The sequence below is a fragment of the Flavonifractor sp. An100 genome (assembly GCF_002161175.1).
Taxonomy (GTDB): domain Bacteria; phylum Bacillota; class Clostridia; order Oscillospirales; family Oscillospiraceae; genus Lawsonibacter.
The window spans coordinates 1-55,083 of record NZ_NFMA01000024.1 but is presented as its reverse complement, the minus strand read 5'-3'; the positions used below and the strand labels follow the sequence as shown (position 1 = coordinate 55,083).

Sequence of the window (55,083 nt, the reverse complement as noted above, 5' to 3'; positions counted from 1 at the left end):
TCAGTTGGTGTTGATTAGAGCGAGGGTCCACCCGTTCCCATTCCGAACACGGAAGTTAAGCTCGCTTCTGCCGAAGATACTTGTCTGGAGACGGACCGGGAAAATAGGTAACGCCAACATAAGGGTCCGGTCCATCCGGGCCGGACCCTTTCACATTCCTCAATAGCTCAGTCGGTAGAGCATGCGGCTGTTAACCGCAGGGTCGTTGGTTCGAGTCCAACTTGGGGAGCCAGAAAGCGGCTTGCCGCCAACCATGACGGCAAGCCGCTCTTTCCGAACCTTACGTGTGAACGGTCATGGGCCTTTAGCTCAGTTGGTTAGAGCAGCCGGCTCATAACCGGCCGGTCCACGGTTCGAGCCCGTGAAGGCCCACCATATAGGGGTATAGCTCAGCAGGTAGAGCAGCGGTCTCCAAAACCGCGTGCCGAGGGTTCGATTCCTTCTGCCCCTGCCAAGTAATCAACAGAGTAATCTGTTTGATATAGATTAAATGGCTCGGTAGTTCAGTTGGTTAGAACGCCGGCCTGTCACGCCGGAGGTCGAGGGTTCAAGTCCCTTCCGAGTCGCCATTTAATAACTCCAGCCGGATGGCTGTTTGAATAGCCCCCGGGAGTACCCGGGACGCCTTGGAAATTCCAGGTATGGCCTGTTCAAAATAGTTCCCCGAAAGGGGACAAACATGCTGCTATAGCTCAGTCGGTAGAGCGCATCCTTGGTAAGGATGAGGTCGGCAGTTCGAATCTGCCTAGCAGCTCCAAAAAGCCTTGAAAACTTCGGTTTTTGAGGCTTTTTTGTTGCAATTTTTGATTTTTTAGTGTGGGTCAAAATGTGGGTCAACCAACTGACCCACACCGTGACCCACATGCGGAAAGGGCTAAAGAGTGCCGGGCGGGAAGTTTGCGCTTCCCGCCCGGCTTTTTTCTCTCTGCCCTACATGACCTGTGCCATGAAGCTGCCCATGGTGGCTGCTGCCTCGTCCTGCTTCTGCCGTGTGGCGTGGGTGTAGGTGCGGAGGGTGAACCCGGCATCATAGTGGCCCAGCATGGAGGACACCGTCTTTACATCCACACCGTTCTGAAGGGCTGTGGTGGCGAAGGTGTGCCGAAGGTCGTGGAAACGGATGTGGGGCAGTCCTGCGTCCTTCAAGATCTTCTTATGGAGGTTGACCACCGAATCCGGGTGGTATAGTTCTCCGGTGATGGGGGAGGGGAACAGGTAAGGGTTGTCCGGATGCTTGTTATGTTCCTGGATCAGCAGGTCCACCGCGGTTTGCGGGATGGACACCAGGCGTACGGAGTTTTCCGTCTTGGGCCGGGTGAGTTCCAGGGAGCCGTCCGGGTTGCGGACGTACTGTTTGCTGACCGAGATGGTTCTGTTCTGGATGTCCACATCATCCCACCGCAGGGCGACCAGCTCCCCCTTCCGAAGGCCGCTGACTAATTCCAGATAGAACATGGGGAGCAGGTCTCGGGCCTTGGCTGCCTCCAGATAGGCATGCATATCTTCAGAAGGAAGAATCTGCATCTCGATCTTTCGGGGCTTGGGGGCGATACAGTCCTCGGAGGGATTCCTGGGGATGAGCCGCTCCTTCACCGCCCGTTCCAGGGCGGCGTGGAGCATGAGGTGGACGCTGCGGACAGTAGTGGTGCTCAGACCTTGGGCCTGTTCTTTTCCAACATGTATTCTGCCGTCCTCCAATAACTCCTTGTAGAGCTTCTGCAGGTGCCGGGTGGTCAGCTTCTTTAGCTTAATGTCACCAATGCGAGGGATGGTGTAGGTCTCGATTATAAGCTGATACCGGTTTGCCGTGGCAGTGCGGACATTGGGCTTGGCGTAGAGCTCATACCAGGTGCGAAGCCAGGTGGCCACAGTGTATTCTTCGGTGCGGCTCACATCCAGCCCCTGGCACTCCTCCAAAGCCTTTTTCAGCTTTTCCTTGACCTCCGCCTGGGTCTTGCCCAGCACATTCTTGATAATGCGCTTGCCAGTTTTGGAATCGTACCCGGCGGTGTATCGTCCTTCCCAACGTCCGTCCTTCCGCTTTCTGATGCTGCCCTCTCCGTTAGCCCGTTTCTTTGCCACGAGGCTTCACCTCCTGTTCTGCTGCTTTGCAGGCCCGCTGTTCTTCTTCGTGGTCGAAAGAGTACAGGCCGTCTGCTTCCAATTCTTTTGCAATGCCCCAGGCCAGCTTAAAGCCTGCCATAAAACCGGCCAGAGAGGTTTTCTCCCGCAGCAGGTTTTGGGCATCCACCAGCTGCATCAATTTACGCCTCTGCAGCTTGTCCAGACAGTCCCGTACCTCCTGGCGGGTCTGTTCAATTTCTTCCTCCAGCTCTGTGAAGTCCGGCTCCTGGAAGAACCGCTGGTGGAGAGCAGTCATGTAGTCATTCATCGTACGTCGCCTCCTTTGCAGCAACACACAATACCAGCTTTCCCGATGGATAGCCATAGGGAATGGGCAGAGTTATCAGAACAGTAACAATTGCCTGGCAGAAGGTTTTGCGGGTATCTTTGTTAACGGCGTACTATTTTCTCCGCCCTTATTCTTTGATTAGCGATGTAGTTTTTAATACGCTTAGGGCTCCGCACTTGAGCGTGCAGAGCCCCAGCGTCACATCATCTGCTGTCCCTGCTCGTGGTCATCTTCCTTATGCCCCAGGGCAATCTTTTTCCTTTGTTCTTTCGCCAGTGTTTTTCGGTCTCCACGGCTATGTCTGGTGGTAGCATCCAGAACATAGTCATCGTTATTTCCCTCCAACCTGGAGAGCGGTCGAAGTACCTCATCCGTTATGTCAGCGTCTGCCACATCAGGATGCACACCGGCACTGCCGCCGCCGCTGAACTCATGATAATGAAGGGGATCCATCTGCGGAGCGAGGCAATCGCCTCCCGAGTATCCTTCTGAAAGGTTGTCCGGATCTCGGAGAGCTCCCTGGTAAACTCGTCTCTCTGCCTCCCATCCCGTTTGTGTTTCTCCCTCATTTCGGAGAGAATCTCTCCCATCGCACGATGGGTTTTCTGATTGAGAGCCTGTGTCTGCTCCAGCCACTGATGGAGCTGTTCCGCCGTAGCCAGCGGCTCCAGGCTTTCTTTTGTGGCCAAAGCTGCCATGGATGCCTGAATCGTTTTCTGTAGTGCCAAGGTCTGCTGCAGGACCTCCTCCAGCCGCTCCACGGTCTGTACTGGCATGGTGTACAACACATTGGGCTTTTGGTCCGTGAGAGTAGGTGGCGCCGCCCGCTGTTTGAGTGTGGCTAAGGCGCTGTTTTGCTGCCTGGTTTCGTATTCCAAACTCATGCTCCATATTCTCCTTTCTGAACTTTAACTCGTGCAGCTTATCGTCTCTGCACTTCATTCCGGTAGGCGTGATGTAGGTGATGTGCTTTCGATTTTCCTCCCAGCGTATATGGTAACCCTGTCGCTTTATTTCCTGTATGAACTCCTCCCGGCTGCCAGCACGCTGCATAACCGCCTCTACCGTGGTGATGAGCCGGAACTTCCAGCTCTCTCCTCGCATAGCGGCCCGGTATTCCCCTGCGCTCAGGCCACGGGTCCGGTGCTCCTGTCGGTATGGCTTGAGAGTGGACAAGCCGTGTTCCATGCAGATCTGGTCGCTGACCTTCCGCATCTGTTCCAGTGTTCTGGGAGTGAAATGAAGCTTCTTCCCGGTATCCGGATGGACGGAGTTGACCACCAGATGGGAGTGAAGGTGCTCCCGGTCCACATGAGTTGCCACCAGGACCTCACAGCCGGGGAAGAATCGCTCCGCCAATTCCAGACCGATCTCATGGGCCTGGGCGGGAGTGAGCGCTTCTTCCGGGGAGAAGGACTGGGTGTACTGGTAGAAGAAGGTGCCTGTGTCTTTTCCGTAGAGGTGTTTGGTGGCCATGAAGCTCTGCATGGCCACATCTGCCACGCAGTTGACCCCCGTCAGGTAGCGGTGGCCCTTTTCGTCCATGGTTTTCTTTGGCTGGGATACATACTGGATCACCCGCCCCATGCTCCCGGCCGTCTGCTTACGTTCCTTGATAAAGCTACAGGTCGCCGTGATGAATCACCGGACCTTTCTCCGTCAGTGTGCTGACCGCCTCATAGGTCCTTCCCAGGGCCGCGGTAAGCTCCTGCAGATAGACAGTCTGAACTCGTCCCTGATGGGCCAGGGCAGTCAGCTGGTTCAGGTTTTTGCCCCAGGCACGCAGTTCCGAGAGGATCGGCTTGAGCTCCTCCATCACATAGATGGGATGATGCAGGGCTGCATCCAGCAGATACTCCTGTTGGCTCAGCCCGGAGCGCTTGATCTTTGCGCTGATCTGCCTTCTCTCGGCTGGGGTTACCCGGAAGGCGATCACCTGATTCCTGGTTCGCGTTGACATGCTTTCTCACCTCCGCATAAAAATTTGGTATGCTGCCGCTTCCTGTCCGGGAACGACAACATACCAAAGATTTTTGTGGATAGCCAGGGCAAACGGGCAGAGTTAAGAGAAAGTTATCAATTACGGTGCTTGGGTGTAGCCCTTATTTTGTTTCCTGCGGCGCAGGTCTTGCGGTGCGGAGGAAAGGCGCAGCTGCCGGTCAGCGGAAAGTGGGTGCGGGCTTCTGCCCGCAAAAAGGCGTTTGGCAGCCGCTCGCGGCAAGCCAAATGCTCTGCTTGCCCACCCAAGGGTGGGTAAAATCGTCTCCATCCCACGGTCGGCCTCCATCCGCGCTGCGGGGGGATGTGGCACAATTTCTACCGCTTTTTTTCGTCACCCGATAGCCTCTCAATGTCAATGGCAAACAAAGGGGTAAAGCGCCCTAAAATCTTGTGGGGAGCAGTTACGCTACCTTACCCGGAAAGAGGCCACAAAGCGGCCCACAGGGGCAAACGGCGGGGAAAGTGCTGGCGGTGTCTTTGCTTCGCTTAACAAGTTAAATTTTGCTATGTCTTTTTTACAATGTAATTAAACTGTTGTACGTCTGTGTGCAATTTTTTTCTATTTATTCCTACATATAAGAACAATTTCTTGTCCCCAATATTTTGTATGTCAGGAGGCCACAAATGACAAATAATTTGAATCCATATCTGCTGCCAGGGCCAGCTTTCCCTAATAAAAACGGTGTATCGAATTACTCACTTTATCAGAAAAAGCTTTCCAGCAGATTGAATACGACTACGGAAAAAACGATTTCCCCGCAACAGGAAGAATTGCAGACATTGCTTACTACAGCTACGGCTACATATCTCAAAAAATTCAAAGTTGATAGCAGAGCTCCATATTATCTCCGTCACACGTTTGAACGGGACATGGAGTTATTTCCACATAGTTTTGCTCACCAGGTCATCTCAAAATATACTCAAGAGCTAGAAGATCATTTGGTTACAGATACAGCTATCTCTAAAGCATATTTTGAAGTTGAAACAGGAATGCGTACATTATCCGCAAAGTTTAATCGGTACGATCAAGAGTTTTCGGTCTGGCTTACATTAGAAGATTTTACGAAGCAGGGGTACACCCGTTTCCTTTTCCTGAGCGAACAGAGTGCTGACACTTGTGAAACATGTAATGCCTATCACGGGCATGTATTTTCGATTGCGGATGTTCCAATTCCTCCACTGCATCCAAATTGTCGCTGCGAGCTACTGGTCATGGACTCCCAGACAGAACTGTTATATAAAATGGATGAACAGGCCTTTATTCAGCGTTTTTATTCAGAAAGAAGAGGAACAACTGGTGGTATCTACTTAATTGACCATAGTACATTTCCATTTGGAATTTCTGCAGAGCGCATTACAAAAATTCCCATTGTTTCAGAGCACATGGTTCTGAATTACGACCAAAACATTTTGGATCAAGATGGAACATATAACTTGGCCTCTGCGGTTGCGTCTTATTTATCGAGTCTCTGGAAGGACGGAGAAAATTTGATTGATGCTCTGCTGAATGCCCAAGCAGAGCGTAGTGGACGTAAATGGGATAACTTTAGTAGCTTTCTGGACTGGTTGACCTTTGGAATTGTCAGTGGTGCGTGGGGTGGCATTGTTTCTAACTTCGATGCGATGGTAGAAGATCCGAATCTGTATAGTATCGTAAACTTTTTTACATTTGGAACAGTAGACACACTCTCGGGTGCAATAGCACCAGAAGACCCCTGGTCATTGGAGCATTGGCTAGACATCATTGGTACAGTATTAATTGTCTATTCTGCGTATAAAGCTGCCATCAACGTAAAGGAAATCCTGTCTGGAAGCACCGACGATGCGCTGCGTGCAGCTGGTACATTGACAGATGATGTGGATGACCTTATTCGAAATGCGGGGCTGACACCTTCTCAAATCGATGATATAATTAAAGCACCAAAAGGCCAGCGGCCGAATCCCAGTACATATCTTTCTCAGGAATATATCGATCAACATTTAGATTTGTTTCGCGGTGGCGCAACAAAATTCTATGCAAAGGCCCCTACGGGGGAGGTAGGACCGCCGGATGGGACATTTGTATTTCCTTCCACCTATGTAGATGATATAATTGCAAAGGCTAACGGGGATGTTAGTATTCTGGAGGAGTTGTTAGGATTTGAACCAGGATACTTGGGCGATCACCCTGTCAGAGTAGATATTATTAATCCCAGCGGGCTTCGTATTCCTAGCGGGAATGAAATTGGAGCCAATCAATATTGGATTCCGGGAGGATACACTGCAGGAGGCATTCCTGAAGCAATTATAGACCGGCCGCGCGTGGGAGAATACACAGTGAGTTCCATATTTACAGAAAGATGATTATGCCATAGTATGTTTTATACTTGGCGGATGACAATTTTTAAGGGAAGGAGAACGAATGAAAACCACCTGGTTGGAGGTGGTTTTCATTATATGTATAATTATGATAATTTTTGAAGAGAGTGGCATCAAAATATTAGAAGCAGATGGAACATATTATCTTGGATATGAAGATGGTGCGCATATGTCTCGTTACTGGGAAATTGAGATTTCAAAAGAGGATGCCGATAAAGTCATGCAGGATGTCAAGTACGCGATAAAACTCGTTCTGGACTATCAAAATAAACAGTGGGGTCTGGTTTAAGAGGAGTCTTCCGCATTGCGAGCTTGACCCACACGCTGACCCACATGGGGAAAGGACTATACGGAACCAACGGAGTAAAGAGTGCTGCCGACCTCATCCTTTTGGAGCAAAAAGGACCGGAAAGCGTTGAAAATCAAGGGCTGGAAGGCTCCCAACCAGTTGGTAAGGATGAGGTCGGCAGTTCGAATCTGCCTAGCAGCTCCAAAAAGCCTTGAAAACTTCGGTTTTTGAGGCTTTTTTGTTGCAATTTTTGATTTTTCAGTGTGGGTCAAACTATGGGTCAGTTGGTTGACCCACACCGTGACCCACGTCGGCACAAGTTCCATATCCCTCGTTTCGCCCTTGCGGGCAAAGCTCGCTCATTTCACTGTGCCTCCTTTTCCCATGCGACCCGCTTGCGCTGGGCTCGCATGGGAGTATGTAAGCGCACCGGATAGGTTTTCCTGTCCGGTGCGCTTTTTCTCTGCCTTACATCACCTGCGCCATGAAGCTGCCCATGGTGGCTGCTGCCTCGTCCTGCTTCTGCCGTGTGGCGTGGGTATAAGTGCGGAGGGTGAACCCGGCATCGTAGTGGCCCAGCATGGAGGACACCGTTTTTACATCCACGCCGTTCTGAAGGGCTGTGGTAGCGAAGGTGTGCCGCAGATCGTGGAAGCGGATGTGGGGCAGTCCTGCGTCCTTTAGGATCTTCTTATGGAGGTTGACTACGGAATCCGGATGGTACATTTCCATGGTGATCGGGGAGGGGAACAGGTAAGGGCTGTCCGGATGCTTGTTGTGTTCCTGGATCAGCAAGTCCACCGCTGTCTGCGGGATGGACACCAGGCGGACGGAGTTCTCCGTCTTGGGCCGGGTGAGCTCCAGGGAGCCGTCCGGGTTGCGGACGTACTGTTTGCTGACCGAGATGGTTCTGTTCTGAATGTCCACATCGTCCCACCGCAGGGCTACCAGCTCCCCCTTCCGCAATCCGCTGACCAATTCCAGATAAAACATGGGAAGCAGGTCTCGGGCCTTGGCTGCCTCCAGATAGGCATGCATATCTTCAGAGGGAAGAATCTGCATCTCGATCTTTCGAGGTTTGGGGGCAATACAGTCCTCGGTGGGATTTCTGGGGATGAGCCGTTCCTTCACCGCCCGTTCCAGGGCCGCATGGAGCATCAGGTGGACGCTGCGGACAGTAGTGGTGCTCAGACCTTGGGTCTGTTCTTTTCCAACATGTATTCTGCCGTCCTCCAATAACTCCTTGTAGAGCTTTTGCAGGTGCCGGGTGGTCAGCTTCTTTAGTTTGATGGTTCCGATCTTGGGAATGGTGTAGCGCTCGATGATGAGTTCATACCGGTTTGCCGTGGCAGTGCGGATATTAGGCTTGGCGTAGAGCTCGTACCAAGTGCGCAGCCATGCAGCTACAGTGTATTCTTCGGTGCGGCTCACATCCAGCCCCTGGCACTCCTCCAGAGCCTTTTTTAGCTTTTCCCTGACCTCCGCCTGGGTCTTGCCCAGCACATTCTTGGTGATCCGCTTGCCAGTCTTGGCATCATACCCGGCGGTGTATCGCCCTTCCCAACGTCCGTCCTTCCGCTTTCTGATACTGCCCTCTCCGTTAGCCCGTTTCTTTGCCACGAGGCTTCACCTCCTGTTCTGATGCCTTGCAGGCCCGCTGTTCTTGTTCGTAGTCGAAAGAGTACAGACCGTCTGTCTCCAGTTCTTTCGCAATGCCCCAGGCCAGCTTAAAGCCTGCCATAAAACTGGCCAGAGAGGTTTTCTCCCGCAGTAAGTTCTGTGCATCCACCAGTTGCATCAATTTACGCCTCTGCAGCTTGTCCAGACAGTCCCGCACCTCCTGGCGGGTCTGTTCCATTTCTTCCTCCAGCTCTGTGAAGTCCGGCTCCTGGAAGAACCGCTGGTATAAAGCGGTCATGTAGTCATTCATCGTGTGTCGCCTCCTTTGCAGCAACACACAATACCAGCTTTCTCGATGGATAGCCATAGGGAATGAGCAGAGTTATCAGAACAGTAACAATTGCCTGGCAGAAGGTTTTGCGGGTATCTTTGTTAACGGCGTACTATTTTCTCCACCCTTATTCTTTGATTAGCGATGTAGTTTTTAATACGCTTAGGGCTCCGCACTTGAGCGTGCAGAGCCCCTGCGTCACATCATCTGTTGTCCCTGCTCGTGGTCATCTTCCTTATGCCCCAGAGCAATCTTTTTCCTTTGTTCTTTCGCCAGTGCTTTTCGGTCTCCGCGGCTATGTCTGGTGGTAGCATCCAGAACATAGTCATCGTTACTTCCTTCCAGCCTGGAGAGCAGCCGAAGCACTTCATCCGTTATGTCAGCGTCTGCCACATCAGGATGCACACCGGCACAGCCGCCGCCGCAGAACTCATGATAATGAAAGGGATCCATTTGCGGAGCGAGGCAATTGCCTCCTGGGTATCCTTCTGAAAGGTTGTCCGGATCTCGGAGAGCTCCCTGGTAAACTCGTCTCTCTGCCTCCCATCCCGTTTGTGCTCCTCCCTCATTTCGGAGAGAATCTCTCCCATCGCCCGATGGGTTTTCTGATTGAGAGCCTGTGTCTGCTCCAGCCACTGATGGAGCTGTTCCGCCGTAGCCAGCGGCTCCAGGCTCTCTTTTGTGGCCAGAGCTGCCATAGATGCCTGAATCGTTTTCTGTAATGCCAAGGTCTGCTGCAGGACCTCCTCCAGCCGCTCCACGGTCTGTACTGGCATGGTGTACAACACATTGGGCTTCTGGTCCGTGAGAGTAGGTGGCGCCGCCCGCTGTTTGAGTGCGGTTAAGGCGCTGTTTTGCTGCCTGGTTTCGTATTCTAAACTCATGCTCCATATTCTCCTTTCTGAACTTTAGCTCGTGCAGCTTATCGTCTCTGCACTTCATTCCGGTAGGTGTGGTGTAGGTGATGTGCTTTCGATGTTCCTCCCAGCGCACCTGGTAGCCCCGTCGCTTCATCTCCTGTATGAATTCCTTCCGGCTGCCAGCTCGCCGCATGGCCGCCTCCACTGTGGTGATGAGCTGAAACTTCCAGCTCTCTCCCCGCATAGCGGCCCGGTATTCCCCGGCTCTTAGGCCACGGGTCCGGTGATCCTGTTGGTATGGTTTGAGAGTGGTCAAGCCGTGTTCTATGCAGATCTGGTCGCTGACCTTCCGCATCTGTTCCAGCGTTCTGGGAGTGAAATGGAGCTTCTTCCCGGTATCCGGATGGACGGAGTTGACCACCAGATGGGAGTGAAGGTGCTCCCGGTCCACATGAGTTGCCACCAGGACCTCACAGCCGGGGAAGAATCGCTCCGCCAATTCCAGCCCGATCTCATGGGCCTGGGCGGGAGTAAGCTCTTCTTCCGGGGAGAAGGACTGGGTGTACTGGTAGAAGAAGGTGCCGGTGTCTTTTCCGTAGAGGTGTTTGGTGGCCATGAAGCTCTGCATGGCCACATCTGCCACGCAGTTGACCCCCGTCAGGTAGCGGTTGCCCTTTTCGTCCATGGTTTTCTTTGGCTGGGATACATACTGGATCACCCGCCCCATGCTCCCAGCCGTCTGCTTGCGTTCCTTGATGAAGCTACAGGTTGCCGTAATGAATCACCGGACCTTTCTCCGTCAGTGTGCTGACCGCCTCATAGGTCCTTCCCAGGGCCGCGGTAAGCTCCTGCAGATAGACAGTCTGAACTCGCCCCTGATGGGCCAGGGCAGTCAGCTGGTTCAGGTTTTTACCCCAGGCACGCAGTTCCGAGAGGATCGGCTTGAGCTCCTCCATCACATAGATGGGATGATGCAGGGCTGCATCCAGCAGATACTCCTGTTGGCTCAGCCCAGAGCGCTTGATCTTTGCGCTGATCTGCCTCCTCTCGGCTGGGGTTACCCGGAAGGCGATTACCTGGTTTCTGGTTCTGGTTGCCATACTCTTTCACCTCCGCATAAAAATTTGGTATGCTGCCGCTCCCTGTCCGGGAAAGACAACATACCAAAGATTTTTGTGGATAGCCAGGGCAAACGGGCAGAGTTAAGAGAAAGTTATCAATTACGGTGCTTGGGTGTAGCCCTCATTTTGTTTTCTGTGGCGCAGGTCTTGCGGTGCGGAGGAGAGGCACAGCTGCGGTCAGCGGAAAGTGGGTGCGGGCTTCTGCCCGCAAAAAGGCGTTTGGCAGCCGCTCGCGGCAAGCCAAACGCTCTGCTTGCCCCACCCGAGGGTGGGGAAAACCGTCTCCCCACCACTGTCGGCTTCTATCCGCACTGCGGGGAGGTGAGGTGTGGTTTCTCCCGCTTTTTTTCACATCGGCCCTGCGCCTTGTCTTCGCAAGCGGTATCCCCCTCGTTTCCGCCCAAAGAGGCAAAAAACGCTCATTCACCGCTCTGACTCTACCCACTAAATCCGCTTGCGCTGGGCTTCGATGAGGACCCATTTATCTCCCGTTACCGGCCCAAATCTGCCTTGACATGCTTTTGTTGGGCCGTTACCCTAGCCAACCCTCAAAACCGCCACACAGCGGCTCACAAGGGCGAACAGTGGGGGCTAAGGCACAGTGGATTAGTACAGCATGGTTACTGTTGTGGAATATAACATCAAGCAAATTAAAGCAAAACCATATTGGTTTAGCTTGCTGAATTTTTGAAAAGGGAATTATCCGGTTTTCCGCTGGTTGGGCATGGCCCAAGCGGTGTGGTCGGTGTGGAGCAGGTGCTCGGAGATCTCGCTGAGGGGCTTGCCCAAAAACTCCCGGTACAGGGCCTGGACCTGGGGGTTCTCGTGGGAGAAGCGCAGGGGGGCCTGGCGGTCCAGCTGGTGGAGCCGGTCGCTCCGGACGCCGCCCAGCTCCCGGTCCTCCTTGTCAATGGGCTGGCCGCCGCCGCCCACGCAGCCGCCGGGACAGGCCATGACCTCCACAAAGTCATAGTGGGCCTTGCCCGCCAGAATGCGCTCCAGCAGCTTTCGAGTGTTGCCCAGGCCGCTGACTACGGCGCAGCGCACCGGCGTGCCCGCCAGGTCGTAGGTGGCCTCCCGCAGGCCAGGCCCCTCCCCCAGCTGGGAGAAGGACTCCGGGTCGGGGTTCTTGCCGGTAAGCAGGAAGGAGGCCGAACGCAGGGCGGCCTCCATCACGCCTCCGGTAGTGCCGAAGATGACGCCGGCGCCGGTGGACACGCCCATGGGGTCGTCCAGGGGTTCCTCCGGGAGGAGAGCGGGGATAATCTTGTCGGCGCGCAGCATGCGCACAAACTCCCGGGTGGTGAGTACCAGGTCCACGTCCGGGCCGTGGTCAGTGGCCATGGTGGGCAGCTCGCTCTCCGCCTTCTTGGCCACGCAGGGCATGATGGACACGCAGAAGATCTGTTCCGGCTCCACCCCCAGCTTCCGGGCCAGCCAGCTCTTGGCCACACTGCCGAACATCTGCTGGGGACTCTTGGCGGTGGACAGCCGGCCGGTGAGCTGGGGGTACTGGCCCTTGAGGAAGCGCACCCAACCGGGGCAGCAGCTGGTGAACATGGGGTACTGGGCCATGTCTCCCTTCCGGAGGCGGCGGAGAAATTCGCTGCCCTCCTCCATGATGGTGAGGTCGGCGGAGAAGTTGGTGTCGAAGATGTAGCGGAAGCCCAGGCGGCGCAGGGCGGCGGCCATGCGGCCCATGGTGGCCTGCTCCCGGGTGAGACCCAGGGCCTCCCCCCAGGCGGTGCGCACCGCAGGGGCCACCTGGACCACGGTAATCCTGTCCGGGTCGGCTAGGGCGGCAAAGGCGCGCTGGGTGTCGTCCCGCTCCCGCAGGCCGCCGGTAGGACAGTGGGTAATGCACTGGCCGCACAGGGCGCAGTCCGAGTCCTTGATGACCCGGTTATTGGATACGTCGATGGTGGTGCGGCTGCCCGTTCCGGCCACGTCCCAGATGCTCAGGGACTGGATTTTGTCGCACACCTGGACGCAGCGCATGCACTTGATGCACTTGTTGTAGTCGTGGAAGAGGGGGAAGGTGGTGGTCCAGGCCTTCCGCAGGCCCTGGGGCAGCTGGGTCTCGTAGGGCAGGTCCAGAATGCCCAGGTCGTTGGCAATCTCCTGGAGCTGGCAGTTGCCGCTGCGCACGCAGGTGGCGCACTTGCAGTCGTGCTGGGACAGGATGAGCTCCACGTTGATGCGCCGGGTGCTGCGGGCCCGGGGGGAGTTGGTGTGGACGGCCATGCCCTCCTGAACGGGGTTGTTGCAGGCGGTGACCATGGCCCGCTCCCCCTCCACCTCCACGCAGCACACCCGGCAGGCGGCAATTTCATTGATGCCCATCAGGTAGCACAGGTGGGGGATGTGGATGTCGGCCTGCCGGGCGGTCTCCAGAATGGTGGTGCCCTCGGGCGCCTGGACGGGGCGGCCGTCGATGGTGAGGTTTACCATTCCTTGCTCCTCCCTCCCTTGAAGATTCCGTAGCCGAAGTGGTCGCAGCGCAGGCAGCGGCTGGCCTCCTGGGTCGCCTCCTCACAGCTCATGCCCTCCTTGAGCAGTTCGAAGCTGCCCCGGTAGTCGTTGAGGTGCCGGTTTTTCAGATTGACCCGGCCGCAAGGCGGGGTGTTGGTCAGGTGGGCAGGGGGAATGTCCACATCGCAGTGCATTTTATGGTCAAAGCCCAGGAAGCTGTCGATATTGGCGGCGGCCACCTTGCCCGCCGCCACGGCGCGGATGACGGTGGCGGGGCCGGAGACCGCGTCGCCGCCGGCAAAGACGTTGTCCACCCCGGGCACCGAGCTGGTGAGGTCGGCCTGGATGGCGCCCCGGCGGGTGGTGACGCCCACCGACTCAAAGGGCTTGGCCACAATGGCCTGACCGATGGCCACAATGACGTAGTCGCAGGGGATGCGGAACTCCTTCTCCGCCGCGTCCACGGGGCGGGGCCGCCCGTCTTTCCCGTAGGAGCTGATGAGCTGGGGACGGGTCCACAGGGCGGCCACCCTGCCGTCGGGACCGGCCTCAATGCGGGCGGGGGCCTGGAGGGGCAGAATCTGGCAGCCCTCGGCCATGGCCTCCTCAATCTCCTCGGCGAGGGCGGTCATGTCCTCCACCCGGCGGCGGTACACGCAGGTGACCTGCTGGGCCCCCAGGCGCAGGGCGGTGCGGGTGGCGTCCATGGACACATTGCCGCCGCCGATGACGCACACCCGCTTGCCGGTGAAGTCGGGCACCCGGCCCTCGCCGATGTTGCGCAGCAGCTCCACGGCGCTAACCACGTTCTCCGCCTCCTCGCCCTCCAGCCCCAGCTTCTTGTCGGTGTGGGCGCCGATGGCGATATACACCGCGTCATAGCGCTTCTGGAGCTCCTCCATGTCCATGTCCAGGCCGATGGAGACGCCAGTGCGGACGGTGATGCCGGTGGAGAGGATGTGGGTGATATCCCGGTCCAGCACATCCTGGGGCAGGCGGTAGTCGGGAATGCCGTAGCGCAGCATGCCGCCCAGCTTGGGGCGCTGCTCATACACGGTGACCTTGTGGCCCATGAGGGACAGGTAGTAGGCCGCGGTCAGACCGCCGGGACCGCCGCCGATGACGGCCACCCGCTTCCCAGTGTCAGCCGCCCTGGAGGGCGCGGACAGGTCGGGGGAGTGGTCCACGGCGTAGCGCTTGAGCCCGCAGATGTTCACGCTGTCATCCACCATCCGCCGCCGGCACTGGGCCTCGCAGGGGTGCTCGCACACATAGGCGCACACGGCGGGGAAGGGGTTATCTTTACGGATGAGGCGCACCGCGTCCTCGTACCGCCCCTCCCGGACCAGGGCCACGTAGCCGGGGATGTCCACGTGGGCGGGGCAGGTGGACACGCAGGGCACCGGGTGGCTCAGCCCGCAGATGCACCGGCCGTGGAGGATGTGCTCCTCATAGTCCTCCCGGAAGCCCCGAATGCCCAGCAGCACCATATTGGCTGCTTCGAAGCCGATGGCGCAGTCCGCCGAGTCGGCAATGACCCGGGCGGTGCGCTCAATGAGGTCGATGGTCTCCAGGGTGGCGGTGCGGTCCAGCACCTGCTCAATGAGTACGGCCAGCTGGCCCAGCCCGATGCGGCAGGGCACGCACTTGCCGCAGGTCTGGGCATGGCACAGCCGCAGAAAGTTCAGGGACATATCCACCGGGCACAGCCCCGGCTGGCTGGCGCTGATGCGCCGGCCCATGTCCCGGTACAGGCCATTCAGTACGGTCTGGGCCTGTCCGGGCGTCTCAATGGCTAATCGGCTCAATATAAATGCTCCTCCCTGCCGCTGATTTGCAACAACATGGTACACTCGATTAAATCAGCATCAGCATTTATAGCTGCAACTAATTAGACACTCTTGCCTTCTTTCGAAATACTTCTCCGGCGATCAGGAAGGCGATTAACAGGGCAACGCTGATGCCGAAGACCAGCTTGGGATTACTGATAACCAGCATAGGCATAATAAGGAGATAGGGGAGCGAATAGCTGTAGCCCAGGGTGCAGGACGCTGCAACCGTTTCGGCGGCCACTGTTTTATGGTCCGGATCCACTACCTTTGCCAGCAGCAGACCGGTGGAGAGCAGCCCCATGTAGGCGCCGTACTGCGCCACGGCGGAAGCAAACCAATCCTGGGGACACCAGCGCTTGGAAAAGAAAATGGAGATCCAGGTCGTTGCGGCAATAACCACCACGGAAATGACCACAATAGGCAGCAGATAAGAGACAAAGGCCTCGATGGAAGTGGTGGCCACAGCAGAAGTGATAAGATACTCCAGAGAAACGTTGGAAATACGTTCAATGGTGTCGCGGTCGATAAACTGATGAAGCGCGGGGATTCGGCCGATAATGATTCCGAATACGCCGCTGCAGAACAAGGAGGTGGACAAAAGAGGAAGATTTTCCCAGAACGGATCGATGCTGATTAGGAAGTTGCGGAGCCACAGGGCGCAGGCGACCACAACGCCCACAAAGGCAAGCTGAAGGGTAAACGGGTCCACCGACGAGGATTTGGACACCGCGCTTCCAATGGAGGTCCGCTTTCCAAGGGCAATGTATCCGGTACGGAACTCCTCGGGTAAATCGTCCAACGAAGCGGTGGTGTGCTTAATAAGCCCCTTCCGAATGCCAACATTGACCATTACAATGCCGAACACAATTCCGCAGACCACGCCTATGGTGGCGATGGTGATAGCGACCGGCACGGCATTGGTCCAATAGCCCTCCGCCTCAAAGATAGTTGCGACAGGAACAGACCAGCCAATGCCTCCGTAAAGGGCAAAGAGCGGAATTAGTCCAAAACCAATGGGAACAACAGAGTGAAATAAGAAAGCAACGATCATACCCAGAATTGCCTGGGCCTGATGGGCGACGCCACCCACCAGGGTTGCCGCCACCGCTTGTTTTGTAATTTTTTCCATGGACTCACCTAAAAACGAGCAGGCAAAGGTGACAGCCAGCAGCACACCGGACCATTCATTGATGCTGGCGGTATAGGTCATATGTACGGGCGAGTAAAGACCCAGAATCTGAGGCCCGATTATGAGACCTACCAGGCCTCCGATGATGGATGCGGGGAGGAAGAGACGCTGAAACAATTTTACTTTCATGCGAAGAAAATATCCGATGGCCAGTAGGATGCTGACGACTGCAAAGTCATGGGCGACATCCATTAAAGTCATATTCTTCCCTCCTACATAGAAAATAGTGGGAGCCGGCACCGGTGGGCTATAGGCTCAGCGGCAGTGCCGGTTCCCGGTAAGTTTGCAGTTTTTTGTGACGAAGCTCAGGAAATTGCCATTCTTATACCTTTGATATACGTGTATTCCTCCAGGGAATACCGACTTCCGTCCTTTCCAATTCCGCTGTTTTTACAGCCGCCGTGGGGAACCGCCGGTCCGGTTCCGGGGCCGTTTACATTGACGATGCCGAACTGGAGACCGCGGGTCAGCCGGCAGACCTGATTGAGGTCCGTGGACCAGATATAAGACGAGAGGCCGTATTCGGTGTCGTTGGCCAAGCGGATGGCCTCCTCCTCCGTATCATAGGGCAGAAGGGCGAGAATGGGGCCGAAGACCTCCTCGCGGAACACCCGCATATCCGTGGTGACGCCGGTAAGAATGGTGGGCAGGAAATAGAATCCGGACGCTTTGTCTGCGGGCCGGGTTCCGCCGCACGCCACACTGGCCCCCTTCTCTACCGCGTCCGCCACCAGCTGCTCCATCCGGGCAACCGCCGCCTCGTCAATCAGCGGACCGGTGTTGGCCTGCTCGTCCAGCGTGCCGCACTTCGCTCCCGAGGCAATCTCCGTGCACAGCGCCAGAAATTCCCGGTACACGCTCCGGTGAACGAAGGCCCGCTGGGGCGCCACGCAGGTCTGGCCCGCGCAGCGCATTTTGTTCCCGATCACATGGGCCGCGGCGGCGCTCAGGTCTGCCGAAGGCGTCACAATGACAGGGGCGTTTCCCCCCAGTTCCATGGAGAAGCGCTTCACGCTGGTGGCAGAATCCCGCACCATGCGCAGACCGCCGGCGGTGGAGCCGATCATGGTGATCATGGCGGGGATGGGGCTCTCACACAGGGTGGTGCCGATCTCCCGGGCATCTCCAGCCACAAAGTTGATGACCCCCTTGGGGAACCCGATGCGGTGGAGGATCTCACCGAAATAGAGGGTGGAAAGAGGGGTCTTGGTGGCCGGCTTGATGACTGCGGTACATCCCGACGCCAGAATGGGACCAAGCTTGGTGGCCAGGTTGTGCATGGGGAAATTCCAGGCCAGCGCGGCTACCACCACTCCCACGGGTTCCCGCACGGCCAGAAACATGTTTTTTCCGCCGGCGGCGTCCCGAATGCCCTGGGCATGCTCACTTTTTGCCTGTTCCAGGAAGAAGCTGAGGTAGCCGGTCAGACTGCCGGTCTCAAAGGCCGCGTGGGAACGCAGCTTCCCGCTCTCCAGCATGAGCAGCGTCAGGAGGTTCTCACTCTCCTGAAGTACGGCGTCCCGCAGCTTCATCATCCAGGCGCCCCGCTCCTCCAGGGTCAGCCCGCTCCATGCGGGGAAGGCGTCACGGGCGGCCTCCAGAGCCAGCTGAGCCTGCTCCCGGGAGGCCAGGGCGACCTGGGCTACCGGTTCCCCGTTGCCCGGACAGCAAATTTGTGTTGTTCTCCCCTGGCCAGCGACCAGTTCGCCGTTGATGTACTGGAGAAAGTTGTTGGTTGGAAGGGAATACATAAGGTTGCCCTCCTTTTTCTCAGCTGTAAATGTGGATCTTGGAAATGGCCTCGTCCAGCGCCTGCTTTTCCTGTGCGGTCAGCTCCCAGGCGGCGGCGGCACAGTTTTCCTCCGCCTCCGCCGCGTTGCCCACGCCGGTGAGGACGGTGTGCATGTAGTCATGGGCAAGGGCCCAGTTAATGGCCACCTGGGCCACCGTGGCTCTGTGGGCCTCGGCAATGCCGTCCATGACCTTCAGTAGCGCCTGGATCTGGGAGAAGCCGGGCTCGGTGAACATGGGGCCGTAGAAGGAGGCGCGCATATCCCCGTGGCCAAAGGTGGGTACCTCCCGGAACTGGCCGGTGAGGATGCCCCCGCCCAGAGAGCCGTAGCCCATTGTGCCGCATCCCTGGCCGGCATAGTACTTCAGAACATCCTCCTTGGTGCGGTTGACCATATTGTAGGGATACTGAACAATATCCAGAACGCCGTCCGCCAGCAAGCGGTCTGCCAGGTCGCGCTCCAAATTGGACATACCCAGAAAACGCACCTTCCCCGCGGCCTTCAGCTCCTTCATGCAGGCGATGGTCTCCTCGATGGGGGTCCCCACCCGGTCATCCCAGTGCATCAGGTAGCCGTCAATGTAATCGGTTTGGAGCCGCTTCAGACTGGCGTCAATGGACTTCAGCATGTTTTTGCGGCTGGAATCCTTAATGGTACCCTTGTCACTGTCGTTTGGATCCACAAATTCGCTGCCGAATTTGGTGATGAGAAATACCTTGTCACGGTATCCGCCCTGCAGGGCCTTGCCCAGAATCTCCTCAGACCCGCCGGAGGCGTAAATGGGAGCAGTATCCACAATGTTTACGCCACAGTCAATCATGGCGTGTACTGCCGCAATGGCGTCTTCCTGAGTAACGGCACCAAACTGCTTTCCACCCAGTGCCCAGGTGCCCAGACACAAAACGGAAACATCTTTTCCCGTGCTGCCAAATTTTTTGTAACGCATACAAAACGCTCCCCTTCACTTCTTATTTCAAATTTTAATAAAATTTTCCGTCATACCGTTCCAAATACTTCAATTTGCTCCAGCTCTTTTTCTGTCAACCCATAGTCTCTCAGAGCACTTTCCGGCGTAATATACCCTTCTTCTAAGTCATGGACAATCAGGGCACGTTCCCGTTCCATAGGATCTCCATAGCCGCCGGCCCCAGGCATCTGACAGCGGAGCACACCATTGGCTTTCAGGGTCGTTCCGGACTTTTTGGAGTCAATGACCGCCTCCTGGTCTGTCCCGGGGTAAATGGTAATGACACCGGGCAAGCCGGGCTTGCCGCCGAACAGCCCCCAGGGCGGCGTTTTCTGGCGGTCAGCCTTGATGGTAAACTGGCTGTCATGGCCCAGGACCCGGATGTCCTTGCTCATGGACAGGCCGCCCCGGAACTTGCCGGGCCCGCCGGAATCCGGCACCAGGGTGTACTGCTCCACCATGTAAGGGAACTCGATCTCCATGCTCTCGATGGGGAGGTTGGAGGTGTTGGTCATGTGGACCTGGACACAGCTCAGGCCGTCCTTGTTGAACCGGGCGCCCGATCCGCCGCCGAAGGTCTCCATGTAGACGTAGTACTCGTGGGTCTTGGGGTCCACGCCGCCGAAGTAGACACCGGTGATGGAGCTGTTGCTCCCCGCCAGCACCTTGTGGGGCACCACCTGGGACATGGCGCCGAACACCATGTCGGCCACCCGCTGGGCTGTGTCGCTGCGGCCGGCGCAGGCCGCCGGCTCGGTGCAGCCCAGGATGCAGCCCGGCCGTGTCTTAATCTGGATGGCCCGATAATAGCCTCCGTTGGCCGGCAGGGTGGGGTCCACAATGCTGCGCACGCCATAGTAAACGGCGGCCCGCAGGGCGGACAGGGGGAGATTGATGGCCCCCTTTACCTGGTCCGGATTGTCAGTGAAGTCCAGGATGATGTCCTGATCCTTGATCTCCACCGTGACAGACAGCTTGATGGGGCCGCTGCCCACGCCGTCGGAGTCCAGATAGTCGGAGAAGGTGTGCACGCCGTTGGGAATCTCCGCCAGAGCCATGCGGATCTTCCGCTCGGAGTAGTCCAGCAGCTCCTCCATGCAGGCGGTGACAGTGGCGGTGCCGTAGCGGGTGCACACATCCTCCACCCGCTGCACGCCCTTGCGGTTGCAGGCAAACTGGGCGTTCAAGTCGCCCCGGCGGATGTGGTTGACCCGGCAGTTGAGGAGGATGAGGTTGAGGATGTCCTCCACCAGCTCCCCCTTCTGGAAAATCTTCACCGGGGGAATCCGGATGCCCTCGGCGTAGATGGAGTCGGAGTCGGCGGCGTTGGAGCCGGGGACTCGGCCACCCACGTCGTTGTGGTGGGCGATGTTGGCAACATAGGCCACTACCTTGCCCTCGTAAAAGACGGGGGAGGCCACGGCGATGTCGGGCAGGTGGGTGCCGCCGCCGTTATAGGGGTCGTTGGCGATAAACATGTCTCCGGGATGGATCTGGTCGGGAGTGAAATTCTTTTTGATCTCTCCGATCAGGCCCAGCAGGGAGCCCAGGTGCATGGGGATATGTTCGGCTTGAGCGATGGTGTGCCCTTCCGCGTCGAACAGCGCGCAGGAGCAGTCCTTGCGCTCCTTGATGTTGGTGGAATATGCGGACTTGACCAGGACTGCGCCCATCTCCTCGGCGATGGACATAAAGGTGTTTCCAATGACCTCCAGCAGGATACCGTCAATTTTCACGCCTCGTCGCCTCCTTTCCCGTCGCCAAAGGCATTTACAATCAGATTGCCGTGGATATCTACCTCAAACCAGGTGTTGGGCGGAATGACTGTGGTGGAGTCCATCTGCTCCACAATGCACGGGCCGTCCACGCGGGGACAGCGGCCGAATTTGCTTCTGTCGTAGACGGGGCAGCGAACCAGACCCGACTCCTCGAAGTAGACATCCCGATGGTCTATCACCGCTCCGGAGGGAGTCTCCATGTGCTCAGTCAGCTCGGCCAGTCGGGGCTTCTGCACCTGACCGATGGCCTCGCTGCGGAAGTTGACAAACTGAACGGGGGCGTTGGGATTGTAATAGCCGTAGTTCATCTCGTGGGCCCGGAAGAAATCTTCCTTCATTCGGTCCAGGTCCGCCTGATCCACCAGACCGGCGGGAATTTCCACCTGGAGCTCGTAGTTTTGTCCCACGTACCGCATCTCGGCCACGTTGTGGAACTGGCGCCGCTGCTCCGGGACGTTTTCCGAGGCCAGCCACCGGCTGCCCTCCTCCATCAGCGGCAGAACTGCCTGGTTAATCTGCTCGGGCGTCGCCTGGTCGTAGGGGATGAGGGCGGTTTTCACATAGCTCTTTTTGATGTCTGCCGTCAGCAGACCCAGAGCGCACAGAGCGCCGGGGGCGGGGGGGATGAGCACCGTGCGGATGCCCATCTCCTGGGCCAGGTGGACGGCGTGGAGGGGACCGGCGCCGCCGTAGGCCACCAGGGTGAAATCAGAGGGGTTATGGCCTTTTTCCACGGTAATCACACGGATGGCCCGGGCCATGTTGGAGTTGACGACGCTGATGACGCCCTGGGCCGCTGCCTCCACGGAGAGCCCCATAGGGTCGGCGATTTGCTTTTTCATGGCCGCCCGGGACAGTTGGGCGTCGATTTTCAGCCGGCCGCCCAGTACGTAGTGGGGATTGATCCGCCCCAACACCAGATTGGCATCGGTGACCACGGGTTGTTCATTGCCCAGGTTATAGGCTACCGGCCCGGGATTGGCGCCCGCGCTCTCTGGCCCCACCTTCAGTGCGCCCGCGTTGTCGATGTGGGCGATGGAGCCGCCGCCGGCGCCTACCGCGTGGACATCGATCATGGGCACGCCGGAGGGCAGGCCACACACCTTGCGCTTGGTAGTGTATTCCGCGATTCCACCCTTTACCAGGGACACATCCGTGCTGGTTCCGCCCATATCATAGGTGATGATGTCCTGGAACCCCGCCGCCTTGGCAATGTAAATGGCGCCCATGACCCCCGCGCTTGGGCCGGACAGGGCCGTCTGGACAGGGGTCTGAATGGTGGAGGAGATAGACATGACGCCGCCGTTGGACTGGGTGATGTAGGGCTCCACCCTGACACCCACTTGGCGGATGCGATCCTGCAGGTTGTGGATGTACATCTTCATCCGGGGGCCCAGATAGGAGTTGATCACCGTGGTGCTGAGACGTTCAAACTCCCGGAACTCCGGAAGAATGGTGGAGGAGACGGAGCAGTAGACCTCGGGCCAGGTCTCCTTGATGCACTGCTCTACAATTCGCTCGTTTTCCGGGTTCAGGAAGGAGAACAGGAAGCATACCGCCAGCGACTCCACACCCTTTCCCTTCAGCTGGCTGAGTACCCGCAGCACCTCGTCCCGATTTACCTTCCGGAGGATGGTGCCGTCGGCCATGGTGCGCTCGTCCACCTCGCAGCGAAGCGCGCGGCGCACCAGGGTCTCTGGTTTGTCCTCCATAATATCATACAGGGAGGGGCGTGTCTGACGGCCGATTTCCAGCAGGTCCCGGAAGCCCTTTGTGGTGATCAGAGCGGTCTTCGCGCCCTTGCGCTCAATAATCATGTTGGTTGCAACCGTGGTGCCGTGGCCAAAATACTCCAGCTGCTCCACCGGGACCCCGTAGAGCGCCAGAGTCTCTTTTGTCCCGTTTGCAATTGCTTCTGACTGGTCATGCAAAGTGGAGGAAAGCTTATAGGTGTAGTAGGCTCCTGTTTCTGAGTTCAGCAACGTGACATCGGTAAAGGTACCACCTACGTCAATACCGATTCGATACATTGGCTCACACTCCTTTGACCGTTTAAAATTATATGATTTGCCTGAACATATACATACAATACTGACCTATGCGTACAGTATATATCATGAATTTTGTGTATGTCAATATATTTAATCTGGATATTAAACAATAAAGTAAACAAAATAGCCAAAACAAAACTGGCTATATTGCCGTATTGAATGCGAAAATGTACTATGATATACTTTTTTTGCCGAGCAAATATCCTATAACGCAGAACCTCTTAAAGGAAAAAATAGGGGGGAATACGCTGCGCCAGGGTGCCTGATCTACAAAATGTATGAGAAGAAACATTTTTTGACCTAGCGAATACTGCTGTATGGGGGTTTCTTTATGGGCGAAAAAATAAAAAATCGCAGCGAGCTTCTTTCGCACGGACACCGGCGTTCCCGGCAGACAGTTCTTGATATTACTGACGCCGCGCTGGAAGAACTGGATGCCTACGGGCGGATTCGCTCCATTTTAAAATGTGAGGGAAATCTGCTGAGGATTGGAGATCGCTGTTGGGATCTGGACCGCAAGCGAAACGTCTACCTCATCGGTGCGGGAAAGGCGTGCAACGCCATGGCTATGGCGGTGGAGGATGCGCTGGGCGAGCGCCTGACCGACGGGATCGCGGTGGTCAAAATTCTGGAGCCTGGGGACCGGTTTGTGCGTACCAGGGTTCGGATTGGCGGACATCCGATTCCCAACCAGGCCGGCTACGAGGCCTGCCTGGAGATTTTGGACCTCATTGACCGGGCCGGGCCGGAGGATCTATTCCTGTGTGTGATGAGCGGAGGCTCGTCGGCACTGATGAGCTGTCCGATGGACGGAATTTCCCTAGAGGATGAGCAAAAGACCACGGATATTCTGCTGAAATCCGGCGCCGGAATCCTGGAGATCAATGCGGTGCGCCGCCACATCTCCCGCATGAACGGAGGCAGGATGGCCCAGCGGATTGCGGACCGGGGGGCGGAACTCATCGGCTTCAACATCAGCGATTCCGTGTCCAATCCGCCCACCAGGGACATTTCCGTGCCTTGGGAGCACTACTGCGGCACGCCCATGGGCCCGGACCAGACCACCCTTCAGGACGCTCTGGCCTGCATCGAAAAGTACGATCTCCACAGCCGCCTGCCAGCGTCCGTGATCCGGTATCTCGCCTCCTGCGGCCCTGCCGGCGAGACGCCCAAAGCCTTTCCCCAAAATACATACTATCAAATCAACACCTTGCCGGACAGCGCTGCGGCCGCACAGCGCGCGGCGGAACAGCTGGGCCTGCGCACGGTGGTGCTCTCTACCTTCATCGAGGGAGAGGCCAGGGATATGGGGACGCTGATGGCCGCCATCGCCAGAGAAATACAGGCCTATCACCGCCCGGTGCCGCCCCCCTGCGCCCTCATATCCGTAGGGGAGTCGGTCACCACCATTCCGGAGGACTGTGTTATTACCGGGCATGGCGGACCGTCCCAGGAGATGGCACTCAGCTTTGCGGTGTCCGCCGCAAAAACCAGGGGTGCCTGTCTGCTCTCCATTGATACCGAGGGGACGGACGGCACCACCGTATGCGCGGGCGGCATCACCGATTCCGACAGCCTAGCGGATATGGAGAGAGCCGGCGTGGACATCTACGGTGCTTTGCGGGGGCATGCCAGCTTTGAGGCGCTCTCCGCTGCGGGCTGCGTAGTCATGACCGGCAATACCGGCACCAACCTGTGTGATCTGAATATTATGTATGTACCCGTTCCAGAGAAGGAAGAGGAGAAATGATGATGAATACCGTAATTCAGAAAATTTCCGCCCGTCAGGTATTGGACTGCAAAGCGCGACCCATGCTGGAGGTAGACGTGTTTACGCAGGACGGCAGCATGGGCCGGGGCGCCGCGCCCACCGGAACCTCGGTAGGAGCCCATGAGGCATTTGTCCTCCGGGACTATGATGTAAACGAGTTTAACGGCTTGAGTGTCCACAAGGCCGTAAATACAGTGGAAACGGTCATTGCTCCGGCACTGCTTGGAATGGATGCAGCCGATCAGCGGGCAATTGACCAGCGTATGCTGGAGCTGGACGGAACGGAGAACAAGGAGCGACTGGGCGGCAACTCCATTTACAGCGTCTCCATCGCCTGCCTGCGCGCTGCGGCTGCTGCCCACAAGATGCCGGTGTACCGCTATCTTCGGGGAGGAGCGCTGACCAACATCCCTCTGCCTACCTTCAATGTGATTAACGGCGGACGCTATCCCCAGCTGACTCAGGCCTTTAACGAATTCATGCTGGCCCCCTGGAAGGCCGACTCGGTGGAGGAGGCCGTGGAACTGGCGGTGAAGGTCTATCAACGCCTGGAACAGGTGATCAGCCGGTATTTGGGAGGCAAAAAGCCCTTCCTGGGCGGGTCCTACGGCTGGGCGGCTCCCAGCGATGACCCCGATGTTGTCCTGCAGCTGATGGCTCAGGCGGTGGAGGAGTGCGGCTGCGCGGATAAAATGGCCTACTGCTTGGATTGCGCCTCCAGCGAAATGTACGACAGACACACGGATACCTATCTCTACGGCTCCCGCCGGGTCTCTCGAGAGGAGCTGATCGACCACGCCGCCGAGCTGATTCGGAAGTATCCCATCTTGTTCATTGAGGATCTGCTGGCGGAGGACGATTGGGATGGATTTGTTCAGGCCCATCAGAAGCTGAAGGGGGTCAAGCTGATCGGCGACGATTTCATTGTGACCAACCGCCGGCGGCTCCAGAAGGCCTATGAGTGCCATGCGCTGGACGGATTCATCCTAAAACCCAACCAGGTGGGCACCATCACTGAGGCCCTGGATACCCACGCCTACGCCCAGAGCAGCGGTCTGCTTACCATCCCCTCCGGCCGTTCCGGCGGGGCTGTGGGCGATATTGTGGCCGACTTGGCGCTGGCCCTGGAGGCACCCATTTCCAAAAACGGGGCACCCAAGTCCGGAGAGCGGCTGGACAAAATCAACTCCCTGCTCCGCGCCAGCAGCGACAACCCCGCCAGCCATCTGTGGAATCTGACGGAGATATTCCGTCCGCTCTGCCTCCAACACGCTTAAAAACGCACAGAACCGTTAAAAAATTTGCCGCAACCTCGGACTCTCTTGTCAAAAACGATAAAATACGCTATAATTAAGCTATCATTTCTAGCAGAGACGGTGTTTGCGGCTGATCGGGAAAGTGACGCTGCATCAGGAAGGATAGGGTTCTATGACAGATTTCCAACAGCAGATCCGAAATGCGTATGAGCATTTGACCAACATCCAGCGGACCATCGCAGATTACTTTCTGGAACATCTGGATACGATTCCGTTTAAAAGGCTGGAGGAGTTGGCAGATCTGATTGGCGTCAGCACCACCTCCGTGATTCGATTTACCCGCAGCATCGGCTATCAGGGTTACGGCGATATGCAACAGGAACTGCAGCAAAGTATTTTGGGAAAAGCCAGCTTACCGGAACGGCTCAAAAGCTCCATACAGGCAGAAGGGGATAACCACCTGCTCCTGCGTACATTTCAGACGGATGTCGATAATATTCAAGAGACCTTGTCTGTCTTATCTGAAACGGTTTTGTCAGAAGCGGTGTCCTCTATTGTTCAGGCAAGAAATGTCTATATCATTGGAATTCGCGGCAACTTTTCTGTGGCTCACTATTTGGGGTACCGCTTGGGACAGATTAAGCCCGGAGTACACTTGGTGGACGGGATTTCCATGGCCTATCCCGAGCAGGTCATAGGAATCCAGCCTGAGGATATCTGCATTGCATTTTTGACTCCCCGCTATTCAAAAATGACGGCCAATTTGGTTTCGTGGATCAAACGAAAAGGAATTAAAGTCATTTTGTTTACCAAAGCGGGAAACAAGGAGATTCACCCGTACGGAGATATCATTTTACCTTGTCAGACAACAGGTGTATCGTATAAGAGCTCATTGACGGCCTTGTTTTGTGTCTGCAATTATCTTTTAGCGGCAGTTGCACTGCAGGATCACGATCATGCAATGGATACTTTGGCGAATACAGAGGAATTACTGGGTCAAGGATTTTTCTTGGGTATTTAAAATGAAAGGGAAATAGCCTCGGAAAACTTTGTATGGACTGGTTTTCCTATAACCGGGAACGGGCACAGGAGGAGCAATAAAAATATCTGGAGCTCTCCAGAAACAGAGGCTCCCTATGTTTGACCCACACGCTGACCCACACGGGGAAAGGACTGTACGGAATCAACGGAGTAAAGAGTACGACCGACCTCATCTTTTTGGAGCAAAAATGGTCGGAAAGTGTTGAAAATCAAGGGCCGGAAGGCTCCCAACCAGTTGGTAAGGATGAGGTCTCCGGTTCAAATCTGGGTAGCAGCTCCACAAAACACCCGCTTTCCAGGCGAAAAGCGGGTGTTTTCTTTGCTTTTTGCAACTATTTTTGATGGTTCGAATTTCGGCTTTTGCCTTTGACCACATAACCAGCCACAGACAGGAAAAAGACGGGCCTCCGAGGGCATTTTGCCTTCGGAGGCCCGTTTGTGCAATACGTCAGTATCGCTTGGTCAACCTGCTATATTTTCCGGTTTCATACGGTTTTTTCCAGCGACGATCTCTGCCTTCATTTCCCGGATCAGTTCTGCCAGCTTTTTCTCACACTCGGCTTCCGTTTTCGCGTAGACGTTCCGGGCCATGCGCTGGCCGTTGACGATGGGGGAGTAGCGGCCCTCCCACAGGTGGTCATTAATTTGGCTAACGCATCCGGTGCCTGGTTTGCGCCGCTGTCCCTTGTGGGCTTGGAAGGTACTGGGGACGGGTTTCTGGGGCACGGGCTCTTGTCTGGGTTTCGGTTCGGCTCTCTCGATCCCCCGGTCGATTTTGTCCGCCGCGTTCTGCCGCATGGCGTCGGTGACATGGGTGTAGGTGTTTAGAGTGGTGGCGCTGGACACATGGCCGATGATGGTGGACAGCGTTAGGCTTCCCCCGGCACCGTTGACCACGCCATCATGTGGACATGGGGGTGCTTCCCCTCATCGTGGAAGGCAGCATACCAGCGGAAGTGATTCGGCGGGATGTTCATAGCAGCGGCGATGTCATTGCGGTTGGCCCGGAGCAGATTCATCCATGCCTTGGCATTATCGTATCCCAGCCGGGCGGCATCTTCCCGTTTCAGGGAGAGGATGTGCGTCCAAACATTCCCGGTGTATTGATCCAATTCCTCCATTGCTTTGGTTAAGTCCACGCCATCCTCGTCCCCAAAGAGTCCGTGGTCACCCAGCCGCTCCGCCCGTGGACGGGTGGCGATGTACTTCATGTAGCCCTCTGACTGCTGCACCGCCGGCCAGTTTTCCTCCAGCACCCTGGTAATGAAGGCGGAGGCGTTGGCTTTGGTGGGCTTCTCCGCGTAGTCCAAATACTCGTCCAGTTCTTTGCTATTAGGAAAATCCTTCACCAGTTTTGTGATGAGCTGCTCCTGCTTTCTCGTTGGCGGACGGTCATCCGGGAGCAGTTCCACCCGCTCTCTGGTCCCGATGTAGCGCAGATAGCCGCTGACAGAATTTCCTCCGTCACACTTCAGGTAGGGGCTTTTCAGGATCAGTCTTGCCACTCATCGCCCTCCTCCCAAGCCCCACGTACCCGCTGCTCCAGCGAGACACGGCCGTTGGTCTTTTTCACATTTTGCACGCTCTCCGATCTCCGGCGGCGGAGATCCTCGTCGCTGAATTGATAGGCGTCGGCGAGGATGCCGGCCACCATGTCCTGCTCCACTGCCTGCCGGAAGGCGATAGCGGACAGCCGTTCCTCCAGTTGTCCCAGCCGCCCATCCAGGTAAGACTTGATGGAGGTGGGGAGGAACAGACCGGCGTCGTTGGCGCTGAGGTAATCCAGGTAAAAGTCCACCGCCCGCTCGATGAAGGCGGTCATGCTTCGGCTCCCGTCCTCCCGGTACCTCCGCTCCAGAATGGCTTTCTTTTCCGGGGTGAGATAGAAGGCGAATCTCTCTTTTTTGCCCATAAACTGCTCCTTTCCGGGGCATGACCCCTGTTTTTTCGTTATGGCAGTAGGAGTTCGGGGATTGTGACCACAAACGTGATCCCCGCCGCCTGTTTTTGACCCCACTTTTGATACACCCAAAACTCCCGTAACTGCCCGCACTGCGGGCAGTTGTGACCGGCCGGAGGCGCCACCGGCGATCCCGGCGTTTATCCTGCTTTCCCTTTCGTCCTTCGGTTCCGCTCCAAAAGGGCCGGAAGCCTTGTACCGCAACGCCTCCCACAACCGGCCCACACTGGCCTGAAACCCGCCGAGAGGGGCAGGGACTCTGCCCCTCCCGCAATCGGGGCACACAGTGGCCCACAGGCGGTCACGTTGGGCTTTCCCGCGCCCGCAGGAGTTTCGCCACTCGCTGGCGTTCTGTGGCTAACTCCAATTCCGCCAGTTGGCGGTCGTAGTGCTGGTCAATCACCTCTCCGATAGGCCGGCGAGTAAACAGCAGATTTCCGTTGCGCCTGCCGCTGGACTTGGTAATGACCTCGGTGGGTTCGGTGGTGATGAGACCACGCTCCTCCAGTTGACGGATGTACTTGCGGACAGTATTTTCACTCATGCCCACTGCTTCGCCGATGGTTTTGATGCTGGGCCAGCACTGATGCGTCTTTCGATTTTTGCACCGTTTCAGGAAACTGTACACCGCCAGCTCGCCATAGTCCAGTCCCAGCTGGAACAACTCGTTGGGCAGGAAGAAACCGTCCCGATAATTTCCGTACTTCATGTGCCGCCTCCTGTGTGTTCCTTCACCCACTGGATGAACTGCTCCTTGGGTACCACCATCCTGTTGCCGATGCGCAGTACCGGGAAGCCCGGCTCGTGCATCAGTTCATATCCGCTGGACGGTGAGACGCCCAATACCTTCGCCACTGTTTTTGAGTTGAGAAACAGCGGCAGCTCCTCATAATTTTTGTAGGCAGACTCTTTCATTTTGATTACCCCCTCTACTACTTTACCCGAGGACATTTCTGAAGTGACATAGAATTGACACACCTGTGCTTCTTTTAACCCCCTCATTATGTATTGGGGAAATAATATCCTTTTGACATATTTCTGATAGAAAAGCGGAGCGCCTGCTTGGTCAGCAGACGCTCCGCTCAGTGTTGGGTCGATTCAGTTTTGCGCCGGTTTCCGCAGACGGCATTTTCCATCTGCTTCGTCCCGCTCCTTCAGCAGACGAGCCAGGCAGAGAAAAACTTCTTTTGCAGATAGTCCACGCTGCCCCGGTTGAGCTGATGGGCCTCTGCGTACTTGCGGATGGACAGGCCGTCTACAAACCGCTCCCGGAAATAGTCCCGGTATTCTGACAGGATGGTTTTCAGAGCGTTGTCCAGAAACTGCAGATCCTCTTTCAGCTTGGCGAAATCACTTCGTGTGATGGCCGCATATCTTTTTTCTTTCACGCAAAGGTGGTATTTGTTCCAGTCGAAGGTGTAGTTCTCGCAGAGTTCCTTGGCGTAAGCGTAGTAGGTGAGAGACTGCTGATACTCTCGGGAGTCGTATTCTTCATCCAACTGCCGCCGATGCCGTTTGCGCACCGGCCCCCGGAAGCCCTCATCTTCCAGTCTTTCGATGGCAGCCGCTGAGATCTTCATGTTTATCTGCCGCTTGTACTTGGCCTTCCGCTCTCCATCCACTTTTACGAAGGTGCAGAAGGATTTTTTGCTGGAGGTGCAGTACCTGGGGACATCCGCGAAAGGATAGGAAGTCCAGATGACGGTCTCCTCTCCGGTGTCGGCATCGGTGGCCGTGGAAATCACATAGACCACCTTGCCATCGTACCGCCGGTAGTACCCAGCACAGATCCGCCTGCCCGCCATTGCCGTACCTCCATTCTTTTTCTGCCTTCAGTATAGCGAAGCGCGGGCTTTCTGTAAATGGTGGAGGTTTTTCTTTGTTTTATTCCCCAGCAGGATTTGAGGGCGCTTGTCTGTTATAGGCGATTTATTATTTAGTAAAATTTTAGTAAAATCTATTGACTTCGACAGCATCAGAAATATAATGGGTTTAGAACGACATAAAAGGGGGAACTTCATGGCAACCATTAAAGATGTAGCCCAGGCCGCCCAGGTCTCGGCTGCCGCGGTTTCCCGAGTTCTAAATAAGGATGACAATATCTCTGTCACGCCGGAGGTGCGGGCCCGGATTTTTCAGGCGGCTCACGCCCTGGGCTATGTGTCCCCACGGCAGCGGAAGGCGGCGGAGCACAAGACTCATCTGGTCATCGGGGTGGCGGACTGGCGAATCATACGCCCGGATCGGCCCAATGTGCGGCTGTCCTCTCTGTCCTGCCTGGTGCAGATGATGACGGACCAGTATGAGGTCTCCTTTGTGCGGCTGACCTTTGGGGAGCCCCAGAAAGTGGACGGCATCATTGCCCTGGGTGTGTTCAGCGAGAAAGAGATCGACTTTCTCCGCTCTCTGTCCTTTGCTATCGTTTTCGTGAACTCCAATCAGCACAACTATGAGTTCGACCAAGTGCAGGTGGACTTTGACCGGGGCCAGGAGCAGATGGTGTCCTATCTGCTGGATCAGAAGCGGTACACCGGCCTGGGGTATATCGGCGGCATCTACGACGGGCCCAATGGCCGCATCGGTGCCCACCGCCTGGCAGCCATCCAGCGTATCCTGGAGGAGCGCGGCCAGTACGATCCCCGCACCTTCCATGTGGGGGAGATCAGCCGGGAGAGCGGCTATGCACTGGCCAAGAAGGCCGTGGAGGAACATGCTCTGGCTGAGGCCATACTGCTGGGCAGCGACGAGGTGGCTGAGGGCGCTCTGGAGGCTTTCCGGGAGCTGGGCATCCGTGTGCCGAAAGATGTGGCGGTCATTATTTATCAGGATATTCAGACTTTGGAGAGCAAGTGGCCCACCGGCACCTGTCTGGAGATGTTCCCGGACTATGTGTGGGAGAACGCCCTGGAGCTGCTCTTTGGCCGGATCAGCCAGCGCCGCTCCCAGGCGGTGACCGTCACAGTGCCCACCCACCTGAAGATCGGCGATACCGCCTGACTTCCCGAAACGGTTATCAGAGGGTTTCCCCTCTGTAACAGATAAGTCCAAAATCAACCCCAAAACATAAACGAAACATCGAGGAGGATCACAGTATGAAAAAAGCACTTTCTCTCCTGCTGGCCGGCGTGATGTGCATTGGCCTGTTGGCCGGCTGCGGCGGTCAGAACACGGAGGACACCCAGGGCTCCGGCAGCACGCCGGACACCAGCAGCACCCAGGAGAGCGGGAACAAGACCATCGATACCCTGCGCATCGCCTTTGTCCCCTCTCGGGAGCCGGAGGAGATCATCACCGCCACCGAACCCCTGAAGCAGATGCTCACCGATGAGCTGGCTAAGCTGGGCTACGACGTGGGCGAGGTGGACATCACCGTGGGTACCAGCTACGAGGCGGTTGGCGAGGCCCTGGCCGCCGGCACTGCCGATGTGGGCCTGATCCCCGGCGGCACCTATGTGCTCTATGACGACGGCTGCGACGTGCTGCTGACCGCCACCCGGGACGGTCTGTCCATCGATTCCGATAACGCCAAGGACTGGAACGACAACGCCCCCACTGAGCCCACCACCGAGCAGGTCACCAGCTACCGCGCTCTGATGATCGCCGGTCCCTCTGAGAAGGGCCAGGAGCTGGCCGCCCAGGTCAACGCCGGTGAGGCCCTCACCTGGGAGGACGTGAGCAGCGCCAACTGGAGCGTGGCCAACTCCTCCTCTCCCGCCGGTTACATCTATCCCTCCCTGTGGCTGCAGGAGAACTTCGAGAAGAACATCACTGACCTGCCCCACGCGGTGCAGTCCGACTCCTACGGCAGCGCCTTCGCCCGTCTGGCCTCCGGTCAGGTGGACATCGTCTGCACCTATGCCGATGCCCGCCGGGACTATGAGGACGAGTGGACCGGCGAGTACGGCATGACCAACAGCATCTGGGACGACACCGCCGTGGTGGGCGTCACTCCCGCCATCTACAACGATACCATCAGCGTCAGCAAGACCTCTCCCATCATGGACGACGACTTCAAGGCCGCCCTGTCCGAGGCTTTCATCAATATCGGCAACACTGAAGAGGGCAAAGAGGTCATCGCTATCTACAGCCACAACGGCTATCTGCCCGCCCAGTCCTCCGACTACGACTCCGAGCGGGCCGCCCAGGAGATGATCCAGTCTCTGAACAGCGCGGGCTAAAACAATCCAGCAAGGACCAAAAACGAGGGAGGGAGGCCGCGGCTTTCCTCCCTCGTTTGGAATGGAGATCATACAATGATAGAATTCAAAGAGGTAGAAAAACGCTATCCCAATGGATATGAGGCTCTGCGGCATATCAACCTGACCATTGACCAGGGGGAGTTCGTGGCCATCATCGGCCTGTCCGGCGCAGGCAAGTCCACTCTGATCCGCACCATCAACCGGATGCACGACATCACCCAGGGGGAACTGACGGTAGACGGCACCGACGTGATGACCCTCCACGGGAAGAGCCTGCGGAAGTTCCGGCGGAAGATCGGCATGATCTTCCAGTCCTTTAATCTCATCACCCGAACCACTGTCATCAAGAACGTGCTCACCGCCTTCGTCCCCGACCTACCCTGGTGGCGGGCTACCTTCGGCATCTTCACGAAAGAGGAGAAGATGAAGGCCCTGGAGGCGCTGGACCAGATGGGGATTCTGGACAAGGCCTTTGTCCGGGCTGATCAGCTCTCCGGCGGGCAGCAACAGCGGGTGGCCCTGGCCCGCACCCTGGCCCAGAACCCCCAGATCATCCTGGCGGACGAGCCGGTGGCCTCCTTGGACCCGGTGACCGCCAAGCAGGTGATGGATGACTTCCAGCGCATCAACCGGGACATGCACATCACGGTACTCATCAACATCCACCATGTGGAGTTGGCCCTCCAGTACGCCACCCGGGTGGTTGGTATCCGGGCCGGCGAGATCGTCTACGACGGTCCGGCTGACCAGGTAGATCAGGGGGTGCTGGACGCCATCTACCAGGGGAAGCAGGAGGAGCCGGCATGAGCGTATACGACAAGATCTTCCCGCCCAAACTGCTCACGCTCCCCAACGGGAAACAGGTATCCAAGCCCCGCTCCCGGGCGCCCCTGGCGGCAGTCATTCTGGTGGCCATGACGGCCCTCTCGGTAGAGGTCACTGGTTTTGACATGGGCGTTCTCGTCAGCCGGATCCGGGAGTTCTTTGTAATCCTGGGGGAGATGATCCCGCCGGAGTGGGACTATATGTCCCAGATCTGGCAGCCCCTGTTTGACACCATCAAGATGTCCCTGCTGGGCTCCTTCATCGGCTCGATTTTGGTGGTGCCCTTTGCCATGCTGGCCTCCACCAACATCATCCACAGCCGGGTGGTGGTGGCCGCCATGCGGCTGCTGCTGAGCATTATCCGGACCCTGCCCACCCTGGTCTCCGCCCTGATCGCCACCTACATCTTTGGCCTGGGCACCCTGGCGGGCACCACGGCCATCGCCATTTTCACCTTTGCCTACATCGGAAAGATCCTCTACGAGGAGATCGAGACCGTGGACATGGGCCCCTTCGAGGCCATGGAGGCCATGGGGGCCACCAAGGTGCGGGCGTTCATCAGCGCCATCGTGCCCCAGGTGCTGCCCTCCTATCTCTCCAACTGCCTGTTCTGCTTCGAGGGCAATGTGCGTTACGCCTCCATCCTGGGCTATGTGGGCGCCGGCGGACTGGGCCTGATCCTCAACGAGAAGATCGGCTGGCGGGAGTACGCCAGCGTGGGCATGATCCTGCTGGCCCTGTTCGTCACCGTGTTCATCATCGAGACCATCAGCCGCGCCGCCCGGAAGCGGCTGGTATAAGGAGGGGACGCCATGAACAACCGAATCGAAGCGGCCTATGCGCAGCGGCCCCGCCGCTGGGTGTTTGAGCTGGCTGTGGCACTGGTCGTGGTGGTCCTGCTGGTCTGGAGCGGCTCCGCCGTGGAGACGGCGGGCACCACCCAAAACGGCGCGGTGATCGCCTGGAACATCCTGGCGGGCATCTTCCACCCGGACACGGACCTGCTGTTCAACTTCACCACCCAGGGCGTACCCTACCTGTTGCTGGAGACCATCTGTATCGCGTTCCTGGGTACCATCGTGGGCGCGATTATCTCCATTCCCCTGGCGTTTCTCTCAGCCTCCAATCTGACGCCCAAGCCCGTGGCCTTTGTGGGGCGCATCATCATTATGGCCATCCGCACCGTGCCCGCCTTTGTCTACGGGCTCATGTTCATCCGGGTCACCGGCCCCGGCGCCTTCGCGGGACTTCTGACCATGTCCCTGTGTTCTGTTGGCATGGTGAGCAAAATGTATATCGAGGCCATCGAGGACCTGGATGTGCGGGTGCTGGAGTCCCTGGACGCGGCGGGCTGCACCACCTGGCAGAAGATCCGCTACGGCATCCTGCCCCAGCTGATGCCCAACTTCGCCTCCACCGCCATTTACCGCTTTGACATCAACCTGCGGGATGCCACCGTGCTGGGACTGGTGGGAGCCGGCGGCATCGGCGCGCCGCTGATCTTCGCCATGAACTCCTACCGCTGGGAGGAGGCCGGCGCCATCCTGGCGGGTCTCATTGTGCTGGTGCTGATTGTAGAATGGATCTCCACCAAGATCCGGGTCAAGCTGGCCAGGGGGTAAGCATGGAGAAGACGTTTCAAATCTACTATACCTCAGATACCCATGGCCATGTATTCCCGGTGACCTATGCCTCCAACAGCCCGGAAAACGCCGGTTTGCTGAATCTGGCCGCTCAGGTTGAAAAGGATGGGAACACCCTGGTGCTGGACGGCGGCGACGCCCTCCAGGGGACGCCGTTGACCCAGTACTACCTGGAGCACCGGGAGGAGTGGCCCATCCACCCGGTGGCCGCCGCATTCAACGCCCTGGGGCTGGACTACTTCACCCTGGGCAACCACGACTTCAACTTCGGCTACGAGGCACTCCGGGATTATCTGCAGGCGATGGACGGAGTTTGCCTGTGCACGAATGTAGAGGACTTGGGGGGAGAGCTGCGCATCCGTCCCTGGGCGGTGCACACCCTGGCCAACGGCCTGCGGGTAGGGATCACCGGCGTGGTCACCGACTTCGTAAACGTGTGGGAGCAGCCACAGAACTTGGAGCGGATTCGGGTTACCGACGCCTTTCAGGCCGCACGAGCGACTTGCGCCGCCCTCCGGGAACAGTGTGATGTCTGTGTGTGCATCTACCACGGCGGCTTTGAGGAGGAGCTGGAGACAGGGCGGGTGCTCTCGGACAGCGGTGAGAATCTGGCCTGTAAAATTGCCCGGGAGCTGGACTTCGACCTGCTCCTCACCGGCCACCAGCACATGGCGGTGGAGGGAGTGAATCTGTCCGGCACCTACGCCGTTCAGCCCCCCGCCAATGCGGGGCAGTTTCTCCATATTTCCGGTAAGTGGGAGGGAACACGCAGTTCCTTCCGATCCAGATTGACAGCGGTGGGCGCAATCCACCCAGCAGAGCCTTATCAGAGTCTGCTTCCACTGGAGAATGCCGTACAGGACTGGCTGGACCAGCCCATCGGGGAGTTGGCCCCCCCCATTCCACCGGAGGGGAAGCTGGACGCCGCCCTCCACGGAAGCCGGGTGGCCGCCCTGTTCAACCAGGTGCAGCTGGCGGAGACCGGGGGGGATTTCTCCTGTACCAGCTTGGGCAACGACCCGGTGGGGCTGGCCTCTCCCGTGACCATGCGGGGGGTGACGGCGGCCTATCTCTTTGCCAACACCCTGGTGGTGCTGGAGGTAACGGAGGAGGTGTTGCGGCAGACACTGGAGCGGTGCGCCTCCTACTTCACCCTGGTTGATGGCCAGCCCCAGATTTCGGAGGAGTTCCTGCTCCCTAAGGTGGAGCACTACAACTACGACTTCTACGCCGGCCTGGCCTATACCTTCGACCTGCGCCGCCCCGTGGGTAGCCGGGTGGTCCGGCTGGCGAAGTTGGACGGCTCGCCCCTGGGGGGTGGAACCTTCCGCCTGTGCACCAGCAACTACCGGGCCACGGGCACAGGTGGATATGAGATCCTGCGGGAGTGCCCTGTCCTCTGGCGGGGTGGCGTGGAGATGCCGGATCTCACCGTCCGCTACATCCAGACCCACAGCCCGGTGCCTCAGTTGCATAACGCGGAGATGCGGGTGATCTGGTGAAGCCTTCTTGACAAGCCATAAGGAATGTGGTTTTATAAATCAAACAGAGGAAAGAAGGTGGAGGATGGACAGATTCAATGTCGCTGTGGAAGTTGTTCAAAACGCCGGAGATCTTCTGCGGCGGTGCCACCTGGAAGAGGCAGAGATCTGCCAAAAGACAGGGCACCAAGACCTGGTCACTCATTGGGATCGGAAAATCGAGCAGTTATTACGAAATGAAATACTGACAGCCTTCCCCCGGGACTCCATCGTGGGGGAGGAGTATCCGCCGAAGGCGCATCGCACCGGGGCGGTGACTTGGTATATCGACCCTATCGACGGGACCACGAATTTTATCAATCAGCACCAAAACTACGCCATCTCCGTGGGGTGCTGGGAGGGACGCTTGCCGCTGTTCGGCCTGGTGCTGGATGTGGAGCGGGAAACGCTGTACTGGGGAAAGCACGGCGGCGGTGCGTGGCAGGATCAGACACCGATCCACACCTCCGGCCGGCGGGAGCTTTCGGAACTGCTGCTGACAACGCCGGGCCTGCAATATACCTTTCTGGAGCCTCATCCGTACCAAGAGCGGATGATTCGGCTCTCCCGGAAGGTTCGGGGTGTCCGCTGTCTGGGTTCCGTGGCCTTGGAATTGTGTGAAGTGGCCGCAGGCCGGGCAGATCTGTTTGTAACCATGCGATCCTCTCCATGGGATCACAACGCTGCGCGGATCATCCTGGAGGAGGCCGGCGGGGCGGTCTTCACAGTGGATGGGGATGAACTGCCCCTGGATCAGAAAAGCACGGTGCTTGCTTTCAATGCCATGGAACTGAAAGATTGCATCCTCTGTGTATGAGAACAGCCCGTTGTAAGAGATTTGAGGGACACTTTTGGAACATAGCGATAGGTAGGCACTCTCATTGTTTACAGCCCCGCAAATCTTGAGGTATACCCATCAGCACACTCGCACGATGGACAGATCAATAACAGCAAAACCCCATTCCGTACAGCTCAGATATCTTCTGAGTGGACAGGATGGGGTTTTTATTCGCCATGGCTGGGAGCGCTATGCAGGCCGCCTCTACGACAGAGCGGCAATGATCTTCTCCATGGCGGCGTAGCTGGGCATGGCGGCCACCTGGGTGATCTCCGCGGCCAGGTGGGGGACGCCGAAGTGGTCTTCGTCGGCGCCCGTCCCGGATACCTCGGTACGGAAACCGTGGTTTTCCCAGGCCAGGCGCTGGATCCCCTCGTCCAGCAGGGCATCAATACCCGCCTCCCCCGCTTCGTCCAAGGCAATGTAGATGTGGGAGGACCAGACGGTGGGAGTGGGGTAAATCAGCACGATGTCATCCTTCAGCTGCTCCCAGTCCTCCGGATTCTCCACGGCGAACTCCAGCAGCTGATTTTCATAGCCGGCGATCATGGGCTTGGCCCCCATGCCGGTCTTGAGAAACTGGTCGAAGAGGTCGGAGGAGGACGCCTCCATATAGCCAAGTTTCTCGAAGATGGCTTTCAGCCGGGCAGCACAGCCTCCACGCTGTCCTCATCTGCCATCCCGCCGCACAGCACATTGGCCAACAGCCCCGCGAACATATTCCCGGAGTTGGAGCGCACAGGGTCGGTGGTGTTGACCGCTACAGTGCCGTAGAGCTCCGGGAGCCCCAGGTCCGCCCAGGCGGTGCCCGCCTCGATCTCCGCCACCAGGCCGGCCATATCCATATAGTACACCCCATCCCGCTCCGTCACCAGCCCCTCTTTCTGGAACGCCTCCAGGATGGGCCGGTGGGTATAGAGGACGATGGGGGTGTTGAACACGATCTGGCTCCTGTCCGGCGCGCCGTAGAGCTGCTGGTAATACTCCAGGGCGGTCTGGCTGGAGGGAAAGAGGAAATTCCGGCCCTCGTGATCCGCCGTTACCATGTCCAGGGAACCTGCCTTGGCATAGTCCAGGGTGAGCCCGTAGTTCCGCCCCGGGATGTCCTGTACCGCCTCGTCCTCCAGCAGGCCGATCTTCTCGCCCCCCACATAGCCCCGCAGGACAGCGGGCTCCGGCTGGGGGCCGCCTCCCAGCAACAGATAGACCGCCGCCGCCCCGATGACGGCCAGCAGGATGATCAGACCGATCCATTTTGATTTGCTTCCCATTGGAATCCCTCCGTGTTCAGCAGGCCCTCCATGACCTTCATATCCGCCTCCGCGTCAAACCGCTTCGAGGCCATCAGCTGACTGAGCTGTGCCTCGAATCCAGTTTTCAGCTTGGGCAGGATGGCCCGCACCTTCCGCTGGAACTCCCGCACCTCGGAAGTCCTCAGCCCGGCCTCCTGGAACTTCACATACTGCCCCAAGATCCGGCCCACCGTGTCCAGATAGTAGGTGAGAAAGCGGTTAGCCGACGGGATCTTCTCCGGGTTTTCCCAGAGATACCGATAGAGATGATCTCCAGTCTCGGTGAGGGCCAGCGCATCCTCATGGGTCCGGACGTCCGTGATACGGCCGGCAGCGGACCGAATGGCTCTCAGACCCCGTTCCGCCTCCTCCATCAGGGCCTGCATCTCGCCACCGTCCGGCCGCTTGGCGAAATAGAGGGTGATAGGATCCACTTTGGGGGCCAGCAGGAACCACAGGCCCAGATAGATTCCCACCCCCAGCACGGCGCTGAAGAGGAAGTTCCATCGGAGGGCCAGGGCCAGAACCAGAAAGACCGCGATCCCCCCGCCCAGCGCCAGCGCCAGCTGCCGCAGATGTCCCTTCTTCATCTCAGTTGTACCCCTTCACACTGCGGAAGGCCCCGATCAGATCCTCCCGCCCGTCAAAGACCTGGGCGTGGGCCAGTTCCGCCAGTTCTTCCAGCTGGGTGGGATCGGCGGAGCCGAACATGATGGAGAACACCGGTACATCTGCTTCGAATGCCTCATAGGCGGTTTGGAAAGCGTCGATGCTGCCATCGGACACTCCGTCCGTCAGCAGGATGATGGCGGGGGTGTACTGGCTCAGGTCGTAGTTTCCCAGCTGCCGCAGGCCCTCCATGGCTGCGGAGTAAATATCCGTACCGCCTGTGGCCGTTTCTGCCTCCACCTGTGTATAGAGAGCTTCCAGCTTGCTGCCATTTCCAACAGCAGCATAGACGTCCCGCGGGTAGCCCTCAAAGGGGATGAGGATATTGACCTCATGCTCCGAGGCCTGGAGCAGATTCTTCTCCGCGTTCTCCTGGATCAGGATCTGGCTCATGGCCTCCACCATCTGTTCCCGGCCCGTTCCCTCCATACTTCCGGAGTAGTCCAGACAGTAGACCGTGAGGGAGGGCTTGCGGAACTCCGTCTGGTATAGGCTCAGGCACTCCATCAGCACATCGGTGGAGGGCATCCGAATAGGAGAGAGCACCCGGTCGGGCTGGATACCCCAGTCGGCGCGGAACACATCCCGGTTTTCTGCCGACACCCCCTCGTAGCCGGTGCGGCGGCCGGTGAGCTGGATCTCGTTTTGCACCTCGTCGGAAAGCAGGTATTCCTGCAGATCCAGAAAAGCCTGCTCCTTCTCAGTATCCCCGTTGTCCACATAGCCCAGGGGGGAGTCCGCGATAGAGAGGCCGTCATAGGGGTAGACGGCATACAGGGTCTCCTCGCCTCGTGCCTCCAGCTCCTGGTTGGCACTGATGATGAGGCACTCATAGTTCACCATGGCGTCATAGCCGCCGGTGAGGAACAAGTCCTTCAGCCAGTCGGAGCTGCCGGAGGACCGGTCTACGCCGGAGAGCAGTTGGGTGATCTGTTCCGAGAGGCCGGGGGTCTGAAGGCTCTCCGATGTGATCACATCCGGATTGCCAAGCAGGGCGTAAAGGAAACCGATGTAGGCGCTGCACCCGGAGTTGGACTGGGTGGCGGAGGTCATGCAGAAGTTCAGCTTCCCAGACTGGATGGCGGAGAGCAGGTCGCTGACCGACACCTCCGTGCCCACGAAACCCAGCTCCTCGGCTAACCCCTGGCGGATTCCGAATACCACCGGGGTGATGGAAATGGACTGGGCGTGCTTTACCCGGTACTGGGTGTCTCCGGCGGTGAGCCACAGGCTGCTGGCCGGCCACACCGCATCATAGTCCACCGTTTCCCCCTGGAGGGTCCGCATGATATCCAGGGAGCCCTGGTACTCCATCTCGATGTTCACGCCCCGTTCCCGGGCGAAGTCATCCAGGATGCCCTCCAGCTCCTGGTTCTCCGAGCCGGAGAGGATGCGCAGGGTCACATCTCCGCCGTAGTGGAAAGCCTGCTCTCCACTGGCGGGATCGCCGGTGGAGGTTATGCTGTCAGACGATGCCGGACCACAGGCTGTCAAAAGCAATGCAAATGCCAGGATACATGCGGATAAAACTGCGCGTTTCATAGCAGTAGACCCTTCCTTTCCTGATACGGTGCACAGGCAGCAAGGACCTGCACATAAAGGAATATATAAAATAAACCTAATTTACCATATCACATCCGGTGGATGCCCACTACCGCAGCGCAGTAAAATACATGTAAAATTCGTGTGTTATCCTGAAAAATGAACGCATCCCCCATGTGTGCACACATGGGGGATGCGTTCATCCATCCGGAAAGTAGTCTTTTTTCATCTGGTGCAGCAGTTGAAGGCGTTCCGCGCTTTCGGCTCCTAACCGCTCCGCCGCAGCGACGGCCAGGGCGTCCAGCAGGGCGGCGGGGGCAGCCATGGAGTGATACTCCTTTTCGGTGCCGCGGTAGGCGAACAGACTGACGTCCGCCCGCTCCTCCGCGGGCAGGCAGGTTCGTCCCACAAAGGCCAGCGTCCGGTAACCGGTGGCCCGGCTGTGCTCCAGGAGGACGCGGCCCTCACGGGAGAGTTTGGAGAAGCTGAACAGAACCACCAGGTCTTTTGCGCCGACCTGGGAGAGCCCTTCCAGCAGTTCAGAGCCGCCGGAAGGAAGGAGAGATACCTGTAAGCCCAGCCGGCGCAGGCGGAAGTGGAGCAGCTGAGCCAGGGAGGCGGAGGCGTTTTTCCCGTGGACGAATACCCGCTGGGCGGAACAGAGGGCCTCCACCGCCCGGTCAAACTCCCCGGTGGAGAGCTGCTGTATGGTCGTCTCCAGGTACGCCCGCTGCCGCTCCAGCCAGGCCTGTGGGGAAAAACGCGCTCCCTGACTGAGTGTGGCCGCCAGCTTTACCGCCGGGCCCGGAGACTGCTCCAGCACCAGAGATTTCAGCGCCTTGAAGTCCCGGCAGCCCACATGGCGGGCGAAGCGGGAGACCGTGGCGTCGGAGAGCTCCAGCCGCTCCGCCAGCTGCCCAATGGACGAAAACAGGAAGGTATCTGTGTTGGTGTTGATATAATCCAGGATCTTCTGCTCCGCCCGGGTCAGTTCCCCAGCGGCGGCGGGAAGGCGCAGGTCCATGACGAAACCCTCATTCTTTCAAAATTGTTTGCAGCGCGCCGTGGAGCCGCCCATTGGAGGCCAGCAGAGGCCCGCCCTCCGCCAGAGAAAGGGGGGCGCCGCCAGGAGCGGTAACCTGTCCCCCGGCCTCTGCCACGATGAGCATTCCAGCGGCGTAGTCCCAGGGCTGGAGTACAAGCTCCACATAGCCCTCCAGCCGTCCGCAGGCCACATCGCACAGTTCCAGGCTGGCACAGCCCGTCCGCCGGATGTCCTGGCACCGGTCATACAGCGCCCGCATCTGGCGAAACGCCGTGTCCGCCAGCTCCCGCCGGCCGGGAACGGTGCCGGTGGACAGAAGGCTGTCCGCAAGCCGGGAGACGGCGCTGACCTGGATGGAAACCCCGTTTCGGAATGCTCCGCCGCCCCGGCGGGCGGTGAAGCACTCCTCCGTATAAGGATTGTATACCACACCGAAGACGATTTGTCCACCCTCCGCCAAGGCCAGGGAAATCGCACTGTGCTGGAATTGATGGATCAGGTTGGTGGTGCCGTCCACCGGATCCAGGATCCAGCAGGGACGGGTCAGGTCCAGAGCGGAATTGTCCTGCTCCTCTCCCATGAACTGGACGTCCGGGGCCAGGGCCGCCAAGCGCTCCCGCAGAAACTCCTGCACCGCCAGGTCTACGTTGGTGACATAGTCCGTCTCGCTCTTGGCCCGGATGCTCCTGACGGCGGCGGGATCGGCCAGCAGTTCCCCCGCCTCCAATACCGCCTGGACGGCCCCCTCCGCCAGAGGATCCGTCAGGGCGGTCATGCGGTGGCCTCCCGGGTCAGAATGGCCACATAGTCGCCTCCCAGGGCGTGGATCTCCTTCAGGGACCGCTTCAGCAGGCAGGCGGTACGCACCTGGAAGGCGGCGGTGTCGGATAGATCAATGGTATAGCGGCCGGCTGTCATCTCCCCATAGAGGGCGGGGACGGTGTCCACATCCCGTTCAAAGACCGTGGTGACGCAGCCGTACTGCACCGCCTGATGGGTGTCGCTGCCGGACACCACAGGGATCTCCAGCTCTTTCCCCAGAGCGTAGGTGAGCCGCTCCGTCCGATCCCGGTCCAGCGCCAGGTCCTTGCCGTTGAGATCCAGGAACCTCAGCCGCCGAAGCTGCCCCTGAGGCAGCTCGGGCACATGGCCGCCGGCGCGGAAGGGGTGGCCGCAGCCCACTACCACCGGGTATTGGTCGAACAGATCCATCAGCTGGGCGAAGGGCATAAAATTTCCCTTCTCCTTGTGGGGCTCCAGCCGCCGGTTCAGCTCCAGAATGGCCTCCAGCGGCCCGACGGACAGGATGTGGCCCCCCTCGGCCACATCGGTCTCCATACCGGGGAAAATTTTCAGGCCGTTCTCCAGCTCCAGAGCGTCCCCGGTTCTCCGGCTCACGGAGGCGATGTAGCCGTATACATCGGCAAACTGGAGGGTGTTGAAGTGCTCCGTCAGGCACAGGGCGTCCAGGCCGGCCCGTCGGGCCTCGCCGAAGAGCCAGTCTGTGTAGGTGGTGGAAAACGGGAGCTTTTTGGCCAGCTTCCCATGGGTGTGAAAATCCAGGCGCAAGAGAAAAAACCTTCTTTCTTACTTACAGCAGTGTGGAGATCAGGACGGCCACCGCCACCACCAGAAAGGAGATGGCCAGAAACAGTCCATCGTTATAGGTGACCTTCAGGGCGGCCAGCTTGATCTTCTTCACGGACTTGTTCACCGCCGCATACCGGTAGCCCCTCAGCTCCAGGGCCTCCACCGTGGTGCGGGAGCGCTTGGCGGTGTTGAGCATCAGAGGGTAGAAGGACTGCATGATGATCTTCACCTGATAGACCAGGTACTTCACCTTGCCCCCGAAGGTCTCGTGGGCGGGGGGATTGCCCCGCAGCCGGTAGGAGAGCAGCACGTTCTGGAATTCCTCCATCAGCATGGGCAGCATCCGGTAGGCGTAGGAAATGGAAAAGCTCAGCCGCTCCGGGCAGCCGTACCACATGAGACCGTTGGACAGCTTGTCCGGGTCCAGCCCGGAGAACACGGTCACCGAGGCCAGGGAGATGGTGGCCACCTTCAACGTGAGGATGAGCAACGGGGCAATGGCGGAGGCGTCGCCTCCAAAGAGCAGGGTCACCACAAAGAGATACCCTGTCTGGGAGAACACCCCCAGGGCGAAGAGGAACAGCACCAGCCCTGCCACTCTCGCCAGGAGGGTGGTGGCCATCACCAGCAGGAAGCACCCCAGCAGGAAGGGGATGTCGCTGACAAACCAGGGCACCAGGCCGAAAAACAGGTACCAGGCCAGCAGGACCCGGGGGTCCAGCGCGGCGATGACGGTGTCATCATTGCCATAGGCGTTCTTCAGCACCTGATTGCGGAGAAAGTCCATGGAGAGCTTGTCCAGAATGCTCTCCGAGAGTTTCGCGGTCAATTTTTCCACAGCGGTCACACCTCCTGAAAGGATGACAGGAACTCGTCAATGGTATAGCACATGGAACGGCTGTCTAAAGCCTGCGCCATGGAGAAGATCTCCGGCGGGCGGATGCCCACCCGCTCCACCACATCAGTCCGGGCAAAGATCTCGTCCCGGGCGCCGTCGGCCACCACCTGGCCGTTACACAGCACAATGATTCGCTCCGCCCACTGGCACACCAGCTGCATATCGTGGGTTGCGATGACGGCGGTCTGAATGATGTCCTTCATATCGGACAGGACCGCCATGATCTCCCGCCGGGTGGCGATGTCCAGGTTGGCGGTGGGCTCGTCCAGCAGCAGAATGCCGGGATTCAAGGCGATCCCGATGGCCAGGCTGGCCCGGCGCATCTGCCCGCCGGACATGAGGCGACCGTCCCGGTCCTGCAGCTCCGTCAACCGGAACCGCTCCAGCAGCTCCCCGGTGCGTTTCTCCCACTCCGGGACGTTCCGCACCTCCATGGCGTAGGCGATGTCGGCGCGGATGGAGTCCTTGATGAACATCTCCTCCGGGTTTTGATACACCAGGGAGATCTGCCGGTACAGATCCTCGGCCTTTTTGTCCCCAATGGCCTCCTCAAAGAGGGAAACTGTGCCGGAATTGGGCTTCAGCAGACCCACCATCAGCTTCATGAGGGTGGACTTGCCCGCCCCGTTGGAGCCGATGAGGGCCACCTTTTCCCCTTTCCGTATGTTCAGGTTCAGGCCGTCGAACACGGTGTGGGGCTCCCCCTTTACCGAGCGGTAGGCCAAAGATACGTCCTGGAAGGAGACTGCGCTCTCTCCGTCTGGGACAGCTGGCGCCGGACGTTCCCGGGAGATATAATGCAGTCCGGCGAAGGCGGTTTTTCCTCCCTCCACGGTGGTGGGCAGGGGGATGTCCGACGGAAGACGGCCTGCTTTCCGCAGCCGGTGGGCCGCCTGGGTCACCTGGGGCGGAAAAATATTGCATTCCTCCAGCTCCTCCACCCGCTGGAGGGCATTCTCCGTGGGCAGTATCCAGCGCACCTGGCCGTCCCTCATCAGCATCACATGCTTGCAGTAGTCGGCGATGTACTCGGTATGGTGTTCAATGACGAGGATGGTCTTGCCGTGGTTCTCATTCAAGTCCCGGAGGACCGCATAGATCCGGTCGGCGTGCATGGGGTCCAACTGGGCGATGGGCTCGTCCAGAATCAGGATGTCCGGCTGAAGAGACACCGCGCCGGCCAGGGCCAGCAGGTGGGTCTGACCGCCGGAGAGCTGCCAGACGTACTCGTCCTCTCTGCCCTCCAGACCGCACTGCTTCAACGCGGTCCTGCCTCGCGCCAGGTAGTCGGGGAAGGCGTAGTTCAGGCAGGAGTAGGAGGCGTCGTCCAGCACGGTGGGCCGGACGATCTGGTTTTCAAAGTCCTGATATACATAGCCCACCTTCTGGGCCAGGACGCCCACGTCGCTCTCCCGGGTGTCAAGCCCCTCCACCCGCACGCTTCCCTCCATGATCCCCGTGATAAAGTGGGGGATCAGGCCGTTGAGGGCCTTACACAAAGTGGACTTCCCGCAGCCGTTGTTGCCAACGACCGCCAGGAAGTCCCCTTTCTCGATCTGAAGGGAGATCTCTTTCAGGGTGGGCTGAGGGGCGCCTGGGTAGGTATAGGTCAGGCCGTCGATCTCAACCGCGTTCATGTCAGTTCACCGCGGCCTTTTTCCCGGCGTTCTTTTTGATGACCAGCAGGGCGATGATGGCCACCGCAGCGGCAGCGACCATGCCTACCGCCAGGGCGGTGCCGCTCTCGGCCCACTCGGCCTCCCAGTCAATAAGGGACATACCGGCAGTGGCGGCCAGTTCAGCCACGATGGCACACACAAAGCCGATGGCGCACACGGCCAGGGCCTTGGGGCTGATGCTGCTGACGGTGCTGTCCGGGGTGCGGGGAGCCATGCCCAGCAGGGGCTCGATCTTGCCGTACAGCTTGGGTACCAGGTACAGGGTGGGCAGCAGGCAGAACAGGATGCCGGAGAACAGCAGGTCGTTGAGGAAGGCAAAGCCCTCGGTGGCAAACACGCTCTCAGGCAGGCCGGCCACGGCCTCGAAGTCCTCCACCGCCAGCTGGACCTTCAGGATGTCCACCACAGTGCCCATCAGCAGCTGAGCGGCGGTTCCGCTGATGGCGGCCACGCCCACCATGGCGCGGTTTCTGGGGTCCTTCACCAGCCGTCCGGCGATGTATACGCCGATGGTGACGGTGAGGAACTTCTCCAGCTCGCCCAGGCCGCCGAACTGACCCAGCATGATCTCGCTGAACACCAGCTCGCCGGTGGCGGCGCCCAGGGCGGCGGACAGAGGGTCGAACAGCATGGCCAGGGTCAGGGGGATGAACAGGAAGTACTCCACGGAGAACTCCACGACCCCCACCTGGAACTTGGGGATCAGCTCCGTGAACAGGGTGGCCAGCCCATACAGGGACATGGACAGGACAAAGATCATCAGCTTCTGGGACTGTGTGGCAGTCTGCTTCTGTGCGATACTCATAGCATATTTTCCTCCCTATGATGGTGTATTTCTCGCTCACACAGGCACAGTGTACCACCGGGATGTAAATTCTTCCCCCAAAGTCCTGTAAAATGTAAATAAATTTTCTTATCTGCCGTGTTATGTAAGTTCTGCCCTCATTTACATCCGCATCGCCGCGTCCAGAGCCAAAGAGGAACGCTCGCACTCGTCAGGGAGCATGGTCAGCTGGACGCACAGGGGACTGCCCTTCATGCGGGCGCTGGCATAGGTCAATCCGTTGCTCCGGGTGTCCAGCAGGGGGTGGTCGATCTGGGCCGGGTCCCCCAGCAGCACTACCTTGGTGCCCTTTCCCACCCGGGTGATGATGCCCTTGACCTGCCGGGGGGTGAGGTTCTGGGCCTCGTCGATGATGAGCCAGGTATCGGTGATGGAGCGGCCCCGCATGAAGTTCATGGCCTCGGCAGCGATGACGCCGGTGTCAAAGAGGTAGTCAATGCGCCCCCGCAGCTCCTCTTCGCTGCGCCGCTCCTTTTTCTTCCCCTCCAGATCCAGCAGAATCTCCAGGTTGTCCACAATGGGCCGCATGAGGGGGGAGATCTTTTCCTGCTCACTGCCCGGGAGAAAACCGATGTCCGCGTCAAACTGGGCATTGGGGCGGCACACCAAAATCTTGCGGTAGGGCCGTTCCTCCGCCTCCAGCACCTGCTCCAGCCCTGCAGCCAGGGCGTAAAAGGTCTTGGCGGTGCCCGCCGGCCCTTGGATGATGGCCAGGGGCGCCTCCGCCACCGGCAGCAGCAGGGCCTCCTGCAGGAATTGCTGCCCCACGCTCCGGGGCTTGACGCCGAATGGGCGGACGCCGCCAAAGCGCAGGGCGGTGACCTTCCCCTCCCGGAAACGGCCCAGCATGGTCTTTTTCGGCTCGGAATCCGAGTGCAGAAGGACAAACTGGTTCTCGGTCAAGGAAACCGGCTTCCGCTCCCCCGCGCCGTCCACGGTATAGAGTTCTTCCGCCGGAGCTCCCTTTTTCTTGAACGCTGTGAGCAGGCTGTCCGAGATGTAGACCTCCGCCCGGCCGGTGTAGGGCTGGGCGCCGTCCGGCAGCCGGTCGGTGGTGAAGTCCTCCGCCGGCACCTCCATCATCTGGGCCCGGATGCGGGCGACCATGTCCCGGCTCACCAGCGTCACCGGCGCTCCCTCGTCCATGAGGCCCCGACACACCTTCAGCACCCTTCCCGCCCGGCTGCCGGGTTCTATCCCTTGGGGAAGGGCCGCGTCCACATGGTTGACCTCCAGGCGCACGGTGCCTCCACTGGGCAGGGTCACGCCTTTTACCAGGTCTCCTTGGAGCCGTAATCTCTCCAGGAAGCGGAGCACATGTCGGGCGTTGTTTCCCGCCTCGCCGTCGGCCCCCTTCCGATCATCCAACTCCTCCAGCACCGCCAGAGGCAGCACGATGTTGTTGTCCTCGAAGGACTCCAGAGCGTAGGGGGCCTGGAGGAGGACATTGGCGTCCAGCACATAGGTCTTCTGCATACGTTGCGCCTGCCTTTCTGTTTTTTCATGCTTGGGAGCGGTGCCCGGAAAAACAGCGCCGGTTCGCCCCACAAGGGCGCAAACCGGCGCTGATCATGCTCTTATGATTTTGCTCGGGCTTTCTGAAACTGTGCTCCATACTGCCGCTCCCAACCGATGCCTGCCGCATCCGTATCCAGTATAGCAAACGCCTTTCCCAGCGTGCGACGGTATTTCAGTAAAGAAACCGTCAAATCCATGTGAAGCGCGTTTGCTATGAACCCGGTTTCGTTCCAGACCTCCTCTGCCTACAAGAAATTTACACATTCCCTCTTTCGGATTTTACAGTCGAGGGATTATACTAAATCAAATAGGGAGAACGTACCGCTCCCTTTCCAAAACAAAATCGCAGGAGGAAACAGCATGAGAAAAGCAAGACGGCCGGCAGCCATTGCCATGGCCCTCGCCCTGGCGCTTCAGCTGGGCACTGTGGTGCCAGCGGCGGCAGCGGGCATCAACTCGACCGCTGGGTATGAAAACGGCAATTCCCCCCTGAATCTGAACCTGATTGCCCGGTACGCCTCCGGCCAGTACAACGTGGACGGCGGCGTCATGGAGATCGTGGCCTATAACCGGGCCAACAGCTTTGCCTACGCCATCAACGGCCAGAGCGGCCTGCTGGCGGCCATTTCTCTGGAAAATCTCGCCGCCGGGAGCTCCGTCGCCCGGCTCAGCGGCACAGACATTGACGTGAAGGCCCTGGTAGAGGCGGCGGACAGCTCCTTCCGCTATGGAGATATGACCTCTGTGGCCGTCTCTCCGGACAGCGCCACCCTGGCCGCCGCCCTCCAGGCGGAGGGGTACAACGACGCCGGCCGGGTGGCCCTGTTCACCTGTAATGCCGACGGTACCCTCACCCTGAAGGGCCTGGTGGAGACCGGCGCGCAGCCGGATATGGTGACCTTTGCCGGCAGCAGCACCGTCCTCACCGCCGACGAGGGGGAGCCTCGGGAGGGGTACGGCGACGGGATCGCCGACCCCAGAGGCTCGGTCACCGTGGTGGACGTGTCTGCTCTCACCAGTGAGGTGGTGGGCTTTGACGCCTTTGACGGCCGGCGGGACGAGCTGGCGGCCTCCGGCGTGGTGTTGAAGAAGGGTGTGAACCCCTCCACCGACCTGGAGCCAGAGTACATCGCCGTCTCCGGCGGCAAGGCCTATATCACCCTGCAGGAGAACAACGCTATCGCCGCGCTGGATCTGACCTCCCGTACCTTTGACGGGATCTACTCCGCGGGCTTTGAGGACTACGGCGTCACCCCCGTCGACATTGACAAGAAGGACGACGCCTACGCCCCCAAGACCTACGGCGGCCTCATGGGCATCCGGATGCCCGATGCCATCGCCGCCTTCCAGGCAGAGGGCAAAACCTATCTGGTCACCGCCAACGAGGGCGACGCCCGAGAGTGGGGCGACGAGGATCTGGGCACCTTCTACCTCAATGAGGACGAGCAGGACTTCGGCGAGGAGGGCGTGACCTCCCCCACCGGGGCCATCACAGCGGAGAACTCCGGCCTGGAGGGCAAGGTGGTCTTCTTCAAGGTGGAGGACTTTGACGGCTTGGACAGCGGCAAGGACTACCTCTTCGGCGGCCGCACCTTTACCATTTATGAGGCCGGGGAGAACGGCGTCACCGAGGTGTTCACCAGCGGCAACGACTTTGAGACACTCACCGCCCGGTACCTGACCGATTACTACAACTGCTCCAACGACAACACCGTGGTGGATGACCGCTCTGGCAAGAAGGGGCCGGAGGCGGAGAGCGTCACCGTGGGCACGGTGGACGGCCGCACCTATGCCTTTGTGGCCCTGGAGCGCACCGGCGGCGTCATGGTCTATGATGTGACCGAGCCTGCCTCCGCTCAGTATGTCAACTACATCAACACCCGGGACTTTGCCTCCATAGTGGAGGGCTCCGAGGAGTACGAGGACGGGGAGCTGGACAAGTGGGTCACCGGCGGCGACGTGGCCCCCGAGGGCCTGCTGTTCCTGGACGCCTCCGTCAGCCCCACCGGCGAGGCCCTGCTGCTGGCCGCCTGCGAGGTGTCCGGCACGGTGGCCGTCTATCAGGTGGGCGGCGAGGCCCTGTCCGTCCTGCCCTTCACCGATGTGGAGGCCCGGGACGTCCAGGCGGTGCGCTATGTCTGTGAGAACGGCCTGATGGCCGGCGTCAGCGCGGACCGCTTTGAGCCCAATGGGACGCTGACCCGGGGCGAGGCGGTCACGGCCCTGTGGGCGCTGGAGGGCCGCCCGGTGGTGAATTATCTGATGGACTTCTCCGATGTGGACCCGGCGGCCTCCTATGGCGAGGCCGTCCGCTGGGCCGCCTCCGAGGGGATCGCCGGCGGCTACGGCGGCGGCCTGTTCGGCCCGGACGATCCCATCACCCGGGAGCAGCTGGCGGTCATGCTCTACCGCTACGCCCGGCATGAGGGCTATGACACCGCCCAGGGCGGCATGGCCGTCCGGGAGTTCGCCGACTATGACCAGATCGCCGGCTACGCTGCGGAGGCCATGACCTGGGCGGTGGAGGCCGGCGTGCTCACCGCGACCTCCTTGGACACGCTGGCCCCCGGCCAGGCAGCCACTCGGGTGCAGACCGCCCAGGCTCTGCTGGCCCTGTCCCAAATCGCCGAATAACCAGGCGCATGGAGGGGCGAAGGCCATGAAGAGCTTGGATAAGGAACGCCGGAAGCTGGAAAAGGTCGGATTCTCCGGGCAAACGTTGGAGCGGGCGATGGAGTTGCTGGAGCGGACGAATGCGTCCATTCTGGCCGAAACCCTGGTCAAGATGGTGACCAAGCAGGAAAAAACGCCCTCCATGGCGCTGTACGAGATGGAGACCAAAACGCGGGAACTGGAGGCCAAACTGGGACTCTCGCCCAAGGAGCCATTCTAAACATCAGCAAAATAAAGCAGCGGGGAGTAGGCAGATGTGCCTTCTCCCCGCTGCTTTTCTGTGCCGGTCAGTCCCTCAGATCGGCGGTCCAGTCGAAGATCCGCCCCGTCCGGGGGTCCAGTTCAAACTCGTACTTCATGCCGTCCAGGAACAGCTCCCCTTCGTAACGTCCCCGGCCGTCGCCGGACTCTTCCCAGACAGATACGTCCGCCGCACTGGCGCCGGAAACCTTGCCGGCCACGATGTCTGCGGCCTCCTCTACCGTGATGGGGGAGCCGCCCAGGGCATCCAGCCACTCCTCGTCCACCTCGTAGTCCGCACCAACGATGCGTCCGTCGGCTATGGCCACTTCAAAGTCGTAGTCGCCGTAGTCCGTCTCGAACTCGATGTCGTAGAGGGGGATGCCGTTGTCGCTGTCGGTCTCGTTTTTGATGTTGTAGGCGTCGCCCTCCGGCACGTCCGCATTGTCCAGGGCGATGGCCAGGGCCTCCTCCCGGCTGATCTCCCCGGCGGCGACTCCCCTCTCCGGGTCGGGGGACACAGGCGGCGTCTGCCCCTGGCCGGCGGGCGTTTCCGGAACGGAGGACGCCGGGGGAGTCTGGCCGCCGGAGGGGGCCGTCCCGCCGGGCGCGGCGCCGCCAGCCTGTCCGCCGCAGCCGGTCAGGCAGGCCAGCAAAAGCGCCGCTGTCAAACCGAAAGAAAAGATCTGTTTCATCCCGCGCGCTCCTTTCTGTGTGCGTGCCTCCATCCTACCACGAAGAACCCTGGCGCGCAACCCATCCAAGGGAACACAAAACCGCCCCATCCGTTTCTTTACATACATTTGACAAAGATTTGACATCCAGACGGTCGCGCCTCCGTTTCGCAGCCGCTAAACTTTACAATAGTGTTTTCTACCCTTTGAAAATTTCTGCTGTGACCCCGAAAATCCGGCGGCGTGTCCGTATCCTACTGCCGGAGGGGGATGGAGGGATGGCAATGGTGCGCACAGAGCACGACATCGTTTCCCAGGTACGATCGGCCAAGACGGATCCAGAGGCGGCGGACGCCCTCATCCGTCAGTACATGGGCTTTATCCGCTCGGAGACGGTGAAGTTTCTCCACACCGCCCCGGAAAACGGCCACGAGGACGAACTGAGCATCGCCATGCTGGCCTTCTATGAGGCGGTGCTGGCCTATGAGAGAAACCGGGGTGCCTTTCTGCCCTACGCCGCCCGGGCCATCAAAAACCGGCTCATCGACCACTACCGGACGGAGAAGCGCCACGGCAATGTGATCTCCCTCCACACCCCCCTGGGCGGGGAGGAGGACGGCGGCGAGTTGCTGGACACCATCCCCGACACCGTGGACCACGCCGAGGACTATGCGGTGCGCACCGCCAGCCGGCGGGAGATCCAGGAGTTTTCCGAGAAGCTGGCCCAGTTCGGCCTGACCTTTTCCGACGTGGCGGACAACTGCCCCCGGCAGGAGCGGACCTTCGCCGCCTGCCGCCGGGTGCTGGACTTCGCCCGGACCCAGCCCGCGCTGCTCAAGCGGGTGGAGGACACGGGCAAGCTGCCCATGAGCGAGCTGTCCGCCGGCTCCGGCACCGACAAGAAGACCATGGAGCGGCACCGGAAGTACCTGGTGGCCATCCTGCTGGCCTTCACCAACGGCTATGAGATCATCCGGGGCCACCTGTGCCAGGTAGGCCCTAAGAAAGGGGGCGACGAGGCGTGAGCTATCTGGTCATGGAGGTGCATCCGGCCTACGCGGTGGTGCTGGACGAGGAGGGCCGCTTTTTGAAGGCCGCCAACCTGCGCTATCATGTGGGGGACACGGTGCGGGACATCGTGGAGCTGCGGTGCCCCAAGGAAAAACGCCCCGCCCTGTGGAAGCCCCTGTCCGGCGTTGCCGGCCTGGCCGCCTGCCTGTGCATCGTGTTCTTTGGTTATTACCAGCCCAACTTCGTTCCCTACGGCGCCCTGCGCATCCAGATCAACCCGGATGTGGAGCTCACCCTCAGCCGCACCAACCGGGTGTTGGAGCTGGAGGGGCTCAACGCGGACGGCCGGGTCCTGATCGAGGGCTACGACTATGGGGGCAAGGATCGGGAGGACGTGACGGAGGAGCTGGTGGAGCGGGCCATCGATATGGGCTACCTCTCTGGCGGGGAGACGGTGTCCATCACAGTTACCAGCGCCGACGCCGACTGGCAGGCCCGGGAGGAGCAGGCGGCCCGGGAGGATCTGGAGGAGCGGTACGGGGAGACCATCGTGATCCAGATCGGCCCCACTGACGAGGAGCCGCCGGCCACTGAGGTAGTCATCCCGGTGATGCCCCCTGAACCGGAACCTACCCCAGAACCACTTCCGGAGCAGACCGATCCGCCCGTTGTCCCGTATGACACGGACGATCGACCCGGCAGCGGCGGTGCGACCGGCTACCAGGATACCGATTACGGCCCTGACGCGGACGGGATCACCGACTATGAGGATACGGATTACGGTCCTTACAGCGACGGCGTCACCGACTATGAGTCTCACAACGACGGCCCTTATGTGGACGGTGACACTGACTATGAGGACCGGGACGATGACCGGGATACCGGTGATGACCGCTGGGAGGACGACGGCGATGATCGCTGGGAAGACGATGAGGACGACTGGGATGATGATGACGATGACGGAGATCGGGATGACGACGATTAAAGCAGAAAAATTTCCGCCGCGGCCCCGGTTTGGAAGGCCGGCCGCCGTATCCTCCCTGTGTCAGCCGAAGAAGATGAAAAAAGTTTTTCCCAGACCCCGGTTTTTCGGCAGCGGCTCCGTAATCTAAAATCAGAACACAAAACCAAACACCCTTTTCAAGGAGATGAATGAAATGAAACAGAACATCCGCACCAAATGGTTTGCCCTGACCCTGACCGCCGCCCTGGCCCTGACCACTCTGACCGCCTGCGGGAACGGCGCCGGCACGGCGTCCCTCCCCGAGACCCCCGGCACC

50 protein-coding genes, 5 tRNA genes and 1 rRNA gene are annotated in these 55,083 nt (G+C 58.9%); 23 read left to right on the top strand and 33 right to left on the bottom strand.

Annotated elements, in window-relative coordinates; translation table 11 throughout:
- The first annotated feature begins 3 nt into the window (after positions 1–3).
- From rrf to B5E43_RS12310, 6 genes are all read left to right on the top strand, one after another.
- Positions 4–119, top strand: a 5S ribosomal RNA gene (gene rrf / locus B5E43_RS12335).
- Positions 120–156: 37 nt separating this feature from the next.
- A tRNA-Asn gene (locus B5E43_RS12330) sits at positions 157–232 on the top strand.
- 66 nt (positions 233–298) lie between these two features.
- Positions 299–375 (top strand) — tRNA-Ile (locus B5E43_RS12325).
- A gap of 3 nt (positions 376–378) precedes the next feature.
- Positions 379–454, top strand: a tRNA-Trp gene (locus B5E43_RS12320).
- A 38-nt stretch (positions 455–492) separates the two neighbouring features.
- A tRNA-Asp gene (locus tag B5E43_RS12315) sits at positions 493–569 on the top strand.
- Positions 570–681: 112 nt separating this feature from the next.
- Positions 682–757, top strand: a tRNA-Thr gene (locus B5E43_RS12310).
- A gap of 173 nt (positions 758–930) precedes the next feature.
- Here B5E43_RS12310 and B5E43_RS12305 read toward each other — a convergent pair.
- The 4 genes from B5E43_RS12305 to B5E43_RS12290 all read right to left on the bottom strand — a co-directional run bounded on the left by B5E43_RS12305 (position 931) and on the right by B5E43_RS12290 (position 4,373).
- The gene (locus B5E43_RS12305) at positions 931–2,082 is read right to left on the bottom strand and encodes a tyrosine-type recombinase/integrase (protein WP_087397143.1); all 1,152 of its coding nucleotides are present in this window, start codon (positions 2,080–2,082) and stop codon (positions 931–933) included.
- Positions 2,063–2,392 carry a hypothetical protein gene (locus B5E43_RS12300; protein ID WP_087397141.1) on the bottom strand — a complete coding sequence of 110 codons (330 nt, stop codon included), beginning with the start codon at positions 2,390–2,392 and terminating at the stop codon, positions 2,063–2,065. Before B5E43_RS12300 ends, B5E43_RS12305 begins: the two co-directional genes overlap by 20 nt.
- Positions 2,393–2,611: 219 nt before the next feature.
- Complete coding sequence (locus tag B5E43_RS12295) at positions 2,612–3,991, bottom strand: relaxase/mobilization nuclease domain-containing protein (protein WP_158099060.1); 1,380 nt, start codon at positions 3,989–3,991, stop codon at positions 2,612–2,614.
- Between the two features lie 43 nt (positions 3,992–4,034).
- Positions 4,035–4,373 (bottom strand): plasmid mobilization relaxosome protein MobC, encoded by a 339-nt coding sequence (locus tag B5E43_RS12290; RefSeq protein WP_087397136.1) that lies wholly within the window; start codon positions 4,371–4,373, stop codon positions 4,035–4,037.
- Between the two features lie 665 nt (positions 4,374–5,038).
- Here B5E43_RS12290 and B5E43_RS12285 point away from each other — a divergent pair.
- Together B5E43_RS12285 and B5E43_RS12280 are read left to right on the top strand one after the other, a co-directional pair.
- Positions 5,039–6,757, top strand: coding sequence for a hypothetical protein (locus B5E43_RS12285; protein ID WP_087397134.1), 1,719 nt, complete (start codon positions 5,039–5,041; stop codon positions 6,755–6,757).
- 58 nt (positions 6,758–6,815) lie between these two features.
- Positions 6,816–7,061, top strand: coding sequence for a hypothetical protein (locus B5E43_RS12280; RefSeq protein ID WP_087397132.1), 246 nt, complete (start codon positions 6,816–6,818; stop codon positions 7,059–7,061).
- Positions 7,062–7,529: 468 nt separating this feature from the next.
- On the opposite strand, the gene B5E43_RS12270 is transcribed toward B5E43_RS12280, so the two are convergent.
- The 11 genes from B5E43_RS12270 to B5E43_RS12220 all read right to left on the bottom strand — a co-directional run bounded on the left by B5E43_RS12270 (position 7,530) and on the right by B5E43_RS12220 (position 23,054).
- Positions 7,530–8,681, bottom strand: a complete 1,152-nt coding sequence (locus tag B5E43_RS12270) for a site-specific integrase (RefSeq protein WP_087397128.1) — start codon at positions 8,679–8,681, stop codon at positions 7,530–7,532.
- Positions 8,662–8,991: a hypothetical protein gene (locus B5E43_RS12265; protein WP_087348104.1), complete on the bottom strand. Its 330-nt coding sequence runs from the start codon at positions 8,989–8,991 to the stop codon at positions 8,662–8,664. The genes B5E43_RS12270 and B5E43_RS12265 overlap by 20 nt, the downstream gene beginning before the upstream one ends.
- A gap of 219 nt (positions 8,992–9,210) precedes the next feature.
- On the bottom strand, positions 9,211–10,590 hold the full coding sequence (locus tag B5E43_RS12260) for a relaxase/mobilization nuclease domain-containing protein (RefSeq protein WP_158099059.1): 1,380 nt from the start codon (positions 10,588–10,590) through the stop codon (positions 9,211–9,213).
- A 43-nt stretch (positions 10,591–10,633) separates the two neighbouring features.
- Positions 10,634–10,972, bottom strand: a complete 339-nt coding sequence (locus B5E43_RS12255) for a plasmid mobilization relaxosome protein MobC (protein WP_087397124.1) — start codon at positions 10,970–10,972, stop codon at positions 10,634–10,636.
- A 720-nt stretch (positions 10,973–11,692) separates the two neighbouring features.
- The gene (locus B5E43_RS12250) at positions 11,693–13,444 is read right to left on the bottom strand and encodes a [FeFe] hydrogenase, group A (protein WP_087397123.1); all 1,752 of its coding nucleotides are present in this window, start codon (positions 13,442–13,444) and stop codon (positions 11,693–11,695) included.
- On the bottom strand, positions 13,438–15,273 hold the full coding sequence (locus B5E43_RS12245; protein ID WP_087397121.1) for an NAD(P)-binding protein: 1,836 nt from the start codon (positions 15,271–15,273) through the stop codon (positions 13,438–13,440). The genes B5E43_RS12250 and B5E43_RS12245 overlap by 7 nt, the downstream gene beginning before the upstream one ends.
- Positions 15,274–15,352: 79 nt before the next feature.
- Complete coding sequence (locus tag B5E43_RS12240) at positions 15,353–16,687, bottom strand: sodium/glutamate symporter (RefSeq protein ID WP_087397119.1); 1,335 nt, start codon at positions 16,685–16,687, stop codon at positions 15,353–15,355.
- Positions 16,688–16,791: 104 nt separating this feature from the next.
- Positions 16,792–18,237: an aldehyde dehydrogenase family protein gene (locus tag B5E43_RS12235; protein ID WP_087397117.1), complete on the bottom strand. Its 1,446-nt coding sequence runs from the start codon at positions 18,235–18,237 to the stop codon at positions 16,792–16,794.
- Positions 18,238–18,256: 19 nt separating this feature from the next.
- Complete coding sequence (locus tag B5E43_RS12230; RefSeq protein WP_087397116.1) at positions 18,257–19,225, bottom strand: aldo/keto reductase; 969 nt, start codon at positions 19,223–19,225, stop codon at positions 18,257–18,259.
- A 50-nt stretch (positions 19,226–19,275) separates the two neighbouring features.
- The gene (locus B5E43_RS12225; RefSeq protein ID WP_087397115.1) at positions 19,276–20,982 is read right to left on the bottom strand and encodes a hydantoinase B/oxoprolinase family protein; all 1,707 of its coding nucleotides are present in this window, start codon (positions 20,980–20,982) and stop codon (positions 19,276–19,278) included.
- The gene (locus tag B5E43_RS12220) at positions 20,979–23,054 is read right to left on the bottom strand and encodes a hydantoinase/oxoprolinase family protein (protein ID WP_087397113.1); all 2,076 of its coding nucleotides are present in this window, start codon (positions 23,052–23,054) and stop codon (positions 20,979–20,981) included. Before B5E43_RS12220 ends, B5E43_RS12225 begins: the two co-directional genes overlap by 4 nt.
- Before the next feature lie 352 nt (positions 23,055–23,406).
- Between B5E43_RS12220 and B5E43_RS12215 the strand changes: the two genes are divergently transcribed.
- The 4 genes from B5E43_RS12215 (at position 23,407) to B5E43_RS14945 (ending at position 27,485) form a co-directional block, all read left to right on the top strand.
- Positions 23,407–24,825, top strand: a complete 1,419-nt coding sequence (locus tag B5E43_RS12215) for a DUF4147 domain-containing protein (protein WP_087397111.1) — start codon at positions 23,407–23,409, stop codon at positions 24,823–24,825.
- Positions 24,822–26,123, top strand: coding sequence for an enolase C-terminal domain-like protein (locus B5E43_RS12210; RefSeq protein ID WP_242964822.1), 1,302 nt, complete (start codon positions 24,822–24,824; stop codon positions 26,121–26,123). Before B5E43_RS12215 ends, B5E43_RS12210 begins: the two co-directional genes overlap by 4 nt.
- A 151-nt stretch (positions 26,124–26,274) precedes the next feature.
- Positions 26,275–27,123 carry a MurR/RpiR family transcriptional regulator gene (locus tag B5E43_RS12205; RefSeq protein ID WP_087397107.1) on the top strand — a complete coding sequence of 283 codons (849 nt, stop codon included), beginning with the start codon at positions 26,275–26,277 and terminating at the stop codon, positions 27,121–27,123.
- 119 nt (positions 27,124–27,242) lie between these two features.
- Complete coding sequence (locus B5E43_RS14945; protein WP_143383008.1) at positions 27,243–27,485, top strand: hypothetical protein; 243 nt, start codon at positions 27,243–27,245, stop codon at positions 27,483–27,485.
- 120 nt (positions 27,486–27,605) lie between these two features.
- On the opposite strand, the gene B5E43_RS12200 is transcribed toward B5E43_RS14945, so the two are convergent.
- The 6 genes from B5E43_RS12200 to B5E43_RS12175 form a co-directional block, all read right to left on the bottom strand.
- The gene (locus tag B5E43_RS12200) at positions 27,606–28,040 is read right to left on the bottom strand and encodes a hypothetical protein (RefSeq protein ID WP_206406999.1); all 435 of its coding nucleotides are present in this window, start codon (positions 28,038–28,040) and stop codon (positions 27,606–27,608) included.
- Entirely contained in the window at positions 28,013–28,648 is a 636-nt protein-coding gene (gene mobP3, locus B5E43_RS12195) for a MobP3 family relaxase (RefSeq protein WP_242964821.1), read from the bottom strand. The genes B5E43_RS12200 and mobP3 overlap by 28 nt, the downstream gene beginning before the upstream one ends.
- Positions 28,636–29,055, bottom strand: a complete 420-nt coding sequence (locus tag B5E43_RS12190; protein ID WP_087397105.1) for a hypothetical protein — start codon at positions 29,053–29,055, stop codon at positions 28,636–28,638. The genes mobP3 and B5E43_RS12190 overlap by 13 nt, the downstream gene beginning before the upstream one ends.
- Positions 29,056–29,404: 349 nt before the next feature.
- Positions 29,405–29,812 carry a helix-turn-helix domain-containing protein gene (locus tag B5E43_RS12185; RefSeq protein WP_087397103.1) on the bottom strand — a complete coding sequence of 136 codons (408 nt, stop codon included), beginning with the start codon at positions 29,810–29,812 and terminating at the stop codon, positions 29,405–29,407.
- Positions 29,809–30,018 (bottom strand): helix-turn-helix domain-containing protein, encoded by a 210-nt coding sequence (locus B5E43_RS12180; protein WP_087397101.1) that lies wholly within the window; start codon positions 30,016–30,018, stop codon positions 29,809–29,811. Before B5E43_RS12180 ends, B5E43_RS12185 begins: the two co-directional genes overlap by 4 nt.
- Before the next feature lie 239 nt (positions 30,019–30,257).
- Positions 30,258–30,908 carry a hypothetical protein gene (locus B5E43_RS12175; RefSeq protein WP_242964820.1) on the bottom strand — a complete coding sequence of 217 codons (651 nt, stop codon included), beginning with the start codon at positions 30,906–30,908 and terminating at the stop codon, positions 30,258–30,260.
- Between the two features lie 214 nt (positions 30,909–31,122).
- Between B5E43_RS12175 and B5E43_RS12170 the strand changes: the two genes are divergently transcribed.
- From B5E43_RS12170 to B5E43_RS12140, 7 genes are all read left to right on the top strand, one after another.
- A complete protein-coding gene (locus B5E43_RS12170) occupies positions 31,123–32,100 on the top strand; it encodes a substrate-binding domain-containing protein (RefSeq protein ID WP_087397099.1) in 978 nt (325 codons plus the stop codon).
- A 95-nt stretch (positions 32,101–32,195) separates the two neighbouring features.
- Positions 32,196–33,281 (top strand): PhnD/SsuA/transferrin family substrate-binding protein, encoded by a 1,086-nt coding sequence (locus B5E43_RS12165; RefSeq protein WP_087397097.1) that lies wholly within the window; start codon positions 32,196–32,198, stop codon positions 33,279–33,281.
- A gap of 75 nt (positions 33,282–33,356) precedes the next feature.
- On the top strand, positions 33,357–34,109 hold the full coding sequence (gene phnC / locus B5E43_RS12160) for a phosphonate ABC transporter ATP-binding protein (RefSeq protein WP_087397095.1): 753 nt from the start codon (positions 33,357–33,359) through the stop codon (positions 34,107–34,109).
- A complete protein-coding gene (phnE, locus tag B5E43_RS12155; protein ID WP_087397093.1) occupies positions 34,106–34,927 on the top strand; it encodes a phosphonate ABC transporter, permease protein PhnE in 822 nt (273 codons plus the stop codon). The genes phnC and phnE (B5E43_RS12155) overlap by 4 nt, the downstream gene beginning before the upstream one ends.
- Before the next feature lie 12 nt (positions 34,928–34,939).
- A complete protein-coding gene (phnE, locus tag B5E43_RS12150; protein ID WP_087397091.1) occupies positions 34,940–35,749 on the top strand; it encodes a phosphonate ABC transporter, permease protein PhnE in 810 nt (269 codons plus the stop codon).
- Between the two features lie 2 nt (positions 35,750–35,751).
- Positions 35,752–37,272 carry a bifunctional UDP-sugar hydrolase/5'-nucleotidase gene (locus B5E43_RS12145; RefSeq protein ID WP_087397089.1) on the top strand — a complete coding sequence of 507 codons (1,521 nt, stop codon included), beginning with the start codon at positions 35,752–35,754 and terminating at the stop codon, positions 37,270–37,272.
- A gap of 85 nt (positions 37,273–37,357) precedes the next feature.
- On the top strand, positions 37,358–38,107 hold the full coding sequence (locus B5E43_RS12140; protein WP_242964819.1) for an inositol monophosphatase family protein: 750 nt from the start codon (positions 37,358–37,360) through the stop codon (positions 38,105–38,107).
- A gap of 225 nt (positions 38,108–38,332) precedes the next feature.
- On the opposite strand, the gene B5E43_RS12135 is transcribed toward B5E43_RS12140, so the two are convergent.
- The 11 genes from B5E43_RS12135 to B5E43_RS12085 form a co-directional block, all read right to left on the bottom strand.
- Positions 38,333–38,740, bottom strand: coding sequence for a hypothetical protein (locus B5E43_RS12135; RefSeq protein WP_087397085.1), 408 nt, complete (start codon positions 38,738–38,740; stop codon positions 38,333–38,335).
- A 26-nt stretch (positions 38,741–38,766) separates the two neighbouring features.
- A complete protein-coding gene (locus B5E43_RS12130; protein ID WP_087397083.1) occupies positions 38,767–39,399 on the bottom strand; it encodes a hypothetical protein in 633 nt (210 codons plus the stop codon).
- The gene (locus B5E43_RS12125) at positions 39,369–40,010 is read right to left on the bottom strand and encodes a 5-bromo-4-chloroindolyl phosphate hydrolysis family protein (protein ID WP_087397081.1); all 642 of its coding nucleotides are present in this window, start codon (positions 40,008–40,010) and stop codon (positions 39,369–39,371) included. The genes B5E43_RS12130 and B5E43_RS12125 overlap by 31 nt, the downstream gene beginning before the upstream one ends.
- 1 nt (position 40,011) lies before the next feature.
- Complete coding sequence (locus B5E43_RS12120) at positions 40,012–41,631, bottom strand: VWA domain-containing protein (protein WP_087397079.1); 1,620 nt, start codon at positions 41,629–41,631, stop codon at positions 40,012–40,014.
- Positions 41,632–41,830: 199 nt separating this feature from the next.
- Positions 41,831–42,655 carry a MurR/RpiR family transcriptional regulator gene (locus B5E43_RS12115; RefSeq protein WP_087397077.1) on the bottom strand — a complete coding sequence of 275 codons (825 nt, stop codon included), beginning with the start codon at positions 42,653–42,655 and terminating at the stop codon, positions 41,831–41,833.
- A gap of 10 nt (positions 42,656–42,665) precedes the next feature.
- Complete coding sequence (locus tag B5E43_RS12110) at positions 42,666–43,451, bottom strand: inositol monophosphatase family protein (RefSeq protein ID WP_087397075.1); 786 nt, start codon at positions 43,449–43,451, stop codon at positions 42,666–42,668.
- Positions 43,448–44,245 (bottom strand): PHP-associated domain-containing protein, encoded by a 798-nt coding sequence (locus B5E43_RS12105; protein WP_087397072.1) that lies wholly within the window; start codon positions 44,243–44,245, stop codon positions 43,448–43,450. Before B5E43_RS12105 ends, B5E43_RS12110 begins: the two co-directional genes overlap by 4 nt.
- Positions 44,246–44,267: 22 nt before the next feature.
- Entirely contained in the window at positions 44,268–45,104 is an 837-nt protein-coding gene (locus B5E43_RS12100; RefSeq protein ID WP_087397147.1) for an energy-coupling factor transporter transmembrane component T, read from the bottom strand.
- A gap of 5 nt (positions 45,105–45,109) precedes the next feature.
- Positions 45,110–46,801: an energy-coupling factor transporter ATPase gene (locus B5E43_RS12095; RefSeq protein WP_087397070.1), complete on the bottom strand. Its 1,692-nt coding sequence runs from the start codon at positions 46,799–46,801 to the stop codon at positions 45,110–45,112.
- A 1-nt stretch (position 46,802) separates the two neighbouring features.
- The gene (locus B5E43_RS12090) at positions 46,803–47,648 is read right to left on the bottom strand and encodes a cell division protein FtsQ (protein WP_087397068.1); all 846 of its coding nucleotides are present in this window, start codon (positions 47,646–47,648) and stop codon (positions 46,803–46,805) included.
- A gap of 141 nt (positions 47,649–47,789) precedes the next feature.
- The gene (locus B5E43_RS12085) at positions 47,790–49,163 is read right to left on the bottom strand and encodes a PhoH family protein (RefSeq protein ID WP_087397066.1); all 1,374 of its coding nucleotides are present in this window, start codon (positions 49,161–49,163) and stop codon (positions 47,790–47,792) included.
- 402 nt (positions 49,164–49,565) lie between these two features.
- Here B5E43_RS12085 and B5E43_RS12080 point away from each other — a divergent pair, with 402 nt between their 5' ends.
- Both B5E43_RS12080 and B5E43_RS12075 read left to right on the top strand, forming a co-directional pair.
- Positions 49,566–51,839 carry a choice-of-anchor I family protein gene (locus B5E43_RS12080; protein ID WP_158099058.1) on the top strand — a complete coding sequence of 758 codons (2,274 nt, stop codon included), beginning with the start codon at positions 49,566–49,568 and terminating at the stop codon, positions 51,837–51,839.
- Between the two features lie 25 nt (positions 51,840–51,864).
- Positions 51,865–52,098 carry a hypothetical protein gene (locus B5E43_RS12075; RefSeq protein WP_087397062.1) on the top strand — a complete coding sequence of 78 codons (234 nt, stop codon included), beginning with the start codon at positions 51,865–51,867 and terminating at the stop codon, positions 52,096–52,098.
- Between the two features lie 67 nt (positions 52,099–52,165).
- Here B5E43_RS12075 and B5E43_RS12070 read toward each other — a convergent pair whose 3' ends face one another.
- Complete coding sequence (locus tag B5E43_RS12070) at positions 52,166–52,813, bottom strand: PepSY domain-containing protein (protein WP_158099057.1); 648 nt, start codon at positions 52,811–52,813, stop codon at positions 52,166–52,168.
- 257 nt (positions 52,814–53,070) lie between these two features.
- Here B5E43_RS12070 and B5E43_RS12065 point away from each other — a divergent pair, with 257 nt between their 5' ends.
- Positions 53,071–53,817 carry a sigma factor gene (locus B5E43_RS12065; protein WP_242964818.1) on the top strand — a complete coding sequence of 249 codons (747 nt, stop codon included), beginning with the start codon at positions 53,071–53,073 and terminating at the stop codon, positions 53,815–53,817.
- Positions 53,814–54,788, top strand: a complete 975-nt coding sequence (locus B5E43_RS14940; protein ID WP_143383007.1) for a hypothetical protein — start codon at positions 53,814–53,816, stop codon at positions 54,786–54,788. Before B5E43_RS12065 ends, B5E43_RS14940 begins: the two co-directional genes overlap by 4 nt.
- Positions 54,789–55,083: the final 295 nt, after the last annotated feature.

Excerpts from the sequence above, each read along its gene's own strand:
- B5E43_RS12300 (WP_087397141.1), bottom strand. The coding sequence starts at position 2,392 with ATGAATGACTACATGACTGCTCTCCACCAGCGGTTCTTCCAGGAGCCG.
- B5E43_RS12290 (WP_087397136.1), bottom strand. The coding sequence starts at position 4,373 with ATGTCAACGCGAACCAGGAATCAGGTGATCGCCTTCCGGGTAACCCCA.
- B5E43_RS12285 (WP_087397134.1), top strand. The coding sequence starts at position 5,039 with ATGACAAATAATTTGAATCCATATCTGCTGCCAGGGCCAGCTTTCCCT.
- B5E43_RS12280 (WP_087397132.1), top strand. The coding sequence starts at position 6,816 with ATGAAAACCACCTGGTTGGAGGTGGTTTTCATTATATGTATAATTATG.
- B5E43_RS12265 (WP_087348104.1), bottom strand. The coding sequence starts at position 8,991 with ATGAATGACTACATGACCGCTTTATACCAGCGGTTCTTCCAGGAGCCG.
- B5E43_RS12255 (WP_087397124.1), bottom strand. The coding sequence starts at position 10,972 with ATGGCAACCAGAACCAGAAACCAGGTAATCGCCTTCCGGGTAACCCCA.
- B5E43_RS12250 (WP_087397123.1), bottom strand. The coding sequence starts at position 13,444 with ATGGTAAACCTCACCATCGACGGCCGCCCCGTCCAGGCGCCCGAGGGC.
- B5E43_RS12240 (WP_087397119.1), bottom strand. The coding sequence starts at position 16,687 with ATGACTTTAATGGATGTCGCCCATGACTTTGCAGTCGTCAGCATCCTA.
- B5E43_RS12235 (WP_087397117.1), bottom strand. The coding sequence starts at position 18,237 with ATGTATTCCCTTCCAACCAACAACTTTCTCCAGTACATCAACGGCGAA.
- B5E43_RS12230 (WP_087397116.1), bottom strand. The coding sequence starts at position 19,225 with ATGCGTTACAAAAAATTTGGCAGCACGGGAAAAGATGTTTCCGTTTTG.
- B5E43_RS12220 (WP_087397113.1), bottom strand. The coding sequence starts at position 23,054 with ATGTATCGAATCGGTATTGACGTAGGTGGTACCTTTACCGATGTCACG.
- B5E43_RS12215 (WP_087397111.1), top strand. The coding sequence starts at position 23,407 with ATGGGCGAAAAAATAAAAAATCGCAGCGAGCTTCTTTCGCACGGACAC.
- B5E43_RS12210 (WP_242964822.1), top strand. The coding sequence starts at position 24,822 with ATGATGATGAATACCGTAATTCAGAAAATTTCCGCCCGTCAGGTATTG.
- B5E43_RS12205 (WP_087397107.1), top strand. The coding sequence starts at position 26,275 with ATGACAGATTTCCAACAGCAGATCCGAAATGCGTATGAGCATTTGACC.
- B5E43_RS12190 (WP_087397105.1), bottom strand. The coding sequence starts at position 29,055 with ATGGGCAAAAAAGAGAGATTCGCCTTCTATCTCACCCCGGAAAAGAAA.
- B5E43_RS12185 (WP_087397103.1), bottom strand. The coding sequence starts at position 29,812 with ATGAAGTACGGAAATTATCGGGACGGTTTCTTCCTGCCCAACGAGTTG.
- B5E43_RS12180 (WP_087397101.1), bottom strand. The coding sequence starts at position 30,018 with ATGAAAGAGTCTGCCTACAAAAATTATGAGGAGCTGCCGCTGTTTCTC.
- B5E43_RS12175 (WP_242964820.1), bottom strand. The coding sequence starts at position 30,908 with ATGGCGGGCAGGCGGATCTGTGCTGGGTACTACCGGCGGTACGATGGC.
- B5E43_RS12170 (WP_087397099.1), top strand. The coding sequence starts at position 31,123 with ATGGCAACCATTAAAGATGTAGCCCAGGCCGCCCAGGTCTCGGCTGCC.
- B5E43_RS12165 (WP_087397097.1), top strand. The coding sequence starts at position 32,196 with ATGAAAAAAGCACTTTCTCTCCTGCTGGCCGGCGTGATGTGCATTGGC.
- phnC (WP_087397095.1), top strand. The coding sequence starts at position 33,357 with ATGATAGAATTCAAAGAGGTAGAAAAACGCTATCCCAATGGATATGAG.
- phnE (WP_087397093.1), top strand. The coding sequence starts at position 34,106 with ATGAGCGTATACGACAAGATCTTCCCGCCCAAACTGCTCACGCTCCCC.
- phnE (WP_087397091.1), top strand. The coding sequence starts at position 34,940 with ATGAACAACCGAATCGAAGCGGCCTATGCGCAGCGGCCCCGCCGCTGG.
- B5E43_RS12145 (WP_087397089.1), top strand. The coding sequence starts at position 35,752 with ATGGAGAAGACGTTTCAAATCTACTATACCTCAGATACCCATGGCCAT.
- B5E43_RS12135 (WP_087397085.1), bottom strand. The coding sequence starts at position 38,740 with ATGGAGGCGTCCTCCTCCGACCTCTTCGACCAGTTTCTCAAGACCGGC.
- B5E43_RS12130 (WP_087397083.1), bottom strand. The coding sequence starts at position 39,399 with ATGGGAAGCAAATCAAAATGGATCGGTCTGATCATCCTGCTGGCCGTC.
- B5E43_RS12125 (WP_087397081.1), bottom strand. The coding sequence starts at position 40,010 with ATGAAGAAGGGACATCTGCGGCAGCTGGCGCTGGCGCTGGGCGGGGGG.
- B5E43_RS12120 (WP_087397079.1), bottom strand. The coding sequence starts at position 41,631 with ATGAAACGCGCAGTTTTATCCGCATGTATCCTGGCATTTGCATTGCTT.
- B5E43_RS12115 (WP_087397077.1), bottom strand. The coding sequence starts at position 42,655 with ATGGACCTGCGCCTTCCCGCCGCCGCTGGGGAACTGACCCGGGCGGAG.
- B5E43_RS12110 (WP_087397075.1), bottom strand. The coding sequence starts at position 43,451 with ATGACCGCCCTGACGGATCCTCTGGCGGAGGGGGCCGTCCAGGCGGTA.
- B5E43_RS12095 (WP_087397070.1), bottom strand. The coding sequence starts at position 46,801 with ATGAACGCGGTTGAGATCGACGGCCTGACCTATACCTACCCAGGCGCC.
- B5E43_RS12090 (WP_087397068.1), bottom strand. The coding sequence starts at position 47,648 with ATGAGTATCGCACAGAAGCAGACTGCCACACAGTCCCAGAAGCTGATG.
- B5E43_RS12085 (WP_087397066.1), bottom strand. The coding sequence starts at position 49,163 with ATGCAGAAGACCTATGTGCTGGACGCCAATGTCCTCCTCCAGGCCCCC.
- B5E43_RS12080 (WP_158099058.1), top strand. The coding sequence starts at position 49,566 with ATGAGAAAAGCAAGACGGCCGGCAGCCATTGCCATGGCCCTCGCCCTG.
- B5E43_RS12075 (WP_087397062.1), top strand. The coding sequence starts at position 51,865 with ATGAAGAGCTTGGATAAGGAACGCCGGAAGCTGGAAAAGGTCGGATTC.
- B5E43_RS12070 (WP_158099057.1), bottom strand. The coding sequence starts at position 52,813 with ATGAAACAGATCTTTTCTTTCGGTTTGACAGCGGCGCTTTTGCTGGCC.
- B5E43_RS12065 (WP_242964818.1), top strand. The coding sequence starts at position 53,071 with ATGGCAATGGTGCGCACAGAGCACGACATCGTTTCCCAGGTACGATCG.